Source organism: Ralstonia sp. GX3-BWBA (genome assembly GCF_003290055.1).
Classification (GTDB): Bacteria; Pseudomonadota; Gammaproteobacteria; order Burkholderiales; family Burkholderiaceae; genus Ralstonia; species Ralstonia holmesii.
Map to the genome: position 1 here is coordinate 57,672 of NZ_QMKS01000004.1, position 54,612 is coordinate 112,283.

The 54,612-nt window shown below is 64.9% G+C and carries 60 protein-coding genes (1 of these 60 cut by a window edge); 18 read left to right on the forward strand and 42 right to left on the reverse strand.

Annotated features, from left to right (window positions below; genetic code table 11):
• Positions 1–105 precede the first annotated feature (105 nt).
• The 3 genes from DOD19_RS01975 to DOD19_RS01985 form a co-directional block, all read right to left on the reverse strand.
• Positions 106–561 (reverse strand): hypothetical protein, encoded by a 456-nt coding sequence (locus DOD19_RS01975; RefSeq protein WP_024974821.1) that lies wholly within the window; start codon positions 559–561, stop codon positions 106–108.
• A gap of 102 nt (positions 562–663) precedes the next feature.
• Positions 664–2,370, reverse strand: a complete 1,707-nt coding sequence (gene recN, locus DOD19_RS01980; RefSeq protein ID WP_112183748.1) for a DNA repair protein RecN — start codon at positions 2,368–2,370, stop codon at positions 664–666.
• Between the two features lie 145 nt (positions 2,371–2,515).
• Entirely contained in the window at positions 2,516–3,460 is a 945-nt protein-coding gene (locus DOD19_RS01985) for an NAD kinase (protein ID WP_024974823.1), read from the reverse strand.
• Positions 3,461–3,571: 111 nt separating this feature from the next.
• Between DOD19_RS01985 and hrcA the strand changes: the two genes are divergently transcribed.
• Positions 3,572–4,630 carry a heat-inducible transcriptional repressor HrcA gene (gene hrcA, locus DOD19_RS01990; RefSeq protein WP_112183750.1) on the forward strand — a complete coding sequence of 353 codons (1,059 nt, stop codon included), beginning with the start codon at positions 3,572–3,574 and terminating at the stop codon, positions 4,628–4,630.
• A gap of 41 nt (positions 4,631–4,671) precedes the next feature.
• Here hrcA and DOD19_RS01995 read toward each other — a convergent pair whose 3' ends face one another.
• On the reverse strand, positions 4,672–5,019 hold the full coding sequence (locus tag DOD19_RS01995; protein WP_024974825.1) for a carboxymuconolactone decarboxylase family protein: 348 nt from the start codon (positions 5,017–5,019) through the stop codon (positions 4,672–4,674).
• Positions 5,020–5,150: 131 nt separating this feature from the next.
• The gene (gene hutC, locus DOD19_RS02000; protein ID WP_024974826.1) at positions 5,151–5,864 is read right to left on the reverse strand and encodes a histidine utilization repressor; all 714 of its coding nucleotides are present in this window, start codon (positions 5,862–5,864) and stop codon (positions 5,151–5,153) included.
• Positions 5,865–6,018: 154 nt separating this feature from the next.
• Here hutC and hutU point away from each other — a divergent pair, with 154 nt between their 5' ends.
• From hutU to DOD19_RS02030, 6 genes are read left to right on the forward strand one after another with little or no spacing between them, the layout of a single operon-like run.
• On the forward strand, positions 6,019–7,788 hold the full coding sequence (hutU, locus tag DOD19_RS02005) for a urocanate hydratase (protein ID WP_112183752.1): 1,770 nt from the start codon (positions 6,019–6,021) through the stop codon (positions 7,786–7,788).
• Positions 7,789–7,814: 26 nt separating this feature from the next.
• Entirely contained in the window at positions 7,815–9,371 is a 1,557-nt protein-coding gene (hutH, locus tag DOD19_RS02010) for a histidine ammonia-lyase (RefSeq protein WP_024974828.1), read from the forward strand.
• Positions 9,372–9,373: 2 nt separating this feature from the next.
• Entirely contained in the window at positions 9,374–10,351 is a 978-nt protein-coding gene (gene hutG, locus DOD19_RS02015; protein ID WP_112183754.1) for a formimidoylglutamase, read from the forward strand.
• The gene (gene hutI, locus DOD19_RS02020; RefSeq protein ID WP_024974830.1) at positions 10,344–11,579 is read left to right on the forward strand and encodes an imidazolonepropionase; all 1,236 of its coding nucleotides are present in this window, start codon (positions 10,344–10,346) and stop codon (positions 11,577–11,579) included. Before hutG ends, hutI begins: the two co-directional genes overlap by 8 nt.
• Positions 11,580–11,636: 57 nt before the next feature.
• Positions 11,637–12,752, forward strand: coding sequence for a ferrochelatase (gene hemH / locus DOD19_RS02025; protein WP_112183756.1), 1,116 nt, complete (start codon positions 11,637–11,639; stop codon positions 12,750–12,752).
• Positions 12,749–13,147: an RNA-binding S4 domain-containing protein gene (locus tag DOD19_RS02030; RefSeq protein WP_024974832.1), complete on the forward strand. Its 399-nt coding sequence runs from the start codon at positions 12,749–12,751 to the stop codon at positions 13,145–13,147. The genes hemH and DOD19_RS02030 overlap by 4 nt, the downstream gene beginning before the upstream one ends.
• 21 nt (positions 13,148–13,168) lie before the next feature.
• Here the strand turns inward: DOD19_RS02030 and DOD19_RS02035 are convergent, their stop codons facing one another.
• Entirely contained in the window at positions 13,169–13,363 is a 195-nt protein-coding gene (locus DOD19_RS02035) for a hypothetical protein (RefSeq protein ID WP_024974833.1), read from the reverse strand.
• A gap of 263 nt (positions 13,364–13,626) precedes the next feature.
• On the opposite strand from DOD19_RS02035, the gene grpE reads away from it, so the two are divergent.
• From grpE to rnk, 4 genes are all read left to right on the forward strand, one after another.
• Positions 13,627–14,274, forward strand: a complete 648-nt coding sequence (gene grpE, locus DOD19_RS02045) for a nucleotide exchange factor GrpE (protein WP_024974834.1) — start codon at positions 13,627–13,629, stop codon at positions 14,272–14,274.
• Positions 14,275–14,288: 14 nt separating this feature from the next.
• Positions 14,289–14,714: a thioredoxin family protein gene (locus DOD19_RS02050; protein WP_024974835.1), complete on the forward strand. Its 426-nt coding sequence runs from the start codon at positions 14,289–14,291 to the stop codon at positions 14,712–14,714.
• Positions 14,715–14,727: 13 nt separating this feature from the next.
• Entirely contained in the window at positions 14,728–14,868 is a 141-nt protein-coding gene (locus tag DOD19_RS02055) for a hypothetical protein (RefSeq protein ID WP_235193141.1), read from the forward strand.
• Positions 14,869–15,044: 176 nt separating this feature from the next.
• Entirely contained in the window at positions 15,045–15,452 is a 408-nt protein-coding gene (rnk, locus tag DOD19_RS02060; protein ID WP_024974836.1) for a nucleoside diphosphate kinase regulator, read from the forward strand.
• A 12-nt stretch (positions 15,453–15,464) separates the two neighbouring features.
• Here the strand turns inward: rnk and DOD19_RS02065 are convergent, their stop codons facing one another.
• A complete protein-coding gene (locus DOD19_RS02065) occupies positions 15,465–16,760 on the reverse strand; it encodes a phospholipase A (RefSeq protein WP_112183758.1) in 1,296 nt (431 codons plus the stop codon).
• A 264-nt stretch (positions 16,761–17,024) separates the two neighbouring features.
• Between DOD19_RS02065 and dnaK the strand changes: the two genes are divergently transcribed.
• The 3 genes from dnaK to DOD19_RS02080 all read left to right on the forward strand — a co-directional run bounded on the left by dnaK (position 17,025) and on the right by DOD19_RS02080 (position 22,311).
• Positions 17,025–18,980: a molecular chaperone DnaK gene (gene dnaK / locus DOD19_RS02070; protein WP_024974838.1), complete on the forward strand. Its 1,956-nt coding sequence runs from the start codon at positions 17,025–17,027 to the stop codon at positions 18,978–18,980.
• Between the two features lie 134 nt (positions 18,981–19,114).
• Positions 19,115–20,263 (forward strand): molecular chaperone DnaJ, encoded by a 1,149-nt coding sequence (dnaJ, locus tag DOD19_RS02075; protein ID WP_024974839.1) that lies wholly within the window; start codon positions 19,115–19,117, stop codon positions 20,261–20,263.
• Positions 20,264–20,412: 149 nt separating this feature from the next.
• Complete coding sequence (locus DOD19_RS02080) at positions 20,413–22,311, forward strand: bifunctional anthranilate synthase component I family protein/class IV aminotransferase (RefSeq protein WP_112183760.1); 1,899 nt, start codon at positions 20,413–20,415, stop codon at positions 22,309–22,311.
• On the opposite strand, the gene DOD19_RS02085 is transcribed toward DOD19_RS02080, so the two are convergent.
• From DOD19_RS02085 to DOD19_RS02125, 9 genes are read right to left on the reverse strand one after another with little or no spacing between them, the layout of a single operon-like run.
• Positions 22,255–22,953: an energy-coupling factor ABC transporter ATP-binding protein gene (locus DOD19_RS02085; RefSeq protein WP_024974841.1), complete on the reverse strand. Its 699-nt coding sequence runs from the start codon at positions 22,951–22,953 to the stop codon at positions 22,255–22,257. The two genes, DOD19_RS02080 and DOD19_RS02085, sit on opposite strands and share 57 nt — an antisense overlap.
• Before the next feature lie 51 nt (positions 22,954–23,004).
• Positions 23,005–23,718 (reverse strand): ABC transporter permease, encoded by a 714-nt coding sequence (locus tag DOD19_RS02090; RefSeq protein WP_112183762.1) that lies wholly within the window; start codon positions 23,716–23,718, stop codon positions 23,005–23,007.
• Between the two features lie 11 nt (positions 23,719–23,729).
• Positions 23,730–24,548 carry a 3-methyl-2-oxobutanoate hydroxymethyltransferase gene (panB, locus tag DOD19_RS02095; protein WP_112183763.1) on the reverse strand — a complete coding sequence of 273 codons (819 nt, stop codon included), beginning with the start codon at positions 24,546–24,548 and terminating at the stop codon, positions 23,730–23,732.
• 56 nt (positions 24,549–24,604) lie between these two features.
• Positions 24,605–25,249, reverse strand: a complete 645-nt coding sequence (locus DOD19_RS02100; protein ID WP_024974844.1) for a deoxynucleoside kinase — start codon at positions 25,247–25,249, stop codon at positions 24,605–24,607.
• 29 nt (positions 25,250–25,278) lie between these two features.
• On the reverse strand, positions 25,279–25,794 hold the full coding sequence (gene folK / locus DOD19_RS02105; RefSeq protein ID WP_024974845.1) for a 2-amino-4-hydroxy-6-hydroxymethyldihydropteridine diphosphokinase: 516 nt from the start codon (positions 25,792–25,794) through the stop codon (positions 25,279–25,281).
• Positions 25,791–27,353, reverse strand: coding sequence for a polynucleotide adenylyltransferase PcnB (pcnB, locus tag DOD19_RS02110; protein WP_112183765.1), 1,563 nt, complete (start codon positions 27,351–27,353; stop codon positions 25,791–25,793). The genes folK and pcnB overlap by 4 nt, the downstream gene beginning before the upstream one ends.
• A 12-nt stretch (positions 27,354–27,365) precedes the next feature.
• Positions 27,366–28,040: an HAD family hydrolase gene (locus tag DOD19_RS02115; protein ID WP_024974847.1), complete on the reverse strand. Its 675-nt coding sequence runs from the start codon at positions 28,038–28,040 to the stop codon at positions 27,366–27,368.
• Positions 28,041–28,091: 51 nt separating this feature from the next.
• Positions 28,092–28,793 (reverse strand): DnaA regulatory inactivator Hda, encoded by a 702-nt coding sequence (hda, locus tag DOD19_RS02120; protein WP_004631704.1) that lies wholly within the window; start codon positions 28,791–28,793, stop codon positions 28,092–28,094.
• A gap of 58 nt (positions 28,794–28,851) precedes the next feature.
• Positions 28,852–29,922 (reverse strand): AI-2E family transporter, encoded by a 1,071-nt coding sequence (locus DOD19_RS02125; protein ID WP_024974848.1) that lies wholly within the window; start codon positions 29,920–29,922, stop codon positions 28,852–28,854.
• A gap of 164 nt (positions 29,923–30,086) precedes the next feature.
• Here DOD19_RS02125 and purM point away from each other — a divergent pair, with 164 nt between their 5' ends.
• On the forward strand, positions 30,087–31,142 hold the full coding sequence (gene purM, locus DOD19_RS02130) for a phosphoribosylformylglycinamidine cyclo-ligase (RefSeq protein WP_024974849.1): 1,056 nt from the start codon (positions 30,087–30,089) through the stop codon (positions 31,140–31,142).
• Between the two features lie 72 nt (positions 31,143–31,214).
• Here purM and DOD19_RS02135 read toward each other — a convergent pair whose 3' ends face one another.
• The 23 genes from DOD19_RS02135 to mutL all read right to left on the reverse strand — a co-directional run bounded on the left by DOD19_RS02135 (position 31,215) and on the right by mutL (position 49,769).
• Positions 31,215–31,655 carry a hypothetical protein gene (locus DOD19_RS02135; RefSeq protein ID WP_112183767.1) on the reverse strand — a complete coding sequence of 147 codons (441 nt, stop codon included), beginning with the start codon at positions 31,653–31,655 and terminating at the stop codon, positions 31,215–31,217.
• A gap of 38 nt (positions 31,656–31,693) precedes the next feature.
• Positions 31,694–31,957 (reverse strand): Ada metal-binding domain-containing protein, encoded by a 264-nt coding sequence (locus tag DOD19_RS02140; RefSeq protein WP_024974851.1) that lies wholly within the window; start codon positions 31,955–31,957, stop codon positions 31,694–31,696.
• 6 nt (positions 31,958–31,963) lie between these two features.
• Positions 31,964–33,052: a bifunctional DNA-binding transcriptional regulator/O6-methylguanine-DNA methyltransferase Ada gene (gene ada / locus DOD19_RS02145; protein ID WP_112183769.1), complete on the reverse strand. Its 1,089-nt coding sequence runs from the start codon at positions 33,050–33,052 to the stop codon at positions 31,964–31,966.
• 95 nt (positions 33,053–33,147) lie between these two features.
• Positions 33,148–34,047, reverse strand: a complete 900-nt coding sequence (gene ccmI / locus DOD19_RS02150; protein WP_112183771.1) for a c-type cytochrome biogenesis protein CcmI — start codon at positions 34,045–34,047, stop codon at positions 33,148–33,150.
• On the reverse strand, positions 34,044–34,514 hold the full coding sequence (locus DOD19_RS02155) for a cytochrome c-type biogenesis protein (protein WP_112184295.1): 471 nt from the start codon (positions 34,512–34,514) through the stop codon (positions 34,044–34,046). The genes ccmI and DOD19_RS02155 overlap by 4 nt, the downstream gene beginning before the upstream one ends.
• Positions 34,507–35,049, reverse strand: a complete 543-nt coding sequence (locus DOD19_RS02160) for a DsbE family thiol:disulfide interchange protein (RefSeq protein WP_112183773.1) — start codon at positions 35,047–35,049, stop codon at positions 34,507–34,509. Before DOD19_RS02160 ends, DOD19_RS02155 begins: the two co-directional genes overlap by 8 nt.
• A complete protein-coding gene (locus DOD19_RS02165) occupies positions 35,046–37,064 on the reverse strand; it encodes a heme lyase CcmF/NrfE family subunit (RefSeq protein WP_112183775.1) in 2,019 nt (672 codons plus the stop codon). The genes DOD19_RS02160 and DOD19_RS02165 overlap by 4 nt, the downstream gene beginning before the upstream one ends.
• Positions 37,061–37,531: a cytochrome c maturation protein CcmE gene (ccmE, locus tag DOD19_RS02170; RefSeq protein WP_112183777.1), complete on the reverse strand. Its 471-nt coding sequence runs from the start codon at positions 37,529–37,531 to the stop codon at positions 37,061–37,063. Before ccmE ends, DOD19_RS02165 begins: the two co-directional genes overlap by 4 nt.
• A complete protein-coding gene (locus tag DOD19_RS27665; RefSeq protein ID WP_200869016.1) occupies positions 37,528–37,680 on the reverse strand; it encodes a hypothetical protein in 153 nt (50 codons plus the stop codon). The genes ccmE and DOD19_RS27665 overlap by 4 nt, the downstream gene beginning before the upstream one ends.
• Positions 37,677–38,462, reverse strand: coding sequence for a heme ABC transporter permease CcmC (gene ccmC, locus DOD19_RS02175; protein ID WP_024974858.1), 786 nt, complete (start codon positions 38,460–38,462; stop codon positions 37,677–37,679). Before ccmC ends, DOD19_RS27665 begins: the two co-directional genes overlap by 4 nt.
• A 4-nt stretch (positions 38,463–38,466) precedes the next feature.
• On the reverse strand, positions 38,467–39,135 hold the full coding sequence (ccmB, locus tag DOD19_RS02180) for a heme exporter protein CcmB (protein WP_024974859.1): 669 nt from the start codon (positions 39,133–39,135) through the stop codon (positions 38,467–38,469).
• On the reverse strand, positions 39,132–39,764 hold the full coding sequence (ccmA, locus tag DOD19_RS02185) for a cytochrome c biogenesis heme-transporting ATPase CcmA (protein WP_112183779.1): 633 nt from the start codon (positions 39,762–39,764) through the stop codon (positions 39,132–39,134). Before ccmA ends, ccmB begins: the two co-directional genes overlap by 4 nt.
• Before the next feature lie 55 nt (positions 39,765–39,819).
• The gene (locus DOD19_RS02190; protein ID WP_024974861.1) at positions 39,820–40,407 is read right to left on the reverse strand and encodes a cytochrome c3 family protein; all 588 of its coding nucleotides are present in this window, start codon (positions 40,405–40,407) and stop codon (positions 39,820–39,822) included.
• A gap of 12 nt (positions 40,408–40,419) precedes the next feature.
• Positions 40,420–40,923 (reverse strand): nitrate reductase cytochrome c-type subunit, encoded by a 504-nt coding sequence (locus tag DOD19_RS02195; RefSeq protein WP_024974862.1) that lies wholly within the window; start codon positions 40,921–40,923, stop codon positions 40,420–40,422.
• A 40-nt stretch (positions 40,924–40,963) separates the two neighbouring features.
• Positions 40,964–43,480: a periplasmic nitrate reductase subunit alpha gene (gene napA, locus DOD19_RS02200; protein WP_024974863.1), complete on the reverse strand. Its 2,517-nt coding sequence runs from the start codon at positions 43,478–43,480 to the stop codon at positions 40,964–40,966.
• Positions 43,452–43,796 (reverse strand): chaperone NapD, encoded by a 345-nt coding sequence (locus DOD19_RS02205; protein ID WP_024974864.1) that lies wholly within the window; start codon positions 43,794–43,796, stop codon positions 43,452–43,454. Before DOD19_RS02205 ends, napA begins: the two co-directional genes overlap by 29 nt.
• 88 nt (positions 43,797–43,884) lie before the next feature.
• Complete coding sequence (napE, locus tag DOD19_RS02210) at positions 43,885–44,052, reverse strand: periplasmic nitrate reductase, NapE protein (RefSeq protein ID WP_112183781.1); 168 nt, start codon at positions 44,050–44,052, stop codon at positions 43,885–43,887.
• A gap of 156 nt (positions 44,053–44,208) precedes the next feature.
• A complete protein-coding gene (locus tag DOD19_RS02215; RefSeq protein ID WP_112183783.1) occupies positions 44,209–44,859 on the reverse strand; it encodes a DNA-3-methyladenine glycosylase in 651 nt (216 codons plus the stop codon).
• Positions 44,860–44,874: 15 nt separating this feature from the next.
• Positions 44,875–45,531, reverse strand: coding sequence for a DNA oxidative demethylase AlkB (gene alkB / locus DOD19_RS02220; protein ID WP_112183785.1), 657 nt, complete (start codon positions 45,529–45,531; stop codon positions 44,875–44,877).
• Positions 45,532–45,541: 10 nt separating this feature from the next.
• Entirely contained in the window at positions 45,542–46,282 is a 741-nt protein-coding gene (locus tag DOD19_RS02225) for a 2OG-Fe(II) oxygenase (RefSeq protein ID WP_112183787.1), read from the reverse strand.
• Positions 46,283–46,362: 80 nt separating this feature from the next.
• A complete protein-coding gene (locus tag DOD19_RS02230) occupies positions 46,363–46,887 on the reverse strand; it encodes a GNAT family N-acetyltransferase (protein WP_024974868.1) in 525 nt (174 codons plus the stop codon).
• Complete coding sequence (gene miaA / locus DOD19_RS02235) at positions 46,884–47,861, reverse strand: tRNA (adenosine(37)-N6)-dimethylallyltransferase MiaA (protein ID WP_112183789.1); 978 nt, start codon at positions 47,859–47,861, stop codon at positions 46,884–46,886. Before miaA ends, DOD19_RS02230 begins: the two co-directional genes overlap by 4 nt.
• A 3-nt stretch (positions 47,862–47,864) precedes the next feature.
• A complete protein-coding gene (mutL, locus tag DOD19_RS02240; RefSeq protein ID WP_112184297.1) occupies positions 47,865–49,769 on the reverse strand; it encodes a DNA mismatch repair endonuclease MutL in 1,905 nt (634 codons plus the stop codon).
• Positions 49,770–49,895: 126 nt separating this feature from the next.
• On the opposite strand from mutL, the gene DOD19_RS02245 reads away from it, so the two are divergent.
• Positions 49,896–50,543: a VTT domain-containing protein gene (locus tag DOD19_RS02245; RefSeq protein ID WP_037031467.1), complete on the forward strand. Its 648-nt coding sequence runs from the start codon at positions 49,896–49,898 to the stop codon at positions 50,541–50,543.
• A gap of 3 nt (positions 50,544–50,546) precedes the next feature.
• Here DOD19_RS02245 and DOD19_RS02250 read toward each other — a convergent pair whose 3' ends face one another.
• Both DOD19_RS02250 and murJ read right to left on the reverse strand, forming a co-directional pair.
• Positions 50,547–51,392: a SirB1 family protein gene (locus DOD19_RS02250; protein WP_024974872.1), complete on the reverse strand. Its 846-nt coding sequence runs from the start codon at positions 51,390–51,392 to the stop codon at positions 50,547–50,549.
• A complete protein-coding gene (gene murJ, locus DOD19_RS02255) occupies positions 51,392–52,945 on the reverse strand; it encodes a murein biosynthesis integral membrane protein MurJ (RefSeq protein WP_037031472.1) in 1,554 nt (517 codons plus the stop codon). The genes DOD19_RS02250 and murJ overlap by 1 nt, the downstream gene beginning before the upstream one ends.
• A gap of 315 nt (positions 52,946–53,260) precedes the next feature.
• Here murJ and rpsT point away from each other — a divergent pair, with 315 nt between their 5' ends.
• On the forward strand, positions 53,261–53,527 hold the full coding sequence (gene rpsT / locus DOD19_RS02260) for a 30S ribosomal protein S20 (RefSeq protein WP_004631753.1): 267 nt from the start codon (positions 53,261–53,263) through the stop codon (positions 53,525–53,527).
• A 144-nt stretch (positions 53,528–53,671) separates the two neighbouring features.
• Here rpsT and DOD19_RS02265 read toward each other — a convergent pair whose 3' ends face one another.
• Positions 53,672–53,995, reverse strand: coding sequence for a DUF3579 domain-containing protein (locus DOD19_RS02265; protein WP_024974874.1), 324 nt, complete (start codon positions 53,993–53,995; stop codon positions 53,672–53,674).
• Positions 53,996–54,363: 368 nt separating this feature from the next.
• Between DOD19_RS02265 and argF the strand changes: the two genes are divergently transcribed.
• Positions 54,364–54,612, forward strand: partial view of an ornithine carbamoyltransferase gene (gene argF, locus DOD19_RS02270; protein ID WP_024974875.1) — the 5' end (the start) only. 678 nt of this gene lie beyond the right edge of the window; only the first 249 of its 927 coding nucleotides appear in the window; it begins with the start codon at positions 54,364–54,366; the stop codon falls past the right edge of the window.

Sequence of the window (54,612 nt, forward strand, 5' to 3'; positions counted from 1 at the left end):
GTTGCTGCTGAAGCAGAATGCGGGCCTGGCGACGGAACGTGGAGCAGGAAACCGGACGCCACGCGGCGCCCGCTCTTTCACAGTGTGGAGCGGTGTCGCGGTGGTTCAGCGTTGGATTTTCATGATGCGATCCGGGTCGGCCGAGGCGATGCCGGGCGTGCTGCGCAACGCCGTCACTGCGCCATCCAGCGTGGCCGATGCATCGCCCGAGCTGGCGCGCACCACCCAGAATCCACCCGACATCGGACGTACCACCGCAAAGGCCAGGCGCGGCGTTGCGCGTGCGCCCGCGGCATCCAGCACACCTTGCACCGTGGTGGACGAGGTGGTCGGCGTGCTCAGGCCGATGATGATGTCGCCCAGATTGTGCGCAGCCGACACGGAGGCTGGAGGCTGGGTGTTGGCCGAGGCCGGGTCCATGGCAGGCGGTTTTCCCGGGTCAATGGCCGGCACGGACTTGCACGCGGTCAGCAAGCACAGGCCGAGAGCTATCGCCAGTGCAGGCTTGGCGGACGACAGCAGGGATCGAGGGCGGGCAGCCGGTTGGATCGTGCGGGCCATGCGGGCCATGAAGTTCTCCTTGGATTCGGTAGAGGATGTTTGTCGCGTCTGCAGCCGGAACATTCGTGCCAACCCTGGCAGCAATGGTTCCGGTATAGGCGATCACTGTGCCGCGCGGCGGGATTTCCGCGCCGTAGATTCCGGTGCCAATTGCGCACGGCCCGCGGCGAGCATCTCGTCTGCGTGGCGGCGCGTGGTCTCGGTCAGCGATGCGCCGCCCAGCATGCGGGCAATCTCATCCACGCGGCCCGTGGCGTCCAGCACCACGAGGTCGGACCGCGTGCTGCCGGCCACCGTCTGCTTGGCGACCTGGATGTGGTGATTGGCGAGCGCGGCCACTTGGGGCAGGTGCGTGACGCACAACACCTGGCGGCGCATGCCGAGTTCGCGCAGGCGCCGGCCCACGACTTCTGCCACCGCACCACCAATGCCGGAATCGACTTCGTCGAAGATCAGCGTGGGGGTCGGGCTCGCTTCGCTGGCAATTACCGAGATGGCCAGGCTGATCCGCGCGAGCTCGCCGCCCGAGGCGACTTTCGCCAAAGGCCGCGGCGACACGCCCGCATGCCCCGCGACGAGGAATTCGACCTGCTCCAGCCCCGCCGCGCCGCCGTGTTCCAGCGCGTGCAGTGCGATGTCGAAGCGCCCACCGGCCATCGAGAGGCCTTGCATGGCGCCGGTCACTGCGTCAGCCAGCTCGCGCGCGGCCTTGGCGCGGTCGCGCGACAGCGATTGCGCGACCGTCATATACGCGGTGTGGGTTTGCGCTTCCTGGGCTTGCAGCGCATCAAGATCGGATGCAGCTTGCAGCGCGGCGAGTTGCGCCTGACGTTCAGCCAGTTCAGCCGGCAGCGTTTCGGGAGCGCCCCGGTACTTGCGCGCCATGGTGTGCAGCGCCTGCATGCGCGCGTCGACTTCTGCCAGGCGGTCCGGGTCCAGCTCTGCTCGATCGGCATAGCGAGCGAGCGTGTGCACGGCTTCCTGGATTTGCACCTCGGCCGGTTCCAGCGCGGCCAGCACATCAGCCAGCGCGGGGTCGATCTCGGCCAGTTCACGCAGCGTATGGAGCGTCGCGCCCAGTTGCGTGAGCACCGCGCCTTCCGACTCGGACAAACCATCCAGCGCCTCGCGCGTGCCTTCGATCAGGCTGGCAGCGTGCGACAGGCGGTGGTGCTCGGCCTGCACGTCTTCCCACTCGCCCGGCTGGGGACCAAGCTTCTGCAATTCGTTGACCTGCCATTCAATGCGCTCGCGTTCGAGCTGGACTTCGCGCGACTGCTGCTCGGCAGCTTCGCGTGCGCGCACCACGGCGTGCCATTCCCGGTAGTGTTCGCCGACCACGCGCACAGCACCTTCCAGGCCCGCGTGGGCGTCGAGCAGGCTGCGCTGCGCATCCGCCTTGAGCAGCAGTTGATGCGCGTGCTGGCCGTGGATGTCGACCAGTTGCTCGCCCACTTCGCGCAGTTGCGCCAGCGTGACAGCCGCGCCGTTGATGAAGGCTTTGCTGCGGCCTGCGGCATCGACCGTACGGCGGAGCAGGATCACGCCCTCGTCGTCGTGCAGTTCATGCGCCTCCAGCCATGCGGCCACATGCGGATGCACGTCGAACTCGGCGGTGATGTCGGCGCGCGGCGCGCCTTCTCGCACGACGGCCGCATCGGCGCGCTCACCCAGGGTGAGTGCAAGTGCATCGATCAGGATGGATTTGCCCGCGCCGGTCTCGCCCGTAAACACGGTAAAACCGTCGGCCAGATCGAGATCCAGCGCGTGAACGATGACGAAATCGCGGATGGTGAGGCTGCGCAGCATGGAAGCGGTGAGCGTGGAGTTTTAGAACCTGCTCATGATTCGTGGCGAGCGGCTCGAAGTTGAAGCGAGAAGCGCAGCCGTACATGCGTACGGCGAGCATCGCAGGTTCAAGATCGGGCCGCGCAGTAGGATCATGGGCAGGTTCTTAGAGCCGGTTGTCTTCGGTCGGATACTCGTGCCAGTGCAGCTTCTTGCGCAGCGTGGCGTAGTAGTTGTAACCGATCGGGTGCAGCAGCCGCACCGTGCGCTCCGAGCGGCGCACCACGATGCGGTCGCCGGGCAGCAAGGACGTGAGCGACTGCATGTCGAAGTTGACGCTGGCATCGCGCCCGCTGGTGACCTGGATGACCACCTCCGCGTCTTGCGGAATGACGATCGGGCGGTTCGACAGCGAGTGCGGTGCGATCGGCACCAGCACCAGACCCGAGAGCGCCGGATGCAGGATCGGCCCGCCCGCAGACAGTGCATACGCCGTCGAGCCCGTGGGCGTGGAAACGATCAAGCCGTCCGAACGCTGGTTGTACATGAAGAAGCCGTCGACCGACACGGCCAGCTCCACCATGCCCGAGGTGCCCGAGCGGTTGACCACCACGTCGTTGAAGGCGAGGGCGGAGAAGATGACTTCGTCGTCGCGCACGACCTGGGCCTGCAGCAGCGTGCGGGTTTCGGCCTCGTAGCGGCCCGATAACATGTCGGGCAGCACGGTGTGCACGTCGTCGAACGGGATGTCGGTCATGAAGCCGAGCCGCCCGTGGTTGACGCCGATCACGGGGACGCTGGCACCGGCCAGGTGGCGCCCGATGCCGAGCAGCGTGCCGTCGCCGCCGAGCACGACGGCCACATCGGCGTGGCGTGCCATCTCTTCGGGCGGCAGGGCAGGGTAATCCTGGACGCCTATGTTGAGCGCCGTGTCTCGCTCGAACACAATGTCATGCCCGCGCCCGGCAATGCACGACGCCAGTTCCATGAGGGGGCCGGCAATGTTGGCGGCCGAATACCGGCCGACCAGCGCAACGGTCTTGAAAGGCGAAACAGGCGAAGGCGAGGCGGCGGGAGCTTGCGGGGCCACGGCGGACGGGGGAATCGACATGCGCGCATTACACCATATCGATATGGCCGTCGCCACGTCGGCGCGTGTTTAGTGGAGAAACGCCGACATCACCCGTAGATTGGCGCCGATTTTGCGTAAAATTGAAGAATCATGGACAAGCGCGCAACCATCCTTCTCAAGACCCTGATCGAACGGCATATCGCCGAGGGCCAGCCCGTGGGCTCGCGCACCTTGTCGAAGTATTCGGGGCTCGATCTTTCGCCGGCCACCATCCGCAATGTGATGTCCGACCTGGAGGAGATGGGTTTCATCGCCAGCCCGCACACCTCGGCCGGGCGCGTGCCGACGCCGCGTGGCTATCGCCTCTTTGTCGATACGATGCTGACGGCCAGCCCGCTGGATGTGCTGAGCACGCACGACCGCATGGCGCAGCAGATGGTCGGCGCGATTGCAGAGCAGGTGCGCACGCAGATGGCGTCGCATGGCTCGGAATCGTCGCAGCGGGTGATTGCGGCGGCGGCGCAAACCTTGTCCAACCTCTCGCAGTTTGCCGGCATCGTGATGACGCCGCGACGCACGCATGCGTTCCGGCAGATCGAATTCCTGAGGCTGTCGGAGTCCCGCATCCTGCTGATCGTCGTCACGCCCGAAGGCGACGTCCAGAACCGCATCATCCATACCGATACGCCCTACACCCCGTCGCAATTGGTCGAAGCCGCCAATTACATCAACGCGCATTACGGCGGCCAAACGTTCGATGCGGTGCGCGAAAGCCTGCGCGGCGAGTTGTCTGCGCTGCAGGCCGACATGACCGCGCTGATGCAGGCGGCCGTGGAGGCGGGCAGCAGTGCCGTGTCGGAGGAAGAACCGGTCGTCATCTCGGGCGAGCGCAAGCTGCTGGAGGTGGAAGACCTGTCCTCGTCCATGGACAAGCTGCGCCGGCTCTTTGCTGTGTTCGAGCAGAAGACCGGATTGCTGCAGTTGCTGGACGTATCCAGCCGCGCCGAGGGCGTGCAGATCTTCATTGGCGGCGAGAGCAGTCTCGTGCCGCACGAAGACATGGCGGTCATCACCGCGCCGTACGAGGTGGACGGCAAGATCGTCGGCACGCTGGGCGTGATCGGGCCGATGCGCATGGCGTATGAGCGCGTGATCCCCATCGTGGATATCACGGCCAAGCTGCTGTCCAGCACACTCAGCCAGTATTGAGGCAGCGTAGCCTGCAGCGGGCGAAGCGGCCCGCCAATGTCTCAGGCCGAGAATTGCTCAAACGCCGCCAGCGCATGCGTGGCGTACATCATCGAAGGGCCGCCGCCCATATAGACGGCTGTTCCCAGTACCTCTTCCAGTTCGGCACGGGTTGTGCCGAGCTTGACCAGCGCCTGGACATGGAAGCCGATGCAGTCGTCGCAGCGGCTGGCGATGGCTATTCCCAGCGCCACCAGTTCTCGGGTCTTTTTGCTCAGTGCGCCATCTTTTGTGCCGGCTGCCGCCAGTTGGCTGAATGCCGTCATCAACTCCGGCTGCGATTCGCGCAAGCTGCGCATGTGCGCAGACACATCTTTGACCACGCTTTTGAATTCGGGCATGCCGCTCATGACAGTGCTCTCCTGGGCCGGGTGTGGAGTGAGGTAGCGGGCTGGGCATATCGGCATAAGCCGCCGCGCATCCTTTCGAGCATTCTCGTCCGCGCCCAGGGGCAAGGTCATGATGTAGCGCAACGACGCGCTCAGAAACTGCCCGTGAATTGATACCGCCCACCCGGGTGCCACATGGTCGCCAGCGATGCGACCTGGCCTTGCGATAGCGTCTTGCGTCGTAGCATCAGACACGGTTCGCGCACATCCATCTGCAGCATTTCGGCGATCTCGCGCGGAGGCAGGCGGGCCTCTATGCCGTAATCCACGCCCTGCAACGGGGCGGCACGCATGAGGTAGGCGTTTGGCGTGGTCTGCGTGAAATCCTGCTGCATATAGTCGGGGGCCAGCTCGGCATTCACCCAGCGGTCTTCCACCTGGATCGGCAGGTCATTCTCGAAGTGCACGATCAGCGAATGGAACAGGGCACGCCCCACCGGCACGCCGAATGATGCGGCCATCGCATCGTTGGCGCGTGCACGTTCGAGCTTGTGCAGTTCCGCACGGTGCCTGTGGCCGCGTGCGGCAATTTCCTCAGCGATATTGCGGATGGCCACCAGCGTTGCCTGGTACTTCTGCTGCGCGACGAACGTTCCCAACCCCTGCACCCGCGTGAGGATCTGCTCGGCGGTCAGCTCGCGCAGCGCGCGGTTGACCGTCATGCGCGACACGCCAAAGGTCTGCGCGAGCGTGGTCTCCCCCGGAATCATTTCGCCTTCTTGCCACTCGCCGCTGCGGATGCGCATGAGGATGTCTTCCTTGATGCGCTGGAAGGCGGGGGTGCTGGCGGACGGGTCGTGTGGCATGGACGTGGCTTGCGGTGCGGTTTGGGCGGCCGATGTGATGTGCGGATGGTGGTCATCATCAGGGTTTGCTCTTAGCTTGTAAAGTTTTCTTGCCTAAGTTGTATATACAACATAAGATGCGCTCCATGACAAAGGAGTTCGCAGGAGACCTCACATGAACGCCCCGACCAACGCTGCCCACCTGACCAACGACCCGCGCTACGACGCCTCGCGCGAAATCCGCGCCCCGCGCGGCACCGAGCTGCACTGCAAGAGCTGGCTGACCGAAGCCGCTTACCGCATGCTCCAGAACAACCTCGACCCGGACGTGGCCGAAAACCCCAAGCACCTCGTCGTCTACGGCGGCATTGGCCGCGCAGCGCGCGACTGGGCCTGCTTCGACAAGATCCTGGAAACGCTGCGCGAGCTGAACGATGACGAATCGCTGCTCGTGCAATCGGGCAAGCCGGTGGGCGTATTCAAGACCCACCCGGATGCGCCGCGTGTCCTGATCGCCAACTCCAACCTCGTGCCGAAGTGGGCGAACTGGGAACACTTCAACGAACTGGATCGCAAGGGCCTGTTCATGTACGGCCAGATGACCGCTGGCAGCTGGATCTACATCGGCAGCCAAGGCATCGTGCAAGGCACGTACGAGACGTTTGCCGAAGCGGGCCGCCAGCATTATTCGAACATCCCCTCGCCCTTGTTGGCACAAGGGCGGTCTCCCGAGGGGACGAGCGGCAGCCTCGCCGGCCGCTGGATCCTGACCGCCGGCCTGGGCGGCATGGGCGGCGCGCAGCCGCTGGCCGCCACGCTGGCCGGTGCCGTGTCGCTGAACATCGAGTGCCAGCAATCGAGCATCGATTTCCGGCTGCGTACGCGCTACCTCGACAAGCAAGCCAAGGATATCGACGACGCATTCAATCTGATTCGCCACCATTGCGAGCGCGGCGAGGCCGTGTCCATCGGCCTGCTCGGCAATGCGGCGGAAATCCTGCCGGAGCTGGTCAAGCGTGCCCGCGCCGGCGGCCTGAAGCCGGATCTGGTGACCGACCAGACCTCGGCGCATGATCTGGTCAACGGCTACCTGCCGGTTGGCTGGACGGTCGAGCAATGGCGTGCTGCGCAACGCGATCCGTCGCAGCACGCCCGCCTGACCGACGAGGCCGCGAAGTCGTGCGCCGTACACGTGCAAGCCATGCTCGACTTCCAGGCCATGGGTATTCCGACCGTCGACTACGGCAACAACATCCGCCAAGTCGCGTTCGACCAGGGCGTAAAGAACGCCTTCGACTTCCCGGGTTTCGTGCCGGCCTACATCCGTCCGCTGTTCTGCGAGGGCAAGGGCCCGTTCCGCTGGGTGGCACTGTCGGGTGATCCGGAAGACATCTACAAGACCGACGCGAAGATCAAGGAACTCTTCCCGCACAACACGCACGTGCACCGTTGGCTCGATATGGCGCGGGATCGCATCGCCTTCCAGGGCTTGCCCGCACGCATCTGCTGGCTCGGCCTGGGTGAGCGTCACCTGGCTGGTTTGGCCTTCAACGAGATGGTCAAGAACGGCGAGCTGAAGGCACCGATCGTGATCGGCCGCGATCACCTCGACACCGGCTCTGTCGCCAGCCCCAACCGCGAAACCGAAGCCATGCGCGACGGCACCGACGCCGTGTCGGACTGGCCGCTGCTCAACGCGCTGCTCAACACAGCCGGCGGTGCGACGTGGGTGTCGCTGCACCACGGCGGCGGCGTCGGCATGGGCTATTCGCAACACTCGGGCGTGGTGATCGTCGCCGACGGGACGGACGCTGCGGCAAAGCGCCTGGGCCGTGTGCTCGTCAACGATTCGGGCTCCGGCGTCATGCGCCATGCAGATGCCGGCTACGAAACCGCCATTGCCTGCGCCAAGCGCAACGGTTTGAACCTGCCGATGATCGGCTAAGTTAAAGACATCCTGCTCGCATTGCTATGAACACCATGACCACGCCCCCCATCCTCACACTGCAACCGGGCGAAATGTCCTTTGCAGATCTGCGCCGTGTATGGCTCGCCCCCACGCCTGTCGCCCTGTCCGGCGACTGTGCGGCCGCGATCGAAGCATCCGCTGCCACCGTGCAGGCGATTGTCGCCAAGGGCGCGCCTGCCTACGGCATCAACACCGGATTCGGCCTGCTGGCCAAAACGCAGATCGCTACGCACGAGTTGGAGCGCCTGCAACGCAACCTGATCCTGTCGCACGCAGTCGGCACCGGCGCAGACCTGAGCGACAGCGTGGCGCGCCTCGTGTTGCTGATGAAAGCGGCCAGCCTCGCACGTGGATATTCGGGCGTGCGCCGGGTCGTGATCGACACCCTGCTGGCGCTGCTGAACGCAGGCATCGTGCCGTGCATCCCGTCCAAGGGTTCGGTGGGCGCGTCGGGCGATCTGGCACCGCTGGCGCACATGACGCTGGCGCTGCTGGGCGAGGGCGACGTGCGGGTGAATGGTGTGCGCACGCCGGCACGGGCGGCACTGGCTGCGGCCGGGATCGAGCCGATTGCGCTGGCCGCCAAGGAAGGCTTGGCGCTCATCAACGGCACGCAGGTGTCGACCGCGCTGGCGCTCAACGGCCTGTTCCTGGCCGAGCGTCTGCTCCAGGCGGCCACCGTGTCTGGTGCCTTGTCGGTGGATGCCGCCAAGGGCAGTGATGCGCCGTTCGACCCGCGCGTGCACGCCGTGCGTGGCCAGCCTGGGCAAATTGCCACCGCCGCGGTGTACCGCAACCTGCTGGCCGGCAGCGCCATCCGCCAGTCGCACCTCGTGGGCGATAAGCGCGTGCAAGATCCGTATAGCCTGCGCTGCCAGCCGCAAGTCATGGGCGCGTGCTTCGACCTGATCCGTCAGGCCGGCGCCACGCTGCTCACCGAAGCCAACGCGGTGACCGACAACCCACTGGTCTACGCTGACGCCGGTGAAGTGATTTCGGGCGGTAATTTCCATGCCGAGCCGGTGGCGTTTGCTGCCGACATGCTCGCGCTGGCGATTGCCGAGATTGGCGCGCTGTCCGAGCGCCGCATCGCGTTGCTGATCGACTCCACGCTGTCGGGCCTGCCGCCGTTCCTGGTCGAGCAGCCGGGCCTGAACTCGGGCTTCATGATCGCGCACGTCACTGCGGCCGCGCTGGCATCGGAAAACAAGACGTTCGCCCACCCGGCCAGCGTTGACAGCCTGCCGACCTCCGCCAACCAGGAAGACCACGTCAGCATGGCGACCTTTGCCGGCCGCCGTCTGCAGGACATGGCAGAGAACACGGCCACCATCGTCGGCATCGAAGCGCTGGCGGCAGCGCAGGGCATCGACTTCCACAAGCCGCTGGCGACGTCCGACACGCTGCAGAAGGCGCATGGCTGCATCCGCGCGCGTGTGGCGTATTACGGTGAAGATCGCCTGTTCGCCCCCGACATCGAAGGCGCCCGCCGCCTCGTGCTCGACGGCGATCTGGGCGATTCGTGCCGCACGCATATCAGCGAACTTTCGCTCGGTTGATCATGCTCGCCCAAGCTGAATCGAACGTCTGGCAGGGCCGCGTCGACGCGGAGGAGGGCCCGCTGGGTTTGCGTTGGCACCAGACCGTGCGCCGCATCGATGCATCCACGCCACTGGCCAATACCGTCGCTCTGGCGGGCTTCGCCTGCGACGCGGGTGTCGCGCGCAACCACGGGCGAACCGGTGCACAAGCCGGCCCCGCAGCCATCCGCAAGATGCTCGCGAACTTGCCCGCGCGTGCCGGGCGGGTTGTCGTCGATGCGGGCGACGTGATCTGCAAGGGCGATGCGCTGGAAGATGCGCAGAGTGCGTTGTCCGGTGTGCTGCATGATCTGCTCGACCGCGGTGCGTTCCCGATCGCGCTCGGCGGCGGGCATGAGATTGCATGGGCATCGTTTGGCGGCCTGGCGCGGCATCTGGCAGCGAAATCCGATCAGCCTCCGCGCATCGGCATCCTCAATCTGGATGCACATTTCGATTTGCGTGCGGGCGAGCGCGGCAGCTCGGGCACGCCGTTCCGCCAGATCGCCGAAGACTGCGCGCGGCGCGGCTGGCCGTTCCACTACGCCTGCCTGGGCGTGAGCACCTACGCCAACACCGAAGCGCTGTTCGCGCGTGCGCGGCAGCTCGGCGTGCGCTGGATGCACGACGATGAGATGGACGTCATGCAGCTCGCCCACGTGCTGAAGGTGGTCGAGGTGTTCTTGAGCCAGGTCGACCATGTCTATCTGACGATGTGCCTGGACGTGCTGCCGGCCGCTGTTGCCCCCGGCGTGAGCGCGCCATCCGCGCGCGGCGTGGGGATGGACGTGATCGAGCCCATCGTCGATCGCGTCGTCAGCTCGGGGAAGCTAAGGCTGGCGGATGTGGCGGAGCTGAACCCGTCGCTCGACATTGACAATCACACGGCACGTGTCGCTGCCCGCCTGGTTGCGCGGGTGGCAGACGGCATTGGCCTGCAAGGAACTGCTCATGGCTGATCCGGCCAACCCGCACTGGGATGCGCTCTGGACCAACGTCCACCTCGCCACGCTCACGGCCGACGCTGACGGCTACGGCGAGATCCGCGACGGTGCCATCGCCGTCAAGGACGGCCGCATTGCGTGGCTGGGCTACCGCGCCGATCTGCCCGCCAATGCCCGCGCCATGCGCGAGCACGACGGCGGCGGCGCGTGGCTCACGCCCGGCTTGATCGATTGCCACACGCATCTGGTCTATGCTGGCAACCGCAGCAATGAATTTGAAGCGCGCCTGAACGGCGTGCCGTACGAAGAGATCGCGCGGGCGGGCGGGGGCATCCTCTCCACCGTCCGCGCCACGCGTGCGGCCAGTGAGGCGGCGCTTGCAGAAGCGAGCCTGCCACGCCTGAACGCACTGCGCGCCGAAGGCGTTACCACCGTCGAAATCAAATCCGGCTATGGCTTGAATCTGGAAACCGAGCGCCGCATGCTGCGTGTTGCCCGCCGCTTCGGCCAGTCGTTGCCGGTGCGCGTGCGCACGACGTTCCTCGGCGCGCACGCCGTGCCGCCGGAATTTGCTGGCCGTGCGGATGACTACATCGACCACCTCTGCGCCGATGTGCTGCCCGCTCTCGCTGCAGAGGGTCTGGTCGATGCCGTTGACGCCTTTTGCGAAACCATCGGCTTCACGCCTGCACAAACGGCACGCATGTTCGATGCCGCGCAGCGGCTGGGTCTGCCGGTCAAGCTGCACGCCGAGCAGCTCTCCGATCAGGGCGGCGCGGCATTGGTCGCGCGCTACGGCGGCCTTTCTGCTGATCACCTCGAATGTCTGACCGAGGCCGGCATCGCAGCCATGGCACGGGCCGGCACGGTGGCCGTGCTGCTGCCCGGCGCGTTTTACTGCCTGCGCGAAACGCGCCTGCCGCCGATGGCCGCGCTGCGTGCCGCCGGTGTACCGATGGCCGTGTCGACCGACTGCAACCCCGGCACGTCGCCGCTGTCGTCGCTGCTGCTGGCGATGAACATGGCGTGCACGCTGTTCCGTCTGACGCCACTGGAAGCACTGACCGGCGCCACGCGTCACGCCGCCGCTGCGCTGGGTCTGTCCGGCACGTGTGGTGTGCTTGCCCCGGGCTGCGCGGCAGATTTCGCGCTCTGGCGCATCGACCGGCCTGCCGATCTGGCCTATGCGATGGGGCTCAACCCATGTACCAGTGTGGTCAAGGATGGCGTGGTGGTGGCGTAAGGCACACCCGATGACTCGGCTCGTATAATCGGCCGGGTCTATCGCGAACCCGCGCCCATGCCTTTCTTGCCCGAACCCCTGTTCCAGCACGGTCAGCCCGATCGCACGGCGATCCTGCTCGTCAACCTCGGCACGCCCGACGGCACGTCGCCGCGCGAGGTGGGCCGCTATCTGCGTCAGTTCCTGTCCGACCCACGCGTGGTGGAGATTCCGCGCGCTGCGTGGTGGTTCATCCTCAACGTGCTGATCGTGCCGTTGCGTTCGCGGGCGTCGGCGCACAAGTACGAGAGCATCTGGCTGCGCGAGGCCAACAAGACGGGCTCGCCGCTGCTGGTCTATAGCGAGCGGCAGGCGCACGCGCTGCAGCAGCTGCTGAACGCCCAGGGCCACGATGTGGTGGTCGCCTGCGCGATGCGTTACGGCAATCCGTCGATCCCGTCGGTCATGCAGGCGCTGCGCAAGCAGGGCGTCGAGCGCATCCTCGTGTTCCCGATGTATCCGCAGTATTCCGGCACGACCACTGCCACGGCCTTCGACGAGGTCTTCCGAGTCCTGGGCGAAATGCGCAATCAGCCAGAGTTGCGACTGGTCAAGCATTTTCACGATGACCCCGCTTACATCAATGCGCTGCACCAGCAGGTGGGGGCGTATTGGGCACAGCATGGCGCGCCTGATTTTGCGCATGGCGACAAACTGGTGCTGTCGTTCCATGGCGTGCCGCGGCGTACGCTGGAGTTGGGGGACCCCTACCACTGCGAATGCCTGAAGACAGGCCGCTTGCTGGGCGAAGCGCTCGGCCTGCAGCCGGGGCAGTACCTGGTCACGTTCCAGTCACGCTTTGGCCGCGCCGAATGGCTACAGCCGTACACCGCGCCCACTCTGGAAGAGCTTGGCCGCGTTGGCACCAACCGCGTCGACGTGTTCTGCCCAGGCTTCCCGGCCGATTGCCTGGAGACGCTGGAAGAAATCGCCATGGAGGGGCAGTCGACCTTCCGTGTCGCCGGCGGCAAGGAATTCCATTACATCCCGTGCCTGAACGACAGCGAAGCGTGGATCGCCGGCATTGCGGACATCGCGCTGGCGCACCTCCAGGGCTGGCCGCTCACGCTCACGCATCCGCATGTGCTGGAAGCCAGCCGCACACGTGCGCAGAGCAAGGGGGCCGCCGCATGAAGGTGAGCACCGACGCGGCCGATCGCGTGCGCATCGACAAATGGCTCTGGGCGGCGCGCTTCTTTAAGACACGGTCGCAGGCGACGGATGCGGTGGAAAGGGGGCGCGTGCAGATCAACGACCAGCCGGTTCGCCCCGCCAAGGATGTCAAAATTGGCGACCGCGTGCGAGTGCACGCGCATGAACAACAGTGGGAAGTAGAGGTGCTGGCGCTGGCCGAAGTACGCGGCCCAGCTTCCGTTGCACAAACGCTCTATGCCGAGACGGACACCAGTCGCTTAAAACGCGAAGAGAACGCCGACAAACGCCGGCTGTATCGAGAACCCGCCACACAAATTGCTGGCCGGCCGACCAAGCGAGACCGGCGACGCATCGACAAACTCGGCGGAGAATGAGGCATGCCGCGCGAGTGTGTGCTAACTTGATACGCTCAAGCCGCGCGACATCTGCTGCATTTGCGCAGGCTTGATGATGTAGTGCTTGAAGAATGCCTTGCCGCTACCGTACTCCGTATAACGCGGTGTGACGGCGCCAGACAGGCAAATGAACGTTGTGGCTGCGGTTAGGGTCAACAGCAGGAGCACGGTCAGAACGGGCAGCTTGTTGTGCATGGTACGAACCCTCAAAGAAGCTCGCGCCCCCCAGTTTTTTCTTGCATCATAGGCGGCCCATAAGGGCCTCGCAATTGCTGTGCCGTTGCAGTCTGATGAAAGTTGTAACCTCATATTTCGTGATGCACGGCGCACAGTTGCCGCGCATCCGGCGCCCTTGAAAAGCGCGCCAAATGCCCCATAACGGGGACAAATCGTTTGTAAAAATCCAGCGGATCGTCTTCAGGCACATGCCGTGCATCGATTCCCTTTTATCCAGCGCTATGAAACACACTCCGGACACCCCCTCGAACTCGGACATGCCAGCGGACACCCAAGCCACCCAGCCGAACCAGTCGGCGACGGGCCAGGCGGCCCACGCTTATTCGAGCCAGGCTCAGCGCGCAAGCGCCGACGCTCAGGCTGTCGCCGGTGACGAAGCCGCCGTGGCAGAAGCCGTGGCCGACATGGACATCGCTGAACTGCGCCGTCAACTGGAAGCCGCTGAAGAAAAGGCGCGCCAGAATTATGAAAACTGGGCGCGCGCCACGGCCGAAGGCGAGAACATCCGCCGCCGCGGTCAGGACGATGTGGCGAAGGCCCACAAGTTCGCCATCGAAGGTTTTGCGGAATACCTGCTGCCGGTGATGGACAGCCTTCAGGCCGCTTTGGCCGACACGTCGGGGGATGCCACCAAGCTGCGTGAGGGCGTTGAACTTACGCTCAAGCAGCTTTACGCCGCGTTCGAAAAGGGGCGTGTGACCGAGCTGAACCCCGTGGGTGAAAAGTTCGATCCGCATCGTCATCAAGCCATCTCGATGGTGCCGGCCGATCAGGAAGCCAATACCGTGGTGACGGTGCTTCAGCGCGGCTACACGCTGGCCGACCGCGTGCTGCGCCCTGCCCTCGTGACGGTGGCCGCGCCCAAATAAGCCAGCCGCCCGTGATCCTCCAGAACGCAACCACTTCGCAAGACGCCAACGGCGCGATCCCGGTCGATAAGACCGCGTTCGCGGCGTTTGGCATGCGCGAAGTGAATACCGGGACCTTCGACGCGGCCATTGTGGCGGCGGGTGATGCGCTCGTGTGCGTATTCTTCTGGGGCGTGGATTGCTTCAACTGCGAGATGGCCAAGAAAGCCATGCTCGCGCAACCGGCCGCTGTGCGCGAGCTTGGGCTGAACTGGCTGCATGCCAACGTCTACGCGCACCCGGAGCTGGGCCAGCGCTTTGGCCTGCACGGTATTCCCGTGTTCATGTTCTTCCATCGTGGCAAGAAGCTTGGCCGGGCGACCGGTTGGCATGGCCACGCGCAGTTTGCCGCCGCCGTTGCCAATGCGCGCAACAAGCTGGCGGGCAAGCCGCTTATCTGAGGCAGCGACCATCATGACGTCGATGCCGATGGCTGCGGCCTTCCTTATCGTTTCGTCCGTCCGTGCCGTGCGCCGCAAGCGTGTGGCGCGCACCTCGCCGCGCGCCGCCCAGGCGATGACCGCGGCCCTTGCCGCCGCCCGGCGGTTGTTCTAGTGCCCTTGCGGCACGTTGCCGCCGGGCTCTCTTCACTCCCACCGAAGTTTCAGTTTCGTATCACCGCCGGCCGGCCCGTGCGCCCGCTGGTTTTCTTGCCGCTGCGTTGCATTGGCCCGGGAGGCTATCGGCAGCGGCTTTGCCTAGTGTTGAACATTGACCTGTAGGAGATCGTCATGTCCAAAGCAGCCACCATCTACCTGACTGAGCTGGACCTCACCCGTCTGGAAAATGCCGCCACCCGCGCGGGCAACAACTCGCCGCTGGCCGATCTGGTCGATGACCTGATTACCCGTGCCAACGTGGTGCCCGGCAACAAGATTCCCGCCGATGTGGTGACCATGAACTCCGTCGTCTGCGTGGTTGATGACGCCGGCGCAGAGCAAGAGTGGACGCTCGTCTACCCGGAAGACGCCAACGTGACGTCGGCCAAGCTGTCGGTGCTCTCGCCGATGGGCACAGCGCTGCTGGGTGCGCGTGCGGGCAAGTCGATCAAATACTCGGCGCCCAATGGTGCCGAGCGTTCCTTGCGCATCGATCGCGTGGCGTTCCAGCCCGAGGCCAGCGGCCAGCACACCCTGTAAGCCGGCCGCGTCCTATCGCGAGAGGCTGTACCCGACACGCAACTGCGAGCCCAGCTTGTGGTTGTAGTCGAGCAGGCTCTCGCCGTAGCCGGTGAAATACTGGATGAACAGGTAGCCGGCCGTGCCGGTGAAGATCCGGCTCATCGGATACGTCAATTGCGCGTCGACGCTGCCGTAGGCCTTGCGGGTGCCTTTGCGCAGCGTGGCGGCCAACTCCCAGCCGTTGGGCGCGCCGTAGGACACGCGGAAATCGCCAAAACCACGGTAGTGCGCGATGTCGGTGTTGCCGGTGCGCGTGAGGTACGCGTACAGCTTCGGCTCGAACTTCCAGTGGTAGTCGTTCAGATCACCGAAGTGGAACGTCGGGCGTACGAACACGGTGTTGATGGCGCGTGAGGCGTCGCCGTCGCGGCCATTCGATTCGTGCTCGATGCCGCCTGCGAACGATAGCCGCGTGAGGGCGCCGCCATGGATGCCCGTATCGGGCCGGTAATAGAACACGCTGGGCCGGTAGTTCGTATCGCGGAACGGCGCCGATTCCTTGCCCACATCCCACAGCGAGAACTGCGTATAACCGAAGTACACGTTATCCAGCAGTGCTGCCGATGCCGGGTTCTCTGGCTGAAAAATCCGAAATTTGAAGCTCAACTGGAACTTGGCGTTCAGGCCCCCGTGCGCGCCCACTGCGGCGAACATGGGTTCGTGGAAAGTCAGGCGCGCGGTGTCTTCGGGCGGGCGGGATGCCTCGCCACTGCCAGCCACTGCCACGGGAATGGGTGAGGTAGCGGCTGCATTGGCAGGGGGCGCACTCGGGTTGGTGCCCAGTGCCCCCCCGGGGCGGGTCGCTTCGGCGGCGGCGTTGCGGGCGGCGCCAGTGGGGGCGCCATCGGCGGCAATCTGCGGGGCGTCTGCGCCGCGCACGAGTGTCACCAGAACCGGCGCCGCATCCAGATCCGGCACGTCGATCCGAACCGTACCGCGCAGCACCTCGGGCAGCGTGCCGGTGTAGGTGACGGTGCGGACCTGGCCCGGACGCAGGTGAAGGGTTTCGGCGCCGGCATTGTGTCGATCAAGAGTCACTTCTACCGGGCCCTGCAGATCAGCGCTGGCCGTTACGCGCAGCTGGGCCGGGACGGCATAGCTGCGCTGAGCGGCATCGCCCGAAATGACGAGGGTCAGGGTGAAGGGCTGGTTGGCGTTGACGCGGCGGGAGGGCTGGAGCAGGGCAACGGCGGCATCGGCGGAGGGCACGGCGCATGCGGCAAGCAGGGCAGCGCCAAGAATGGCTCGGAGAGGGTGCAAAGGCATGGGCGCAAAAGCCGGGTTGGCGTCCGGCGAGTGGCAATGCGCGCAAGGGTACCACCCACGCCTTTTGTGCCCGGTTTGCGGCTCTGGGCGTTCAAAACACGCGTTTTTGCCTGGGAGCGCACGTTTTCGGGTGCTTTCCCAAGAAAAACCGGCCAAAATGCTCAACTTTTCAAAATTCGGCCTTGAAAAGCCGGACGGCACTCCCACATCCGATCCAAGTTTGTATTCAGTGCAGTCCTGACACCAGATTCGAGGAGCAAGAACATGGGCAAAATCATCGGTATCGACCTTGGTACCACCAACAGCTGCGTCTCCATCATGGAGGGCAACACCCCCAAGGTGATCGAGAACGCAGAAGGCGCTCGCACCACCCCGTCGATCATCGCTTACATGGAAGACGGCGAGATCCTGGTCGGTGCCCCGGCCAAGCGCCAGGCGGTGACCAACCCGAAGAACACGCTGTACGCTGTCAAGCGCCTGATCGGCCGCAAGTTTGAAGAGAAGGAAGTCCAGAAGGACATCGGCCTGATGCCGTACACCATCACCAAGGCCGACAACGGCGACGCCTGGGTGGAAGTGCGCGGCCAGAAGCTGGCACCGCCGCAAATTTCGGCTGAAACCCTGCGCAAGATGAAGAAAACCGCCGAGGATTACCTGGGCGAGGAAGTGACCGAAGCCGTGATCACGGTGCCGGCCTACTTCAACGATTCGCAGCGCCAAGCCACCAAGGACGCCGGCCGCATCGCCGGTCTGGACGTCAAGCGCATCATCAACGAGCCGACCGCGGCTGCGCTGGCATTCGGCCTGGACAAGAACGAGAAGGGCGACCGCAAGATCGCGGTGTATGACCTGGGCGGCGGTACGTTCGACATCTCGATCATCGAGATTGCCGACGTGGACGGCGAGAAGCAATTCGAAGTGCTGTCGACCAACGGCGATACGTTCCTGGGCGGCGAAGACTTCGACCAGCGCATCATCGATTACATCATCGGCGAGTTCAAGAAGGAGCAGGGCGTTGACCTGTCGAAGGACGTGCTTGCGCTGCAACGCCTGAAGGAAGCCGCTGAAAAGGCCAAGATCGAGCTGTCGAGCACGCAACAGACCGAAATCAACCTGCCGTACATCACGGCCGATGCCTCGGGCCCGAAGCACTTGAACCTGAAGATCACGCGCGCCAAGCTCGAAGCGCTGGTCGAAGACCTGATCGCCCGTACGATCGATCCGTGCCGCACCGCTATCAAGGATGCCGGCGTGAAGGTGTCGGACATCCACGACGTGATCCTGGTCGGCGGCATGACGCGTATGCCGAAGGTGCAGGAGAAGGTGAAGGAGTTCTTCGGCAAGGAAGCCCGCAAGGACGTGAACCCGGACGAGGCCGTTGCTGTGGGCGCCGCCATCCAGGGTCAGGTGCTGGGCGGTGACCGTACCGACGTGCTGCTGCTGGACGTGACGCCGCTGTCGCTGGGCATCGAAACGCTGGGTGGCGTGATGACCAAGATGATCGGCAAGAACACGACCATCCCGACCAAGTTCTCGCAGACTTTCTCGACCGCCGACGACAATCAGCCGGCCGTGACGATCAAGGTCTACCAGGGCGAGCGCGAGATGGCTTCCGGCAACAAGATGCTGGGCGAATTCAACCTGGAAGGCATTCCGCCGGCACCGCGCGGTACGCCGCAGATTGAAGTGTCGTTCGACATCGACGCCAACGGCATTCTGCACGTGGGCGCCAAGGACAAGGCGACCGGCAAGGAAAACAAGATCACGATCAAGGCAAGCTCCGGCCTGTCGGAAGCCGAGATCGAGCGCATGGTGAAGGACGCCGAGGCCAACGCCGAGGAAGACAAGAAGCTGCGCGAACTGGTCGACTCCCGAAATCAGGGTGAAGCGCTGGTGCACTCGACCAAGAAGGCACTGGGCGAGTACGGCGACAAGCTGGAAGCTGGCGAGAAGGACAAGATCGAAGCCGCGATCAAGGAACTTGAAGAGACCCTGAAGGGGACCGACAAGGCCGCGATCGACGCCAAGACCGAAGCGCTGGCAACCGCCTCGCAGAAGCTCGGCGAGAAGGTCTACGCCGACATGCAAGCCAAGGGCGAAGCCGGCGGTGCGGAACAAGCCGCTGCCGGTGCCCAGGCAGGCGCGCAAGCCGGACAAGGCGCACCGCACGACGATAACGTCGTCGACGCCGAGTTCAAGGAAGTGAACGACAAGAAGTAAGCCACATCGTCCGCCAGGCGGACGTGAGGGTACGCCGGGCAGTGATCATCGGGTTGTGCGGGACGCACCTGATGTCACGCTCGGCTTTTTTGCTATTCGACACGCAGTAAAAACAGGCGACGACTGAAGCCACCATGGCAAAACGTGATTACTACGAAGTGCTCGGGGTGGGTAAGAACGCGAGCGACGACGAGATCAAGAAGGCGTATCGCAAGCTCGCGATGAAGTACCACCCGGACCGCAATCCGGACAGCAAGGAAGCGGAAGACAAGTTCAAGGAGGCCAAAGAGGCCTACGAGATGCTCTCCGATGCCGAGAAGAAGGCTGCCTACGACCAGTACGGCCACGCGGGTGTCGACCCGAACATGGCCGGCGGCTTTGGCGCAGGCGGCGCAGGTTTTGGCGGCGGCTTTGCCGAGGCCTTTGGCGACATCTTTGGCGATATTTTCGGCCAGGCCCAGGGCCAGGGCGGCCGCCGCGGTAGTGGCCCGCAGATGTATCGCGGCGCTGATCTGCGCTACAGCATGGAGATCACGCTGGAGCAGGCTGCGCATGGCTACGACACGCAGATTCGCGTGCCGCACTGGGACGAGTGCGACCACTGTCACGGCAAGGGCGCGGAGCCAGGTTCCAGCGTGGAGACCTGCCCAACGTGCCACGGCGCCGGTCAGGTGCGTGTGTCGCAGGGTTTCTTCACGATGCAGCAGACTTGCCCGAAGTGCCACGGCAGCGGCAAGTACATCCCCAAGCCGTGTACCAAGTGCCACGGCCAGGGCAAGTTGAAGAGCCAGAAGACGCTGGAAGTGAAGATTCCGGCCGGCATCGACGAAGGCATGCGCATCCGCTCCTCGGGCAACGGCGAGCCGGGCATCAACGGCGGCCCCCCGGGCGACCTGTATGTGGAAATCCACATCAAGCAGCACGCAGTGTTCGAGCGCGACGGCGATGATCTGCATTGCCAGATGCCGATCTCGTTTGCAACGGCAGCCATTGGCGGCGACATCGAAGTGCCGACGCTGGGCGGTCGCGCTTCGTTCACGGTGCCGGAAGGCACGCAGGCCGGCAAGACGTTCCGCCTGCGCGGCAAGGGCATCAAGGGCGTGCGTTCGGGCTATGCAGGCGATCTCTATGTGCATATCAACATCGAGACACCGGTCAAGCTGACGGAGCACCAGAAGGATCTGCTCAAGCAGTTCGACAAGTCCGTGCACGAAGGCGGCTCGCGGCACAGCCCGCAAGAGCAGTCGTGGCTAGACAAGGTGAAGAACTTCTTCTCCTCGTAAGAAGCCGCGCAAAGCTACTGCGCAGCCCGATCTTGGCACTGTGATGCTCGCCGTACCGATGTACGGCTGCGCTTCTCGTACCAACCTCGGGCCGCTCGCTACGCTTTTCGAGGCTTCTTAAACACCAACTCTTCGCTCAGGACTTCGTCATGCAGCCGCTCCAAGCGCCAGACGCAGGCGCGCCGTTCGCGCTGCTCGACGATGCCACCTCGGGCGGCACGCCGTGCTCGCGCTGGTACACCGGTTATGCTGGCGAGTTCTTCCGGCCGGCCGGCATGCTGGATGGGCTGGACGACGATCTTCGTGCTGCCTGGCGCCAGGGTTTGCATGCCCTGATCGTTGCGCCGTATGAGTTTGGTGGGCCGCTGGTCGGCCTGCCGGCTTCCACCGAAACCTCTTCCTCATTGCCTGGCCACGACGGCCGCCTGCGCGTGCTGCTGTTTCGCGCGATGCAGATGCTGTCGCCGGCGGAAGTCGATACGTTGTTCGACGCGTGGCCCGATGCAACGGGCGCAGCGGGCCTGTTCGACTGTGCGGCCAGCGTCGATCGCGCCACCTACACCGACGCCATCGCGCGCATCCACGACTGGATTGCGGCGGGCGATACCTACGAAGTCAACTACACGTACCGCCTGCGCATGACTGCGTTTGGCGCACCGGCGGCGCTGTATCGGCGCCTGCGCGCGCGCCAGCCCGTGCCCTACGGCGCATTCATCGCGCTGCCGGAGGGCGGTGCGATTCTGTCGTGCTCGCCGGAGCTGTTCTTTTCGCATCACGCGGGCCAGCTTGTCGCGCGGCCGATGAAAGGTACTGCGCCCGCCACAGGCAATGTCGAAATCGACGAAGCCCGTGCCACTGCGCTGGCCGCCGACGAGAAGAACCGCGCCGAGAACCTGATGATCGTCGACCTGTTGCGCAATGATCTGGGCCGCCTCGCGCGTGCCGGTTCCGTGCATGTGCCGGCGCTGTTCGAGGTGACGCCGTTCGGCAGCGTGCTCCAGATGACGTCGACCGTGAAGGCAGAGATCCCGCCCACCACCGGCCTTGCTGATTGCCTGCGAGCGCTGTTTCCGTGCGGTTCCATCACTGGGGCGCCCAAGCGGCGGACGATGGAGATCATCGATACGCTGGAGCCAGAGCCGCGTGGCCTGTACACCGGCGCCATCGGCTGGATCGATGCGCCTGCCGATGATCGCGCGATGGGCGACGCATGCTTTTCGGTGGCGATCCGCACGCTGGTGCTCGGCGCGCCCGGCACCGACGGCCTGCGTCGTGGCGAACTCGGCATCGGCTCCGGCATCGTGCATGACAGCATCGCCGATGAAGAGTACGCCGAGTGCCAACTGAAGGCGCGTTTCGTGACGGCGCTCGACCCCGGGTTGTCATTGTTCGAGACAATGCGTGCGACGCGCGATGGTGTGGCGCTCCTGGATTGGCATCTGGCGCGGCTGGAGCGTTCTGCGGCCGCATTCGGCTTCCCCTTCGATCGAATTGCGCTGGCGGATGACGTGGCGCGCATGTGCGCATCGCTGGAAGGCGAGGGCGCTTATCGCATGCGCCTGTTGCTGACGCCGGACGGTGCGGCGAACGTATCGGCGGTGCCCCTGTCGCCGCTGCATGCGAGCTGGGATGCGCCTGTACGTCTGCTCGTTGCCGCGCAACCGCGCGAGGTCACGCACAGTCTGCCGACGCACAAGACCACGTTGCGCGCAGGCTATGACGCTGCTTGGCAAGCGGCCGAACGCGCAGGTGCATTCGATACCGTGTTCTTCAACGCCGATGGCAAGTTGGCCGAAGGCGGGCGCAGCACGCTGCTGGTCAAGCTCGATGGTGCGTGGTGGACGCCGCCGCAGTCCGCGGGCGTCTTGCCGGGCGTGATGCGTGCCGTGCTGTTGAAAGACGCTTCACCGTGGCTTGATGGGCCGCTGCAGGAGCGTTCGCTCACGCGCGCCGATGTTGCCCGCGCCGAGGCCATTGCGGTATGCAACGCCCTACGCGGCGTGGTGCCCGCGCATTTCGAGCCGCCCCTGACCGTCGACGTGCTCTAACTTCCAGCGGGCCACGCCGGGCAGGTTGATCAGTTCGCGGTCGTGGCAGACCATCAGCAGCGAGCGGCCTTCCGCTGCCAGTTCTCCCACCAGTGCAATGACTTGCTCGCGCGCGGCGCCGTCCAGGTTCGAAGTCGGTTCGTCGAGCAGCAGCACATCGGTGTGCAGCGCGCGAGCCCGCGCCAGTGCGAGGCGTTGCGTCTCGCCACCGGACAAGCGTTCGGGCGGCACATCGACCACGTGCTGCAGGCCCGCCCAGCGGAGCGCATCTTCGACACGCTCGGCCAGCTCCGCGTGCGCCACGCGGTGTGCGCCTGTGGTCAGCCCATAGGCAAGATTCGCGCGTACCGACGTGCGGAACAGATAGGGGTGCTGGTGCACGTAGGTCAGCCGCGCGCGCAGCTCGGCCGGGTAGGGCGACAGCGCCTGCCGCCCTTGCCCCATATCGACGGTCGCGCCATTGGCGGGTGCAAGCCCGGCCAGCATGCGCAGCAGCGTTGTCTTGCCGACGCCGTTTGCGCCCGTGATGACAATCGCGTGCCCAGCCGACAGCGCCAAGCGCGGAATCTCGAACAGCACGCGCGCGCCGTGCTGGCAGCGCAAGCCTTCAAACACCATCGCGGGTTGCGACGTTGTGTTCATGCGGCCGCCTCCCGATCCGTCTTGATCGTCCGGTCTGGGTGGTGTCTGCGCTTACTGCGCATGCCGGCCCCCGCCATAGTTGCCGGCGCCCTGCAGCCACGCCAACCCAAGGTTGACGAGCAGTGCCAGCACGATCAGCACGATGCCCAGCGCGATGCCCTGCGCGAATTCGCCCTTGCTTGTTTCCAGCGCAATCGCCGTGGTCATGGTGCGCGTGACGCCTTCGATGTTGCCGCCGACCATCAGCGCCGAGCCCACTTCGGCGATCACGCGCCCAAAGCCGGCCACCACGGCCGCCATTAAGCCGAAGCGCAATTCACGAAAGACGGTCAGCAGTAACCGGACGCGTCCGGCGCCAAGCACACGCGCTGTCTCGGCGAGACGCGGATCAGCGCGTTCAAGCGTCGTCAGTGCAAACGCGACGATCACCGGCAGGCCAAGCACCGCTTGCCCGAGGATCATCCCACCCTGTGTGAACAGCAGTCCGAAGCTGCCCAGCGGCCCCTGCCGCGAAAGCAGCAGATACAGCAGCAGCCCGATCAGCACGGTCGGAAACGACAGCGATGCCTGCGCCAGCACCACCAGCGCACGGCGCCCCATAAACCGGTGCATGGCGATGAGGTAGGCGATGAGTAAACCCGGGGGCGCCGCCAGCAGCAGCCCCGCAATCGCCACCTTCAGCGATACCCAGACGATCAGCCACAACGCCGCGTCGCCGCTGGCAAGCAGGGCGAAGGCGTCGACGGTGGCCGACCAGATTTCCATGCGGGTGCCGCTCAGGCGAAAGTGTGTTCCGGGCCGGGGAACGAGCCGTCCTTGACGGCTGCCACATAGGCGGCGACGGCGCCATCGATGGTGGTCTGCCCGTCCATGAAGTTGCGTACGAACTTGGGGCGATGCCCCGGGAACACGCCCAGCATGTCGTGCATCACGAGTACCTGGCCCGAGCACTCCAACCCGGCGCCGATGCCGATGGTGGGAATGGCCAGCAGGCGCGTGACTTCGCCGGCCAGCTCGGCCGGGATGGCTTCCATGACGACGAGCTGCGCGCCGGCATCCTGCACGGCCAGTGCGTCGGCCTTCAGTTGCGCGGCCGCTTCATCGCCGCGACCCTGCACTTTGAAGCCGCCAAACGCATGCACGGATTGCGGCGTCAGGCCGATGTGCGCGCACACCGGAATGCTGCGTTCCACGAGGAACTTGATCGTAGGCGCCAGCCACACGCCGCCCTCGAGCTTGACCATCTGCGCGCCCGCCTGCATCACGCGCACCGCGCTGTGGAAGGCCTGTTCGGGCGTGCCATACGTGCCAAACGGCAGGTCCGACACGAGCAGCGCCTTGTCGATGCCGCGCGACACGCATTCGGTGTGATAGACGATGTGATCGAGCGTGACCGGCAGCGTGGTCTTCTGACCCTGCATCACGTTGCCGAGCGAATCGCCGACGAGCAGCACGTCGGTGCCGTTGCGATCCATCAGGGCGGCGAAGCTGGAGTCGTAGGCCGTCAACATGGCGATGCGCTCGCCGGCGGCCCGCATGGCCTGCAACGAAGTCACCGTGACGGCCTTGCGGTTCGATTCCTGGAGATAGCTCATGGGCTGAGACTCATTGGGGCATCGCGAGCGCCCACGCAGACCATGCGGTGCGTCGACTAGCGCGTTGCCAGCTTGATGAATTCCTTGGGCCCGCGCATCGCGTCGATGCGGGCGAGCAAGGTACGGAAATCGTCGTCGTTGCCTGCGGGGTCGAAGGCAGCGGTGTCGACGATCATCGTCGGTGCGGCATCGTAATACAGAAACAGCTCGCCGTATGCGGCGCAGATGCGTCCGAGGTACTCGGCATCGATGCCCGTTTCGTAAGGAACGGCGCGACGGGCGACGCGTGGCAGCAGGTCTTCTGCGCGCGCTTGCAGGCAGATCACGAGGTCGATGCGCTGTTGCGGCAGGGCCAGCGCATTGGCCATCGCGTCGTACAGCGCGAGTTCATCGGCCGGTAGCGTGAGGTGGGCGAACAGGCGGTCGCGTGGCAGGAAGCTGTCGGCGACGATGCGCTCACCGGCGAGCGTCGCCTTATGCCATGCCTTCAGGCGCTCGGCACGTTGCAGCAGGAAGCGCAGCTGCACCGGCAGCGCATAGCGCGCGGGGTCTTCGTAGAAGCGGGCGATGAAGGCGTTTTCGGCGGGCGTTTCGAACAGCGTCGACGCACGCAGATGGTCGGCCAGACGCTGGGCCAGCGCGGTCTTGCCTACGCCAATGGGCCCTTCGACAACGATGCGGCGCAGGTGATCCAGTGCCATCGGCGGGTGCTTGTCCGTGGTTCGGGTGATCAGGCGGCGGGCTGCTTGGCGCGCATGCACTGGCACATCGTGGTCTTTTCGATGCGCTGGTCGGACACGCCGGGCAGCAGTGCAGCCACGGCGCCAATGCCCGGAATCACGAGATCGGGCGCCAGTTCATGCAGCGGCAGCAGGGTAAAGGCGCGTTGGCCCACGCGCGGGTGGGGCACCGTCAGCTCGGGTGAGGTGAGCACGTGGTCGCCGTAGAGCAGCAAGTCCAGATCGAGTGTGCGCGGCGCATTGTGAAACGGGCGCTCGCGGCCAAACTGGTCTTCGATGTGGTGACAGATGCGGAGCAGTTGGTCAGCAGTGAAATGCGTATCGATGCGCACCACGGCGTTGATGTAGTCATCGCCGCTGGATTCCACGGGCGCGCTGCGATACAGGCTCGATTTGCCGGTGACGGTGATGCCGACCTGCTGTGCGAGGCAGACCACGGCGTCTTTCACTGCCTGGCGTGCGTCGCCCAGGTTGGCGCCGATGCCGATGTACGCCACTGTCTTCACGTTTCCTCCGAACTTCCCGGATTGACGTCACCGACTGTATCCGATTTTGCCGGACCACGTCGGCGGCGACGCCGCTTGCCCGGGCTGGCCGAACCGGTATTTGCGGAGGGGCTCGGGGCGTGCTTGGCTTGTGCCATGAGGGCTTCGCGGGCTTCGCCGTCACCGTTCTGGAAGTCGGTCCACCAGTCGGCGAGTTCTTGCGGCAATTCGCCCGAGGCACAGCGCAGCGCGAGGAAGTCGTAGCCGGCACGGAAGCGCGGCGACTCCAGCAGCCGATACGGCATGCGGCCCGAGCGCTTTTCAAAGCGCGGTTGCATGCTCCAGATTTCCTTCATATCGGAGGTGAAGCGGCGCTGGATGGCGAGCTGCTCGGTCTGGCGGTCGAGCACTTCATCCATGGCGGTGTGCAGCGCGGGGATCAGCGGCTCGCCGGCAGCGCGGCGGCGGTTCCAGTGCTCGACCACGTGATGCCATAGCAGCGAGGCAAACAGGAAGCCCGGCGAAACCGGCTTGCCGGCCTTGACGCGATCGTCGGTGTTGTCGAGGGCGAGCTGCACGAAGCGCTGGCCCATCGGCTGCTCCAGCGCGACGTCCAGCAGCGGCAGCAGGCCGCTGTGCAGGCCCGCCTTGCGCAGCTCCTGCAGCGAGGCCCAGGCGTGGCCCGACATCAGCAGCTTCAACATCTCGTCGAACAGGCGGGCGGCCGGCACGTTGTGGATCAGCGGGCCCAGCTCCGCGATCGGCGCGCGCGTGTCGGCGTCGATGTCGAAGCCCGTCTTGGCCGCGAAGCGCACCACGCGCAGCATGCGTACCGGATCTTCGCGGTAGCGGGTGTGCGGATCGCCGATCATGCGCAGCGTGCGTGCGCGCATGTCTTCCATGCCGTGATGGTAGTCATGCACGGTTTCGTCGGCGGGGTCGTAGTACATCGCGTTGACGGTGAAGTCGCGGCGGGTGGCGTCTTCGGCCTGGGTGCCCCAGACGTTGTCGCGCAGCACACGGCCGCTGGCGTCGATCGCATGCGTGTGGTGGTCCAGCTCGGTGCGCTTGACGCGCTTGCCGGCGGGCACCTGCTCGGCGTCGACCGCGTCGACAAGCGCGCGGAAGGTCGAGACTTCGATGATTTCCTGATCGCGTCCGCCATAGAACGTGACGTGCACGATCTGGAAACGGCGTCCGATGATGCGCGAACGGCGGAACAGCGCCTGTACCTGCTCGGGCGTGGCGTTGGTCGCCACATCGAAATCCTTCGGCTTGATGCCCAGCAGCAAGTCGCGCACGGCGCCGCCGACGATGAAGGCGCTATAGCCGCCTTCCTGCAGCGTGGACGTGACCTTGACCGCGTTGCGCGAGAGCAGCTTCGGATCGATGCCGTGCTCGTCCACGCTCCACACGCGCGCCTGACGCGGTACGCCGCCAGCGGACTTGGTGCGCGCCTTGGCCGTTTTGGGTGCCTTGGGCGTGCGGGCCTTCCTTGCGGCGGGTGCTCCCGGTTCTGCCGGGGCGTGGGGCTCTGCGGAGGTCTTGCCCAGCAGGCGATTGATGAGTTTCTTGATCACGCCGCGCCTTGCTTAGAAGAGATCCATGATGCGCCAGTTGCGCGCGGCTGCCAGATTGCGCAGCGTATCGTCCGGGTTGGTGGCGACGGGGTCGGTCACTTCCTCCAACAGCGGCACGTCGTTGGCCGAATCGCTGTAGAAGGTGCTGTGCTCGAAATCGCTCCAGCCGCGGCCCATGTTGGCCAGCCACTCGTGCACGCGCGCGACCTTGCCCTCGCGAAAGCTCGGTGTGCCCGCCACGTCGCCGGTGAAGGCGCTGTCCGGGCTGCCGTCGGCGGTGGCCGGTTCGGTGGCGATGAGGTGATCGATGCCGAAGGCCTCGGCAATCGGGCGGGTGACGAAGCTGTTGGTGGCGGTCACCACACAGCACAGGTCGCCGGCGTCGAGGTGCTTGTAGACCAGCGCTTGCGCCTGCGGCGTGATCTTCGGACGGATCACGTCGTGCATGAACTCGGCGTGCCACTGGGCGAGCGTGTCGCGCGGGTGGGCGGCCAGCGGCGCCAGGGCAAAGCGCAGAAACGCGTGGATATCCAGCGTGCCGGCTTTGTAGTCGGCATAGAACTGATCGTTCTTGCGCTGGTATTCGGCTTCATCCACCACGCCGCGGCGGATGAGGAAACGTCCCCACTCGTGGTCGCTGTCGGTGGGGATGAGGGTGTGATCGAGGTCGAAGAGGGCCAGATTCATGGGGCGCGATTTTACCCGAACGTTACATCACTGGCCCGCGAGCCCCCGGATTCACTTCATCAGCGCGAGCATGTCGCGCACGAGCGGCAGGGTGACGGCGCGCTTGCGGGCCAGCGAATAGGTGTCGAGGGCGTCCAGCAGGGCCATCAGGCTCGGCATGTCGCGGTAGGAGTGCGTCACGAGCCACTGCGGCACGTCGGCCGAGAGCTGCATGCCGCGTTCGCGGGCGGCTTGGCGCAGGGCTTCCACTTTGTCGGCGTCGGACAGTGGGCGCAGCCAGTAGACCAGGCCCCAGCCGAGGCGGGTGCGCAGGTCTTCACGCAGCGGCATCGCCATCGGCGCGGCGGCCCCGGAGATGGCGATGGCGGCATGCGGATGCGCGCGCACTTCATTGACGAGGTTGAACACGGCAATCTGCGCCCATTCGTCCAGCCGTTCGGCGTCGTCGATGGTCCAGACGGTGATTGTCGGGTCGAATTCGAAGGCTTCGGGCGGGGCGTCGGGTTCCAGCGTGCGGACTTCGTAACCGCCAGCCTCGGTCTGGGCGCAGATGGCCTGCAGCAGATGGCTGCGGCCGCTGCCTTCTTCGCCCCAGAGGTAGACCAGGCGATCTGTGGCGGTACCGTCCACCACCTGTGGAATCAAGGCGCGCAGGCGCAGCACCGCCTCTTCGTTGCCGGTGGCGACGAAGTTGTCGAAGGTCGGGGCGGGTGTCGCACCGAGTTCGAGCGGGAGCTGTTCGGGTGTGGCCATGAAACGTGGAGTGGAGTCGCCGTACTTTTCAGTTGCCTTCAGTTGCCTTCAGTGGCTTTCAGTCCTGGTAGAGCCGGCTGCCCAGGTAAAGCTGCCGAATTTGCCGCAAACCGACCAGCAGCACAGCACTCATCGGTAGGGCGAGGAGGATACCGAAAAAACCGAACAATTGGCCAAAAGCCAGCAAGGCGAGGATGACCGCCAGCGGGTGCAGGCCGATGCGTTCGCCCACCAGACGCGGCGTCAGGTAGAAGCTTTCCAGGAACTGGCCGATGCCGTACACCACGGCGACTGCCAGCAAGCCGTAGAGGTTGCCGAACTGCAACAGTGCGGCAAGGATGGCCAGTGTGAGCCCTACGCCAAAGCCGATGTACGGAATGAACACCGCCAGCCCCGTGAAGATGCCTACGGGCAGCGCCACGTCAAAGCCGGCCAGTGCCAGCCCCGCCGAGTAGTACACCGCCAGCATCAGCATCACGATGATCTGGCCGCGCAGGTACTGCGAAAGCAGGCCATCGGTTTCGGCGGCCAGTTCGCGCGTTTTTGGCAGCCAGCGGCGCGGCACGGCGGTTTCGATCCGGCGCATGAGCATGTTCCAGTCCATCAGCAGGTAGAACATCACGATTGGGACCAGGAAGAAGATGCCCAGCACCTGGATGGCTGCCGAGCCCGACACGCGCAGATAGGTCAGCACCCGGGTCACCACGTCGTCCGGGCTGGCGGCGAGCTGTTCGGTGAGCAGCGCGCGCAGGCCCGGAAAATCAAAGCTGACATGCAGACCCAATTCGTCCAGCTTGGGCGACAGAAATGCGTTGAGCTTGGCGAGCATGCCGGGCAGTTGCTCCCGGATGGCCGGAATTTCACGCTGCAGCACCGCCAGGATCAGCAGCATCAGCGCCACGCCCACCACCGAGAGCACCAGAATCATCAAAAACACGCCCAGCACCCGCGGCACGCGGCGGCGTTGCAGCCATTCCACGCCCGGGTGCAGGATGTACGACAGGATGAACGCGAAGACGAAGGGCGTCAGCGTGGGCGCCAGCGCCTTGAGCAGGGCCAGGAAGACAAGCGCCACGGCGATCCAGGCGAGCGTGCGCTTGGTTTCCTGCGACAGCACGGGGGCGTTCATGGGGGGCGACGGTTCCGATGGCGGGGTGGACGAGTCGGAAAAGCGGCCATCGGGGTGGCCGCATCCGGTAAAATCGCGATTTTACTGGACGGGCGGGTCCGATTTTTGTGACTTCCCGCCGCCGTCTCGCTTTCTTTCCCGGTTTTTTCAATTCAGACGACTGTATGAGCGCTTCCGAAACCCCATCCGCATCGACCGGCCTGTCTTACCGCGACGCGGGCGTCGACATCGAGGCGGGTGACGCCCTTGTCGACCGCATCAAGCCGTTTGCCAAGCGCACCATGCGCGAAGGCGTGCTGGGCGGCATCGGCGGCTTCGGCGCGCTGTTCGAGCTGTCCAAGAAGTATCAGGAGCCGGTGCTGGTGTCCGGTACCGACGGCGTGGGCACCAAGCTCAAGCTGGCCTTTGCGCTGAACCGCCATGACACGGTTGGCCAGGATCTGGTCGCCATGAGCGTGAACGACATCCTGGTGCAGGGCGCCGAGCCGCTGTTCTTCCTGGATTACTTCGCCTGCGGCAAGCTCGACGTCGACACCGCCGCCACCGTGGTCAAGGGCATCGCCCAGGGCTGTGAGCTGGCTGGCTGCGCGCTGATCGGCGGCGAAACCGCTGAAATGCCGAGCATGTATCCGGACGGCGAATACGACCTGGCCGGCTTTGCCGTCGGCGCCGTCGAAAAGCGCAAGATCATCGACGGCACGACCATTGCCGAGGGCGACGTGGTGCTGGGCCTGGCATCGTCGGGGGCGCATTCGAACGGCTACTCGCTGGTGCGCAAGATCATCGAGGTGTCGCGCCCGGACCTGAATGCGGATTTCCACGGCCAGCGCCTGCAGGACGCCATCATGGCGCCGACGCGCATCTACGTGAAGCCGCTGCTGTCGCTGATCGACAAGCTGACCGTCAAGGGCATGGCGCACATCACCGGCGGTGGTTTGACCGAAAACGTGCCGCGCGTGCTGCAAGACAACCTGACCGCCGTGCTGCACAAGGACGCATGGACGCTGCCGCCGCTGTTCCAGTGGCTGCAGAAGGCCGGCAACGTGGCCGATGACGAAATGCACCGCGTGTTCAACTGCGGCATCGGCATGGTGGTGATCGTGTCGGCAGCCGACGCGCCGGCCGCCATCGCGCACCTGAAGGACGCGGGCGAGACGGTCTACCAGATCGGCGAAATCCGCGCACGCCAAGCGGGCGAAGCGCAGACGATCGTGGTCTGACGCGAGGTTCGCACCAACAAAAAACCGCCGATGCATTCGGCGGTTTTTTTATGCGCGTCGTCTTGCGGGCGCTTATTTCAGCGGGACGTATTCGCCGGTGGCCGGGTCGTCCTTCTGCAGTGCGCCGGTGTTCTTGTCGATGAGCAACGTGACCACGCGCGGTGCGGTGTTCGGGTCGCCGCCGCACGCCGGCGTGTGGTTTTCCAGCACTTCGACGCTGTTGTGGGTGTCATCGGCCCGGTCTACCAGGAACGACAGGCAATCCTGCGGCAGGGTGGTCAGCTTGTACTTGTCGATGGCGGCGCGGGCCAGATCGACGGCCTTGGTCTGTTCCGCTTCACTGACGGCGGGCGCGCTGGCGGCCGGCGCATTGGCCGCGCTGGATGCACCGGGGGCCGAGGCTGTAGGTGCGGAAGCCGGAGCGGGCGCGGCAGGCTTGTGCGCGTCGTCGGAGCGGCCACAGCCCGCCAGCGCGAGAGCGGTGAGCGCGGCAAGCAGAAGGGGTTTGGTCATGATGTGCGGAGCGTGTCGGCGATGTTCAGCCCACGACTTTACCCGGAACTGACCGATCGTTTCCATGCCGCATACGCCTGCGGCATGCACACCGCGCAAGGCCGGTAGCTTGCGGCACGCGCGTCGGCTTCGTTGAGGAAGAACACGCGATGGCGCACGTAACCGCCGCGTGCAATGGCCCGGCGTGCAGCCGCGCAATCGAGCCGGCCATAGATGCGTGCCCGCCGATGCCCGCCCAGCGTGCCGGGCGCGGCGCTCTCATAGGGTTGGCCGCTGGCGCCGATGAGGGTCCACGTTTTCACGCGGTTTCATGCGGCGGATTGCGCTTCGCGCTCCAGCAGCGCCAGCTTGCGCTCCACGCCCCAGCGATAGCCCGAGGTATTGCCGTCTCGGCGGATCACGCGGTGGCACGGGATGGCCACCGCAATGTGATTGGCCGCACAGGCCTGCGCCACTGCGCGTACCGCCTTGGGTGCGCCGATGCGCGCGGCAATCTCGGCGTAGCTTGTGGTGCTGCCCGGCGGGACTTCGCGCAGCGCTTGCCACACGCGTTCTTGGAACGCAGTGCCGCGCACGTCCAGCGGCAGCTCTAGCCCGATGGATGGCGCTTCGATCAGCCCCACCACGCGAGCCACGAGGTCTTCAAAGCCCGCATCGCCACCGATGAGTTCGGCCTTCCGGAACGTGTCCTGCAGATCGCGCACGAGGGCGTCGGGGTCGTCGCCCATCAGGATCGCGCAGATGCCGCGATCGCTCTGCGCCACCAGGATCGAACCGAGCGAGCATTCGCCCACCGCGAAGCGGATCGTCGTTTGGGCGCCGCCTGCGCGGTAGCGGCTGGCTGTCATGCCGAGCACGTTGTCGGACGCCTCGTAGAAGCGGCTGCTCGCGTTGAACCCGGCGTCGTAAATGGCCTCGGTGACCGTCGTGCTGCCGCGCCCGAGTTGCGCTCGCAGCTTGCGGGCGCGATGCGCATCGGCGTAGCCCTTGGGCGTGAGGCCCGTGACGCTCTTGAACAGGCGATGGAAGTGATACGGGCTCAGGCCGGCGTCTTGCGCGAGCGCGTCGAGCGTGGGCGGTGTGTCGGCTGCCTCGATGCGGCGGCAGGCCTGCGCGACAAGCGCGGTTTGCTGCGCGCGCACGGTGGTCTGATCCGGGGCAGCGCGGCGGCTCGGACGGTAACCGGCGGCTTCTGCGTCGGCAGGCGTGTCGAAGAATTCGACGTTTTCCGGGCGCGGCAGGCGCGACGGGCTGCTCGGCTGGCAATACACGCCAGTGGTCTTCACCGCATAGACGAATTGCCCGTCGGCAGAGGCATCGCGCGCCAGCACGCGAGCCCAGCGCGGGTCGTGTGCAACGAGGGGGTTGTCCGATACGGGGCGGGCGGAGGTTTGCATGGCGTCATCCAGTGGACTGCGATGACTGTACTGTAGGTACGTCCGTCTGGCCGGGCACTCCGGGTCTTGCGGTCAAATTCGAAGCACCGCTCGCGTCACTTGCCGCCGGGTGCTTTTTGCTGATCGGCGCGCGCGGCGGCCAAGTTGGCGGCGATCTGTTTGGCGCCGGCAGATTCGGGCGGCAGCAGCCGGTACAGGTGTTCCCACTGCGCGATTGCATCGCTCACGTCACCACGTTCGACGGCGGCGGAAGCGGCCAGTGCCAGCGCTTTGGGCTCGTCCGGGTCGGCCTTCAGGGCGAGGCGCACCTGCTCCGTGGGCGCACCAGCGAGGGCGCCGCCCTGGGCGGTAGCGAGTGCGTCGGCGTAATCGGCACGCAGGCTGGCGACGTCGGGGGCAAGGGCCACCGCCTTCGCATAGGCGGCGACGGCGTCGGCGGGGCGCTCCATCGTGCTGTAGGACCGCGCGAGCAATGCCCAGCCGGGTGCGTCGTCGGGCGTGTCGCGCAGCCGTTGCGCGAGGCTGTTGACCATCGATTCGATCTGCGCGTCTCCACCGGTGTGATCGCTGCGAGCGGCGGTCATCATGTCGCCCGGCATCCACAGCGAGGCGGGCTTGCCAAGGTGCTGGTAGAGCAGCACGGCGGACGTGGGCAACGCAGCCAGCAGCACTGCAGCGAGCAGAACGGCGCGGCGGTCGGGGCGCGCCTGCGAGGTGCTGGCGGTGTCGGCCGTATCGTCCAGCAACCGCCTGCCAAGCTCTGCGCGTGCGTGCGCGTGGCCCGCCGCATCGATAGCGCCGGTGCGCAGGTCAGCATCCAACTCGCGCAGCTGGTCTTGGTACCAGCGGATCATCTGGCTGCGCGCGGTGGGGCTCTGGATGAACGTATCGCCCACATCGTTGCGCGCGCGTCGCAACAACGGCGTCAGCAGAACCGCCATGGTGACGGCTGTGAGGGCGGCCGCCAGCAGCCAGAACAAGGTCATCACGGTCATGGGCGGGGGTCTTCCGGTAGCGACCCTGCAAGCAGGGCGGCGAGGCGCGCTTGCGCGTCAGCGTCCATCTCGGCAGGGGGCGCCTTCTGCTGTTTGCGGGACGATACGATGCCGAATACCACCGCCATCAGCAACAGTGCTGGGCCGAACCACAGCAGATAGGTCAGCGGCTTGACGGGCGGCCGGTACAGGACGAAATCGCCATAGCGCTGCACGAGGTAGTCCTTTACGGCGGCCTCGGTGGCGCCGGCACGGAGTTGTTCTCGAATCTGGCGGCGCAAGTCGACGGCCAGGTCGGCGTTGGAATCGGCGAGGGTCTGGTTCTGGCACACGAGGCAGCGCAGTTGCTCCGACAGCGCGTGGACGCGGGTGTCGAGATCGACGTCCGCCGCTGCGGCATAGGCGGGCATCTGCAACGCGAACGCCGCGACGCCTGCCATAACGAGCGCGGCCAGGCGCTTATGCATGATCACCTTCCTGCTCCAGTTGCTGCAGAAGCGGCACGATCTTGCGTTCCATCGACTCGGCCGTCACGGGGCCGACCTGCCGATAGCGGATCACGCCGGCGCGATCGATGACGAAGGTCTCCGGCACGCCGTAGACGCCGTAGTCGATGCCGACCTTGCCGTCTGCGTCGATGAGTGACGCGACATACGGATCGCCCATGTGTTTGAGCCACGCGCGTGCAGCGTCGGCGTCGTCCTTGTAGTTCAGCCCGTAGATCGGCACGGAGGATTGCTTGGCGAACGCGTTCAGCACGGCGTGCTCTGCGCGGCAGGCTGTGCACCACGACGCCCAGACGTTGAGCATCCACACCTTGCCGCGCAGGTCTTGCGGCGTGATCGGGCCGGCAGTCGATTCCAGTGCCGTCAGCCTGAACGCCGGGGCGGGTTTGCCGACCAGCGGCGAGGGCAGTTCACGCGGGTCACGCGACAGCCCCGCCGCCAGCGCAATCACCAGAACGAAGAACGCTGCCAGCGGCAGCACGTAGCGCAGCTTCACCGTGGCTCCTCGGTCGCCGGTATCGCCAGTGATGGGCCGGCCAGTGCAGCGTCGGGTGTGGTGCGCGGCGCTGTGGAGCGGCGGCGCAGCCGGTAGCGGCGATCGCACACCGCCAGCAGGCCGCCCAGCACCATCAGCACACAGCCGCCCCAGATCCAACTGACGAAGGGCTTGATGTAGATGCGCATAGCCCAGTTGTCTTGTCCGAGTGATTCGCCCAGCGCGACATAGAGGTCTCGTGTGATGCCGGTGTCGATGGCGACTTCGGTCGTGGGGGTTTCCTGGCTGCGGTACAGGCGCCGCTCGGGCAGCAGCGTGGCCACCGGTTTGCCGTTGTGGCTGACTTCGACGTGGCCACGCAAGACGTCGTAATTCGGGCCCTGCGCCGGCGCAACGTTGGTGAGGTGGAACATGTAGCCACCCACCTCAACTGTGCCGCCCACGCGCACCGGCAGCTCGCGTAGCGTCTCCTGGCTGAGCACCAGCGTGACGCCTGCGATGAACACCCCCACCCCTGCGTGCGCTACCAGCATGCCGAAGTAGCTCGGCGGCAACTGTCGCAGCGTCATCAGTCGATTGCCGGGCTGGCGAAGTTTTTCGGCCAGACTGGCCAGCGCACTCGCAAGACACCATGCGGCCAGCGTCAGCCCGAGGCCCGCCAGCGCGGACGTTCCATAAAACACCGCCAGCCCAAGCCCGACGACAACACTCGCCACCGCCGCCCAGCGCAACCGCACGGCCATCGACGGCAGCGCGCCGTGACGCCAGCGCGCCAGTGGCGCCGCGCCCATCAGCAGCACCGCAGGAGACATCAGCGGCACAAAGACTTGCTCGAAATACGCCGGACCGACCGAAATCTTGCCCAGCTGCAGCACATCCAGCACCAGCGGATAAAGCGTGCCAAGCAGCACCGTGGCGGCAGCCACCGCGAGGAGCACGTTGTTGGCCAGCAGAAACGATTCACGCGCGAACAGCGAGAACGTCGCACCTTCCGAGGCGCCGCTGGACAACCGCTTTGCGCGCCACGCAAACAGAGTCAGCGCACCGCCCGTCACGATGCCCAGCAGGGCCAGGATGAACAGACCGCGCTTTGGGTCCACTGCAAAAGCATGCACTGACGTCAGCACGCCCGAACGGACGAGGAACGTGCCGAGCAGGCTCAACGAGAACGTGAAGATGGCGAGCAGCGCCGTCCACGCGCGGAACACGCCGCGCTTCTCCGTCACCGCCAGTGAATGGATCAGCGCCGTGCCTGCCAGCCACGGCATGAACGAGGCATTTTCGACCGGGTCCCAGAACCACCAGCCGCCCCAGCCGAGTTCGTAGTACGCCCAGGCGCTGCCGAGCATGATGCCGGTCGTCAGGCATGCCCAGGCGGCGGTTGTCCAGGGCCGAGACCAGCGCGCCCAAGTGGCATCGAGCCGACCCGACAGGAGCGCGGCCATCGCAAACGAAAACGCCACGGCAAAGCCCACGTAACCCATGTAGAGCATGGGCGGATGCGACACCATGCCGGGGTCCTGCAGCAGCGGGTTGAGGTCGCGCCCTTCCATGGCCGGCGGCAACAGGCGCAGGAACGGGTTGGACACCAACAGCAGGAAAAGCAGCAGCCCCGTGCTGATCGCGCCCATCACGCCCAGTACGCGCGCCACGACGGGCAACGGCAGTTGTCGGCTGAACAACGACACGGCCAGCGACCACAGCGCCAGCATCGTCGTCCACAGCAACATCGATCCCTCGTGGCCGCCCCACACTGCGGCCACGCGATAGGGCAGCGGCAGCGCGCTGTTCGAGTTGGCGGCGACATAGAGCACGCTGAAGTCGTTGCTGACGAAAGCCCACGTCAGCGCGCTGTACGCCAGCAGCACCAGCGCGCACTGCATGCGCGCAGCGGGACGCGCCACGGCCATCCAGCGCTCGTTGTCGCGCGCCGCGCCAACCAGCGGCAGCACGGATTGCATGACAGCAGTCAGCAACGCCAGGATCAACGCGAAGTGGCCCAGCTCGGCAATCATCGCGACGCGCTCCGGGCAGATTCCTCCGCCATTTGTTCGTTGACTTGCGCGGCGCGGCGTAAGGCATCAGCGGCTTCGGGCGGCATGTAATTTTCGTCGTGCTTGGCAAGCACCTCATTGGCGACGAAGACACCATCCTCGCCCAGCCGCCCGCGCGCGACCACGCCTTTGCCCTCGCGGAACAGGTCCGGCAGCAAGCCGTGGTAGACGACCGGCACACCGCGCGCTGTGTCGGTGACGACAAAGCGGATGGTCATGCCGTCACGTTCGCGTTGGATGGAGCCGCGTTCGACCAGGCCACCCAGTCGAAAGACCTGTGCAACAGGCGCTTCCTTGGCGGCGATCTGGCTTGGGCTGAAGAAGAACACCAGATTGGAGCGGAACGCATTCAGCGTGAGGGCGGTAGCCGCACCCGCGCACACCAGCGCGGCGAGCAGGATGCCGAGGCGGCGTTGTCTGCGTGTCATTGGTCGCTGCCGTCAGGATGCGAGTGATGGGTGCGATTGGCTGCGTGCCAGCGGCGAGCGAGCAGCAGCAACTCGGCCGCGATGCAGATGGCGGCCACGGCAAACGCGCCCGCAATATAGTCGACGTGGTTGACGGAGAACTGGCTCATGCCGGCGTGCTCAGATTGTGGTTATCGTCGGCGCGCTCGCGCATGATGCAACGCACGCGAATCAGCGCCACGCAGATGCTGTACATCCAGCACGCGAGCGTCATCAGCAACATGCCGAGCAGCATCGTCATCGCCATGGACGGAGCCGCCGTCAGGCTGATGGACGCGCCCTGATGCAGCGTGTTCCACCACTGCACCGAGAAATAGATCACGGGGATGTTGACCACGCCCACCACGGCAAGCACGGCACAGGCGCGTTCGGCGCGGCGCGGGTCTTCAATGGCGCTCTCCAGCGCGATGAAGCCGAGGTACAGAAACAGCAGTAGCAACTCCGACGTCAGCCGCGCATCCCACACCCACCACGTGCCCCACGTTGGCTTGCCCCACAGCGCGCCTGTCCACAGCGCAATGGCGGTGAACAGCGCGCCGGTGGGCGCCAGCGCCGAGGCCATCATCGACGAAAGCCGCGTGCGCAGCACCAGCGCCAGCGCGCAATAGCCGGCCATCACCAGATAGATGAACATCGACATCCATGCAGCCGGCACGTGCAGGAAGATGATCCGGTAGACCTCGCCCTGTTGCGCATCGGTTGGCGCCACAACAAAACCGACGTAGAGGCCGGCGACGAGGAACAGGAGTGCGGCCACACCAAACCACGGCGCCAACTTGCGTGCGAGCGGATCAAACCGCACGGGCGACGCATACGCGAGCCAGTTCCAGCGTCGGAAAACAGGTTGGCGCGCAGCGATGGAGGTGCTGTGGAGTCCGGAGCGGTTCGTCATCGGGTCATTCCACGGCAATGCGCAGCCCGGCGGCGGCAGCCAGCGGGCAGACAAACAGCGATAGCGCCAGGCAAGCGCCCAGCAGCGAGAAATGCGGCATGACATCAAGCCCCGCATCGGCCGCCGAACCCGCGCCCGCACCAAACACAAGCACGGGCACACACAACGGCAGGACGAGGATGCACAGCAGCGCTGCGCCATTGCGCACGCCCAGCGTGAGCGCTGCACCAACGGCGCCGATCAGCGCAATGGCAGGCGTGCCGATCAGCAGCGTGGCTGTCAGCAGCAGCGTTGCATGCAGCGGCAGGCTGTACTGCTGGGCCAGGATGGGCGTCAGCAGCAGCAACGGCAAGCCGCTCGCGAGCCAGTGCGCGGCAATCTTCGTCAGCACTATCAAGGCAAGCGGGTGTGGCGACAGCAGCAATTGATCGAGGCTGCCATCAGCGTGCTCCTGCGCAAACAACCGAGAGAGCGAGAGCATCGACGCCAGCAGCGCCGCGACCCACAGGATGCCTGGCGCAAGCATGCGCAACTGTTGCGGGTCGGGGCCGATGGCCAGGGGGAAGAGGCTCGCCGCAATGACGTAGAACACCACGCCACCGACGAGGTTGCCGCGCCGCCGCCATGACAGCGCCAGATCGTGCCGCAGGATGGCCATCAGCATCGGCTTCATGCGGTGCCCCCAAGCCGAAGCACGCGATTTGCCCCGTGCGGACGCGACAGCAACTGATGCGTGGCCATGATTGCCATACCGCCTGCACGCAGGTGCGCATCGAGCTGTGCTGTGAAGAGGTCGGCTGCGCGGTCGTCGAGCGAGGCGATCGGTTCGTCGAGCAGCCACAGTTCGCGCCGCGCGAGCAGTAAGCGCGCCAGCGCCACTCGCCGACGCTGGCCTTGCGAAAGCTTGCGCACGGGCGTGGCGGCCAGCTTGCCGAGTTCGAGCGCTTCCAGCGCTTGGCCGACGCAAAACGGCTCGGATGCCGAATCGTGCGATCCGGCCAGTTGCATGGCCAGACGCAGGCTCTCCGTCACAGTGAGATCTGGGTCGATGCCGTTGGTGTGGCCAACGTAGCAAAGCGCATTGAGGAAGGCGGGGTCGCCGCTGCGTACGGGCGCACCATGCCACGTGAGCGCGCCGCTTGCCGGTGCCAGAAGGCCGCAGAGCACGCGCAGCAGGGTGGTCTTGCCGCTGCCGTTCGCGCCCGTTACCTGCACCAGCTCGCCCGCCGACACCGAGAGGTCCAGCTCGCGGAAGATCCGACGGCCGGCGCGCGAAAACGTCAGTTGGCTGGCAACAAGCACGGCATTGGGGGGCTGAGTGAAACGGGGTCTAGCGCCGGCAGCACGTTCACGTGCTTTACTCGGTCTTCATCTTCGACATGTCGGGCAGATGGTGCGCAATACCCTTGTGGCAGTCGATACAGGTTTTCTCTTTGCTGCCCAGATATTGGGCGTGCATGGCCGACGCGCGCGGGCTTTGCCGCGTGAAGTCCATCGAGTCGTAGTTGTGACAGTTACGGCATTCCAATGAATCGTTGGCCTTGAGTCGATCCCATTCGTGCTGGGCCAGCTCAAGCCGGTGCGCCTCGAATTTCTCGCGCGTGTCGATCGTGCCGAAAATCTTGCCCCACACTTCCTTGGATGCCTGCATCTTCCGTGCAATCTTGTTCGTCCAGGCGTGCGGAACGTGACAGTTGGAGCAGATGGCGCGCACACCGCTGCGGTTGGTGTAGTGGATCGTGCTCTGTAGCTCTTGATACACGTTGTCGTGCATTTCGTGGCAACCCGTGCAGAACGCCTCGGTGTTGGTCACTTCCATCGCGGTGTTGAACGCACCCCAGAACACCACGCCGGCAACAAAGCCGCCCAACGTCAGAAAGCCCAGGCTGAAATACGCGCTGGGCCGGTTGATGGTGCGCCAGTAGCGCTTGATCAGGTCGAACATGGCTGCACCGCCTCAGTTCTTGCCAACGCTCTTGCCATCAGGCTTGCGTTTGAGCAGTTCATCGACATCGACAAACGTATTGGTGATAAGCGGCTTGGCGTCGGCCTGCGGCACGTGGCATTGCGTGCAGAAGAAGCGGCGCGGCGAAACGTCGGCCAGTTGATGGCCATCGCGGTCAACGTAGTGCGTGGGGCTGATCGCAATAGCGCGCATCTCTTCGGCCTTCGTACGTGCATGGCAGGACAGACAACCGTTGTGGTCCTTGTTGATCTGATACATGTACGTCCCGTCGATCTTGTGCGGAATCGTCGGCGGCTGCCCGGTGTAGTTGCGCTCGCGGCGCACGTCCCTGTTCTCGGTGGGATACAGGATCGGCGGTGTCGATTCGGCGGTGATCGGCGTCGAGCCGCGCATGGCGTCGACCACGCCTTGAGCCTGCGCGGGCAAGTTGGCAAGGGTCGCCAGCAACAGCGCGCAGATGGCGGCTGGCAGTCCCAAGAGTCGGCTGAGCTTCATGACATTTTCCTGTTGCGCGTGTGTCGTCTGCCCGTGCTCGTCAGACCTTCACGATCTTGACGGCACATTTCTTGAAATCCGTCTGCAGCGAGATCGGGCAGGTTGCATCCAGTGTGACCTTGTTGATGAGCTGGCTCGCATCGAACCAGGGCACGAACACCAGGCCCTTCGGCGGCTGATTGCGGCCGCGCGTTTCAATGCGGGTGCGCATCTTGCCGCGCCGCGAGATCACCTCGACCTCGACACCACGTCGCAGCCCCAGCGCCTTCGCATCTTCCGGATGCATGAAGCAGACCGCGTTCGGGAAGGCGCGATACAGCTCGGGCACCCGGCGCGTCATCGAACCCGAGTGCCAGTGCTCCAGCACGCGGCCGGTCGACAACCAGAACGGGTATTCCTTGTCCGGCACTTCCGGCGGTGCCTCGTAGGGCAGGGCGAAGATCACCGCCTTCCCGTCCGGGTTGCCGTAGAACTGGTAGCCGGTACCGGCCTTGACGTACGGATCGCTGCCTTCTTTGTAGCGCCAGCGCGTCTCTTTGCCGTTGACTACCGGCCAGCGCAATCCGCGCGCCTTGTGATAGTCGTCGAACGGTGCCAGGTCGTGGCCGTGGCCGCGTCCGAAGCTTGCGTACTCCTCGAACAGGCCCTTCTGGAGGTAGAAACCGAATGCCTTGGCTTCGGCATTGTTGTATTCCGGGTCGACATCCTTGAGGGGGAACTTGTCGACGTTGCCGTTGCGGTAGAGCACGTCGTAGAGCGTCTTGCCGCGCAGCTCGGGCTTCTTGGCGATGAGTTCTTCGGGCCAGACCTCTTCCACCTTGAAGCGCTTGGAAAACTCCACCAACTGCCACAGGTCGGAACGCGCCTCCCCCGGTGCATCAACGAGCTGATGCCAGAACTGCGTGCGGCGCTCGGCGTTGCCGTAGGCGCCTTCCTTCTCAACCCACATCGCGCTCGGGAGGATCAGGTCGGCGGCCAGCGCGGTGACGGTGGGGTACACGTCCGAGACAACGATGAAGTTCTCCGGATTGCGGTAGCCCGGGTAGCCTTCCTGGTTGATGTTGGCGCCGGCCTGGATGTTGTTGTTGACCTGCACCCAGTAGGCGTTGAGCTTGCCGTCCTTCAGCATGCGGTTTTGCAGCACGGCGTGATAGCCCGGCTTTGCCGGGATCGTGCCCGCCGGCAGCTTCCAGATGTGCTCCGCTTCTTCGCGGTGCTTCGGGTTGGTCACCACCATGTCGGCCGGCAAGCGGTGCGAGAACGTGCCCACCTCGCGCGCGGTGCCGCAGGCCGAAGGCTGGCCCGTCAACGAGAACGGGCTGTTGCCCGGCGTGGCGATCTTCCCTGTCAGCAGGTGCAGGTTGTAGATCATGTTGTTCGCCCAGGTGCCGCGGGTGTGCTGGTTGAAACCCATGGTCCAGAACGACACGACCTTGATCTTCGGATCGGCATACAGCTCAGCGAGCTTCTGGAGCTGCTGCTTGAATTCCTTTTCCTTGCTCTTGTCCGGGTTCGCCAGCTTGGTGGTGTAGTCGAGGTCGTACGTCGAGACGAACTTCGCAAACTCGTCGAACGATATCGGCTTGGAGTCGCCCACCTTGTCGGCGTTCTTCGCGGCCTTCTGGAGCGGATTGTCGGGCCGCAGGCCGTAGCCGATGTCGGTCACGCCTTGCTTGAAGACGGTGTGCTTGTTGACGAAGTCTGTGTTGACCTTCTTGTTGGTGATGATGTAGTTCGCGATGTAGTTGAGCATCGCGAGATCGGCCTGCGGCGTGAAGACGATGGGAATGTCGGCCAGATCGAACGAGCGATGCGTGAACGTCGAGAGCACCGCGACCTTCGTCTTGGGTGCGGAGAGACGCCGGTCTGTCACACGCGACCACAGGATCGGGTGCATCTCCGCCATATTCGAGCCCCACAGCACGAACGCGTCGGCGACCTCGAAGTCGTCGTAGCAGCCCATCGGCTCGTCCATGCCGAAGGTGCGCATGAAGCCGGCCACCGCCGAAGCCATGCAATGGCGCGCGTTGGGGTCGAGGTTGTTCGAGCGGAAGCCCGCCTTCATCAGCTTGACTGCGGCGTAGCCCTCAAAAACGGTCCATTGACCCGAGCCGAACATGCCGACAGCGGTGGGGCCCTTTTCCTTGATGACGCGCTTGAACTGCGCCGCCATCTCGTCGAACGCGCGGTCCCAGCTCACGGGCGTGAAATCGCCGTTCTTGTCGTATTTGCCATTCTTCATGCGCAGCAGCGGCTGGGTCAGCCGGTCCTTGCCGTACATGATCTTCGAGAGGAAATACCCCTTGACGCAGTTCAGCCCCCGATTGACCTCGGCCTTCGGGTCGCCCTGCGTGGCCACCACGCGGTTGTCCTTGACGGCGACTTCAACGCCGCAGCCCGTGCCACAGAATCGGCAAGGCGCCTTCGACCACTTGAGCTGCGTCAGCTCTTTGTCGGTGACAAGGTTGGCGGCGCCAGCAGGAAGCGTGACGCCAGCTACCGAAGCGGTGGCGGCGGCGGCGGTCTGCTTAATGAACGCGCGGCGAGAGACTTTCATCGTCCATTTCCTCATTCATGGCGTCGGCCATTTCGTTGTGCTGATAGATCAGGGCGGTGTTCAGCACACCGTCGATCTGTTGAATGAACGTCAGGTGGGCTGCGATGGCGCGCGAGCTGGGCGCCTCAAGCGTGACCACGAGCTTGCCGTTATCGCTGGCTGCATGGATTTCGCTGCCGGCGATGGCTTCGATGGCCTTGCTTACGGATGCAATATGGGTTGGCCGCGTCTGGACCAGGACGCCGGCGATATGCCATTCGTCGTCATCGAGTGGCGCCGGCCGAACAGGGATATCTATTTTTCTTGTGTTTCGCATGACGCTGTTTTGGCGATGCACGCCTTTTTCTAATCAGTGCTGCGCGAACATACAACCCGGCTCGCCCTCGGAACCCCCCGGGCGTATATCAATGCGTTGGCGGACCGCTCAGCAATTGGGACGCCCAGACGATAAAGCCATATCCGGCCACGATAATGACGGACAGAACCGGCACCATGACGGCCGTCAGAAACAGGAAGCTCCGCAGCTCTTCGGATTTACGTTGCGCGTCGACGTTTTGGGACTGTTCCACGATGACTCGACCAATGAGGGCGGCGCAAATGGCGCGCGAACGTTTTCCAGTAAAGCGAACGTCGCACGGGAATTCAAGGTTTTCGCATGATCCCGGCGTGACATATGTCGCGCAAGCAATATGTTGTTGGGGCCTGATCTAGCGCAAGACTTGCGGAATTCACGCGCCTGAAACATTGACGGGTACCCGCCATAAATACCAGGCCGCGACGGTTCGATATGGGCTCCATGCAAGGCCGAGCGTTTCCATTTGCTTGCGCGTGGGCGTAGTGTCGAGCCGCTTCAGACGGCGATAACCGTCGCGTACGCCGAAATCATCTGCAGGCAGGATGTCGGAGCGCTCCAGCGTGTAGATGAGCAGCATTTCGACCGTCCACCGGCCTACCCCGCGCAGTGTCACCAGCCGATCGACGAGCGCTTCGTCTGACATGGTCAGCGCATGTTCGCGCGTGGGTACGACGCCGTCGAGGGCGGCTTGTGCAATGCCGCGAATGGTCGCCAGTTTGGTCGCAGAGAAACCGCAGGCGCGCAGCGCCGCCTCTTCTGTGGCGAGCACCTGCTGCGGTGCGGGAAAAGCGGCGGCCGGATAGAGCGCGAGGAAACGGCCGAGGATGGCGTCACCGGCCTTGGCGTGCAACTGCTGATAGGCGATCGCGCGGATCAGCGCTTCATAAGGTTCGCGCGCAGGCTTGGCGGTGTGGCGGCAGGGGCCGATGGCGGCAATATGGCGGGCCCAGTCTTCGTCCAGCGTGGCCAGGAAGGTTGCGGCTTGCCGGTAGGCGCTCTCGGACAGGTCTGCTGCAATGGACATGCGCTGGTTCGCCGGTCAGCCGGCCTTGCGGAACGTGAGGTTGATGCGCTGGCTGCCCAGCAGTGCATGCGGGTGGTCTTTGAGCGGCGCAACGCCGTGATAGCGCAGGCGATCCGGGCCACCCCAGACGACGACATCGCCGTGAAAAAGGGGAATGCGCTGCGTCTTGTCGGCGCGGCGATGTCCGCCAAACAGGAAGACGGCTGGCATGCCGAGCGATACCGAGACGATGGGTGCGCCGTAATCCTGCTCGTCTTTGTCCTGATGCAGCGACATGCGGGCGCCGGGCACATAGCGGTTGATCAGGCAGGCGTCTGGCGTGAAGCCGGGGAAGCCCGCTTCAGCAGCGGCGTTGTACGCCAGGCGCGCGAACACATCGGGCAGTGGCGGCCACGCGGCTCCCGTGAGCGGGTCGAGCGTGGCATAGCGGTAGCCGCGGCGGTCTGAGGTCCAGCCCAGGGTGCCACTGTTGGTGAGCGCGACCGACATCTCGAAGCCGCCCGGCGTGACCATGTGGCGGAACGCGGCCTGCTGTGCGATGGCGTCCACCGCCGCCAGCAGGGCCGGCGCATCCGCCAGCGCAAAGCCACGGAAAATAAAGGCCGCCTCGCCGAGCGCGATGCGCGCGTCATCGGCGGGTGCGTGGTCGGCAAACAGATCGCCGGTCGTCATGGTGAACTGGCTATAGCGCGTCGTGGAAGATGATGCCCACAGTATGCCGTCGGCCCGAAAGCAGGCGGCTCACACCGTGGCGCAGGTTCACGCGATACGTACCGCGCGTGCCTTGTACAGGGCGATGGTGCACCGCAAAGACCACTGCATCGCCCTTGCGCAGTGGCACCACCTCAGGCCGCGATTGCATTCGTGGGCGCTGCTCCGTCATGACGAATTCGCCGCCGGTGAAATCCAGGCCGGGTTCGGACAGCAGGATGGCCACCTGCAGCGGGAAGACGTGCTCGCCATAGAGATCTTGATGCAGGCAGTTGTAGTCGCCAGGGCCGTATCGCAGGATCAGCGGCGTGGGGCGCAACTGGCCGGCTTCGTGACAGCGGCGCAGGAAATCGGCGTGCTGGGCCGGGTAGCGCACGTCGATGACCATGGCTTGGTTCCAGCGGTTGGCGATGGTCGCCAGCGGCGGGTAGAGCGACGTGCGCAACTGCGCGACCAGGTCCGGCAGCGGATAGGCGAAGTACTGGTATTCGCCGCGCCCGAAGCCATGGCGCTCCATCACCACGCGCGAGCGGTACAGGCGATCCTGCGGATACAGCGCTGCCAGGGCGTCGCACGCATCATGGGTGAGCAGGCTGGGCAATACGGCGCTGCCGAGCTCATTGAGGGCGTCCTCAGCGGCATGCCAGTCAATGCCATCAAGATTGGGAAGGTGCCCCGCGCTGACATGCGCGGCGGCGAAGGAAGGCGGCATATGTGCTCCTTTCGGAGATTCAAAGCGCCAAGCCTACGCTCACGGGAGTGCGCGTGGCACTCCGGAGCTTGCGGTCAAATTCAGGCTTGCGCGGCGAGGCCGGCGGGCATGTTGGTGGCGGCCAACTTCGTCAACGCGTTGCCGGTGGCGCGGCAGATGCGCCACTCTGGCAGCACATCGGCGCCCATGGCCTCGTAGAAAGCGATGGACGGCGCGTTCCAGTCGAGCACGCTCCACTCGAAGCGGCCGCAGTCGCGCTCTTGTGCCAGGCGCGCGAGGTGGATCAGGAGTGCCTTGCCGATGCCCAGGCCGCGGTACTCCGGCTCCACGAACAAGTCTTCCAGATACAGGCCCGGCTTGCACAGGAAAGTCGAGAAATTGTGGAAGAACAGCGCAAAGCCCACGGCCCGGCCGTCGACTTCTGCCAGCACCGCTTCGCAATACGGGCGCGGCCCGAACAGCATCGTCGCCAGCGCTTCAGGCGTGGTTTGCACGAGGTGCGTGAGCTTTTCGTACTCGGCCAGCGCAGAGATCAGGCGAACGAGCGAGGCGCAGTCGTCGGGTGTGGCAGGGCGCAGAGTGAAGCTGGTCGCTGTGGTTGTCATTGTGGCTGCGATTCCAGTGAGGTTTGGACCAGGCGCGCGACCTGGTCGACGTAATCGGGCGCGAGGCAATCGACCACGTGCCGCTCGGGCGTGCTGCGCAGCCAAGTGATCTGGCGCTTGCAGAGCTGGCGCGTGGCGGCGATGCCTTGTTCGCGCAGGGCAGCCATGTCGATTTCGCCCTCGAGGTAAGCCCACGCCTGGCGATACCCGACGCAGCGGATGGATGGCAGCGTGGGGGAAAGATCGCCACGGCGGCGCAAGCGTTCCACCTCGTCGAGCAGGCCGCCGGCGAGCATCGCATCAAAGCGCTGTGCGATGCGCGCGTGCAGCACGAGGCGGTCGGAGGGCTCCAGCGCGATCGTTAGATACGGCGCAGCTGCATCGTGCTGCTGGAACGCATTCGCGCCAACCTCGCGGGCGAGCAGGGCGGACATCGGCTGACCGGTCAGCCGATACAGTTCGAGCGCACGCTGGATGCGCTGCGCATCGGTCGCGTGCAATCGCGCAGCCGTCACCGGATCGACCAGTGCGAGCTTGGCGTGCAGCGCCGGCCAGCCGTCGCGCGCCGCTTCGGCATCGATTTCCGCGCGGATGGTCGGATCGGCGCCTGGCAAATCGGAGAGGCCTTGCGTAAGCGCCTTGTAGTACAGCATCGTGCCGCCGACGATCAGCGGCAGCCGGCCGCGTGCGCGGATGGCGTCGATCAGCGCGCTCGCATCATTGGCAAACTGCGCGGCGGAATACGCATCGAGCGGATCAATGATGTCGATCAGGTGATGCGGCGCGATGGCCTGTTCTTCGGCGCTGGGCTTGGCCGTGCCGATGTCCATGCCGCGATACACCAGCGCGGAATCCATGCTGATGATCTCCACCGGCCAGCGTTCGGCCAGCTTCAATGCGGCGGCGGTTTTGCCGGACGCGGTGGGCCCGAGCAGGCAAATCGCGCGCGGTGCGCTTGCAGCAGATGCAGTCATCGGTTACTGACCGCGCAGGAACAGGCGATCCAGGTCCGCCACGGTCAACTGGATCCACGTCGGGCGGCCGTGGTTGCACTGGTCGGCGCGTTCGGTGGCTTCCATCTGGCGCAGCAGTGCGTTCATCTCGTCCAGGTTCAGGCGGCGGTTGGCGCGCACTGCAGAGTGGCACGCCAGCGTGGCGAGCAGCTCGTTCTGGCGTTCGGCCAGCACGCGCGAGCCGCCGTAGGCCTGCAGATCGCGCAGCACGTCGCGCGCGAGCGCCTGCGCATCCGCCTTCTGCAGCAGCGTTGGCACCGATCGCACGGCCAGCGTGGTGGGCGACACGGCGGAGATATCGAAGCCGAGCAGCGTGAGCGTGTCGCGAAATTCCTCCGCGGTGCCGATCTCCACCGGGCTTGCGGCAAACGTGACCGGAATCAGCAGCGGCTGCACTTCGACGCGTTTGGTTTCCAGCGCGGTCTTGAGCTGTTCGTAGAGGATGCGCTCGTGCGCGGCATGCATGTCGACGAGCACCATGCCGCGCGTGTTCTGCGCCAGCACGTAGATGCCGTGCAGCTGGGCCACGGCAAAGCCCAGCGGATAAACATCGTCGTCATCGACCTGTGGCGCAGCGGGCGGTTCTGCAACGGCAGGCGCTTGCCCGATCGCGGTGCCGCCGTCGAACAATGTTGCGGCGCTCGGCACATCGGTCATCCACGCGGGGCGGCTGGACGGCATGGGCGCGCTATCGCCGCGCATCATTGACAGGTATTCCGCACGCGGCTGCGCAATGCCGAGCGACGTCTGCCGCGCGGCCATCTGGTTGATCCAACGCGTGGTGTTGTCGGCAGGCGAGGGCGCGGTCGCGACCCCAGCAATCTCGGGCGCATCGGCGATGTCGGTGCGCAGGCTGTCGCCCTGTTCACCGGCGTGGCGGGACAGCGCGCGTTGTACCGCGTGATAGACAAACTGGTGCACCGCGCGGCTGTCGCGAAAGCGCACCTCGATCTTGGATGGATGCACGTTCACGTCCACCGCTTCGGGCGGCAACTCCAGGCACAGCACGTAGGCGGGGAAACGGTCGCCGTGCAGCACGTCTTCATAGGCGCTGCGCACCGCGTGCGTGAGCAGGCGGTCGCGCACGAAGCGGCCGTTGACGTAGAAAAACTGATGATCCGCCCGCCCGCGCGAGGCGGTTGGCAGGCCGGCAAAGCCGAACAGGCGCAGCTCGCCGGCTGATTCTTCGAAAGGCAGGCGCGCGCGCGCGAAGTCGGCGCCAAGCACGGCCGCCGAGCGTGAATCCGCCTGCGTGGCGTTCCAATGCTCCAGCGGCTTGCCGTTGTGATGCACGGAGATGGCCACGTCAGGCCGCGCTAGCGCGGTGCGGCGGATGACCTCCATGCAGTGGCCCAGCTCGGTCTGCTCCGTCTTCAGGAATTTGCGGCGCGCCGGCGTGTTGAAGTACAGATGCTGCACATCGACCGTGGTGCCGACGCCGCCCGAAGCTGGCTGCGCCCGCCCGGTTTGCGCAATGATTTGCGTGGCGTGAGCGTCGTTCGCTGTGCGCGACGTGAGCGTCAGTTCCGCCACCGAGGCAATCGAGGCCAGCGCCTCGCCTCGAAACCCCAGCGTCGCTACAGATTCCAGCTCTTCAAGCGAGCCGATCTTGCTGGTCGCATGCCGCATCAGCGCGACGGGCAGTTCGCCCGCCGGAATGCCGCCGCCATTGTCGGTGATGGCAATGCGCCGCACGCCGCCTTCCTCCAGCTTGATCTGAAGCTGCGTGGCGCCGGCATCCAGCGCGTTTTCCAGCAGCTCCTTGACGACGGATGCCGGCCGTTCCACCACCTCGCCGGCTGCGATCTGGCTGATCAACTGGTCGGGAAGCGGGCGGATGGGGCGGCGGGAAGTCGAGGCGGAAGTCATCGCGGCATTATAAATGTCACGCCCTGTGCGGCGCACCGACGCAAGCCCGGCAAGCGCAAGGGGAAAATTAATTGACATCCGGTATCATTCTCCGCTGCTCAATCGGGGGTTGGTTTGGATATCGTGATGCAACTGGTCGACATTGTTCTGCATGTCGACAAATCGTTGGGACTGCTCATTCAGCAGTACGGCGCGTGGGTCTACGTGCTGCTGTTCGCCATCGTCTTTGCCGAGACCGGGTTGGTTGTGCTGCCCTTCCTGCCGGGCGACACGCTGCTCTTCATTGCTGGCGCGATGTGCGCCACGGGCCAGATGGACGCCTGGCTGCTCATCGTGCTGCTGGTGACTGCCGCGGTAACAGGCAATACCGTCAACTATTTTGTCGGTTCGTGGATCGGGCCCAAGGTATTCGACGGTCACATCCGATTCCTTGATCACCAAGCGCTGCTTAGGACACACGCCTTCTACGAGCGCCATGGCGGCAAAATGCTGGTGATGGCACGCTTCATTCCGGTGGTGCGCACGTTCGCGCCGTTCGTGGCCGGAGTGTCGAAGATGACGTTTGCCAAGTTCCAGCTCTTCAATATGATCGGCGCCGTGCTGTGGGTCGGCTTGTTGGTGCTGACCGGCGACCTGTTCGGCAACGTGCCCATCATCCGCGAGCATCTGAACACCATTGTGCTGATCGGTCTGGGCGCGGCGATTGTGCCGCTGATGCTGGGCGGGCTGTGGAAGTTGCTCAAGCGCCGCCGCGGCGCCGTCGCGCAGAAGTAAGCCTCAGTTCAGGTTCTTGCTCATGGCGCGCAGCGTTGGCATGCGCTCCTTGAGCTTGGCCGTATCGGCTGCATCTGGCCGCGCGTCCACGTAGGCTTCCAGGTCTTCCAGCGCGGGTCGGAAGCACTCCAGGTTGGCGTAGGCCAACCCCCGGTCGCGCACTTCCTCGATCGAATCGGGCAGCAGGATCACCAACCGCTGCTGCACCGCCAGCAGGCGCTGCCAGCGCGATTCCTGCAGATAGATCGCCTTCAGATTGCGCAGCATGCGCGCGATGATCTCGCGGTGCGTGGCCACCTGCAGGAACACCCCGAGCGGCACCGAGTTCGGGTCTTCGATGCCTTCCTTCTCCAGGTACGGGTCGAGCATGTCCTGCAATTCTTCCTTCGACAGTGTCTGCCCTGTCAGCGGATCGAGCACGACCTCGCCTGCAGGAATGCTCATGCGTACCAGGAAGTGGTTGGGAAAAGACACGCCCTTGAGGGGCAGGCCAATCTGCTGGCCGATCTCCATCAGCAGCACCGCCAACGAGATCGGAATGCCGCGCCGGCTCTGCAGCACGGTATTCAGATAGGAGTTCTCGGGATCGTAGTAATCGTTTGCATTGGGCCCGAATCCCAGCTCGCGATAGAAGAACTGATTGAGCAGGCGCAGGCGCTGGATGGCCGGCGTGCCGTCGGCGATGCGGTTTTTGATCCGCGCGACCAGCACGTCGATGGCGGCCAGCTCTGCCTGCAGGTCCAGATCCGGATACGCGTCCTGCGCAATCGACAGGGCGGTTTCTGTGAGGGGAATGCTGTCGTCGTCCGCGACCAGGGCCGAAAAATAATCGAGGACTTTAGTGGTCATCAGATGGCCTTTTTTCGGAACGTGGAAAACTTCAATCCAGTGAGCCACAGTGTACCGAAATAGACCACCGCGCACAGGACCAGACTTGCCCCCAGCAGCGCGATGCGCACGAGCGGTTTGGCGCCCAGTCCGACCCAATCAAAATTGTGGGCAAGCCACAGCAGCACGCCCGCCAGCAGCAGTACGGCTGACATCACCTGCGCGAGGAACAGCCCCCAGCCCGGCAGCGGGTGGTAATAGCCGCGCCGCCGCAGGCCAAAGAACAGCAGCGCCGCATTGATCGTCGCGCCAAAGCTGATCGACAGCGCCAGCCCCGCGTGTCCGAGAATCGGCACGAAGACATAGTTGGACAGCTGGGTCGCCACCAGCACCACCAGCGCGATCTTCACCGGCGTGCGGATGTCCTGCCGCGCATAGAAGCCTGGCGCCAGGATCTTGATGACGATCAGCCCGATCAGCCCCACGCCGTACGACGTCAGCGCCTGACGCGTCATCTCGACGTCCATGCCGGTGAATTTGCCGTAGTGGAACAGCGTGGCCGTGAGTGGTGCGCCAAACACGAACAGCCCCACTGCCGACGGCACTGCCAGCAGCACCGTCAGCCGCAGGCCCCAGTCGAGCAGCGACGAGTACTCTTCACGGTTGTTGTCGGCGCTTGCCTTCGACAGGCTTGGCAGCAGGATTGTCCCGAGCGCCACGCCCAGCAGTGCGGTCGGGAATTCCATCAGCCGGTCTGCGTAGTTCAGCCACGACACGCTGCCCGTCGGCAGGCGCGATGCAATGTTGGTGTTGATGATCAGGCTGATCTGCGCGACCGACACCGACAGCGTGGCCGGCAACATCTGCTTGAGCACGCGCCGCACGCCCGGGTGGTGCCACGCTGCGCGCACGTTGAACGACACGCGCGGCAGCATGCCCACACGGCGTAATGACGGAATCTGAATGGCCAGCTGCAGGATGCCGCCCACCACCACCGCATAGGCCTGCGCGTAGATGGGCGTTTCAAGATATGGCGCCACAAACACCGCGGCCACGATGAACGACAGGTTCAGCAGCACCGGCGTGAACGCGGGCACCGCAAATTGCCGCCACGTATTCAGAATGCCCGACGCCAGCGCCACCAACGACACGAGCCCGATGTACGGAAACATCACGCGCGTCATGAAGATCGCCGAGATATAGGCTTGGTTCTCGTGCGCCTTGAAGCCCGTCGCGACAGCGGTGACGATCAACGGCGCGCCGATCACGCCCAGCGCCGAAATGATCACCAGGAACCACGTCATCACCGTGGCCACGGAGTCGACCAGTGCGCGTGTTTCGGCCTCCCCCTGCCGGTTCTTGAATTCGCCCAGGATCGGCACGAACGCTTGCGAGAACGCGCCCTCGGCCGAAAGACGTCGCAGCAGGTTCGGGATGCGGAAGGCGACGTTGAAGGCATCGGTGTAAACCGAGGCACCGAAGGCGCGGGCGATCAGCGTCTCGCGAATGAGCCCCGTGATGCGCGAGAGCATCGTCAGGCCGCTGATCGTGGCGAGTGTTTTGAGGAGATTCAAGATGAATGCGTGGTTGGGCGCCGTCTGGGAGGCAAACACGGCGATGGCGGTCTGACCGACGGCGCCATGCGGGGTTCGCGCCCGGCGTGACAGACGTGACCGGAGGGCACAATTGCGGCCGTATTATAGGGACCGGCTCGTCATGCGCCCAAAAGTGCCGCAAAAGCCGCAAACTGCGGTCATCCGGGCGATTTCACAACAGGGTTTGCGTTGGGCGCAGAAGTCTGCGTATAATTGCCGTCTTTCACCAATTTGCGCGCTTCGGCCTTCCGTGTCTCCCGGGGCGCTTGCTACCGTTTCTTCAGGGATTTTTCCATGGCAAACACCGCACAAGCACGCAAGCGCGCACGCCAAGCCGTCGTTCAGAACGCTCACAACTCGGCTCTGCGCTCGCGTCTGCGTACTGCAATCAAGGGCGTCCGCAAGGCCGTGGCCGCTGGCGACAAGACTGCAGCCGCTGCTGCATTCAAGACCGCCCAAAGCACGATCGACAGCATCGCTGACAAGAAGATCGTCCACAAGAACAAGGCTGCACGCGCCAAGTCGCGTCTGTCCGCTGCCATCAAGGCAATGGCTGCCTAAGTTCGGGTGATGCCGGCTAGGCCGGCATGGCGCGGCACGCAAGGTCGCGCTCCGACGATAAAAAAAGCCCGTCTTCGGACGGGCTTTTTGCATTCTGCGCGTGCCCCAATGGGCGGGGCGCGGCATCGGATGGACCTGGGAAAACTAGCTTTTCGCGGGCGTGCCGCCTTCGGGCAGGATGCAGGCTTCCACGAGCTGCAGATTGTTGTCGTGCGCGAAGTTCAGCACGAAATCCAGCGCCTTGGGTTCGATGTCGCGCAGGCGCTCGTCGACGAAGACGCTGCGGATGCCGCCTGACATGACCGGGCGCACATAGGGGGAGTAGGTGAAGCGGGGGTCTCCGGTATCACCGGCGGGGCGGAACTGCGCCATCACACCGCACAGCCGATCGGCCCAGTCGCTCGGGCGGAAGGTCTTTCCGTCGCGGGTGACGCCCTGGATAAAGAATTGGCGAGGGTTGGCTGCCATGGACTGCGTGGGGCTGTGGAGATTTGCAAACGACTTCGACCGTGCGGGTGCCGCAACGTTCGAGCGGGGTGCACTTGTGGTGCGGATGATGCGCCTGCCTGGTTGCCGATTCATGAACCGGACGGACCGGCTTGTCGTACCGGTTTGCGGGCGGTCAGGGCATCCGAAGCAGCCGGTATTATATCTTATATAAGACTTTCATCGGCCTTTCACCCGAGCCTTTGTGGTAGCGGGCCCGCGGGGCGTGAAACTCGCCAAACCGGTGGCGATCCCGTATGATGGACTGAATCTTCAACAGGCAAGGCGGCTAGGGCGACGTGCAACGGGATGTTCCCGGTGCGTCATCTGCAGGCCGCCTTCGTTGTTTTATGAACCCACCAAGCTCGATCAAGCACTACCTGCAGTTCAAGGACTTTTCGCTGGAAGAGTACGAATACCTGCTGGACCGTTCCGCGATCCTCAAGGCCAAGTTCAAGAACTACGAGACGTGGCACCCGCTGCACGACCGCACGCTGGCCATGATCTTCGAGAAGAATTCCACGCGTACGCGCCTGTCGTTCGAAGCCGGCATTCACCAGCTCGGCGGCCACGCGGTCTTCCTGAACACGCGCGATTCC

Bases quoted from the DNA above. Each gene is read 5' to 3' on its own strand.
- DOD19_RS01975 (WP_024974821.1), bottom strand. From the start codon at position 561: ATGGCCCGCACGATCCAACCGGCTGCCCGCCCTCGATCCCTGCTGTCG.
- recN (WP_112183748.1), bottom strand. From the start codon at position 2,370: ATGCTGCGCAGCCTCACCATCCGCGATTTCGTCATCGTTCACGCGCTG.
- DOD19_RS01985 (WP_024974823.1), bottom strand. From the start codon at position 3,460: ATGTCGATTCCCCCGTCCGCCGTGGCCCCGCAAGCTCCCGCCGCCTCG.
- hrcA (WP_112183750.1), top strand. From the start codon at position 3,572: ATGGACAAGCGCGCAACCATCCTTCTCAAGACCCTGATCGAACGGCAT.
- DOD19_RS01995 (WP_024974825.1), bottom strand. From the start codon at position 5,019: ATGAGCGGCATGCCCGAATTCAAAAGCGTGGTCAAAGATGTGTCTGCG.
- hutC (WP_024974826.1), bottom strand. From the start codon at position 5,864: ATGCCACACGACCCGTCCGCCAGCACCCCCGCCTTCCAGCGCATCAAG.
- hutU (WP_112183752.1), top strand. From the start codon at position 6,019: ATGAACGCCCCGACCAACGCTGCCCACCTGACCAACGACCCGCGCTAC.
- hutH (WP_024974828.1), top strand. From the start codon at position 7,815: ATGAACACCATGACCACGCCCCCCATCCTCACACTGCAACCGGGCGAA.
- hutG (WP_112183754.1), top strand. From the start codon at position 9,374: ATGCTCGCCCAAGCTGAATCGAACGTCTGGCAGGGCCGCGTCGACGCG.
- hutI (WP_024974830.1), top strand. From the start codon at position 10,344: ATGGCTGATCCGGCCAACCCGCACTGGGATGCGCTCTGGACCAACGTC.
- hemH (WP_112183756.1), top strand. From the start codon at position 11,637: ATGCCTTTCTTGCCCGAACCCCTGTTCCAGCACGGTCAGCCCGATCGC.
- DOD19_RS02030 (WP_024974832.1), top strand. From the start codon at position 12,749: ATGAAGGTGAGCACCGACGCGGCCGATCGCGTGCGCATCGACAAATGG.
- DOD19_RS02035 (WP_024974833.1), bottom strand. From the start codon at position 13,363: ATGCACAACAAGCTGCCCGTTCTGACCGTGCTCCTGCTGTTGACCCTA.
- grpE (WP_024974834.1), top strand. From the start codon at position 13,627: ATGAAACACACTCCGGACACCCCCTCGAACTCGGACATGCCAGCGGAC.
- DOD19_RS02055 (WP_235193141.1), top strand. From the start codon at position 14,728: ATGACGTCGATGCCGATGGCTGCGGCCTTCCTTATCGTTTCGTCCGTC.
- rnk (WP_024974836.1), top strand. From the start codon at position 15,045: ATGTCCAAAGCAGCCACCATCTACCTGACTGAGCTGGACCTCACCCGT.
- DOD19_RS02065 (WP_112183758.1), bottom strand. From the start codon at position 16,760: ATGCCTTTGCACCCTCTCCGAGCCATTCTTGGCGCTGCCCTGCTTGCC.
- dnaK (WP_024974838.1), top strand. From the start codon at position 17,025: ATGGGCAAAATCATCGGTATCGACCTTGGTACCACCAACAGCTGCGTC.
- dnaJ (WP_024974839.1), top strand. From the start codon at position 19,115: ATGGCAAAACGTGATTACTACGAAGTGCTCGGGGTGGGTAAGAACGCG.
- DOD19_RS02080 (WP_112183760.1), top strand. From the start codon at position 20,413: ATGCAGCCGCTCCAAGCGCCAGACGCAGGCGCGCCGTTCGCGCTGCTC.
- DOD19_RS02085 (WP_024974841.1), bottom strand. From the start codon at position 22,953: ATGAACACAACGTCGCAACCCGCGATGGTGTTTGAAGGCTTGCGCTGC.
- DOD19_RS02090 (WP_112183762.1), bottom strand. From the start codon at position 23,718: ATGGAAATCTGGTCGGCCACCGTCGACGCCTTCGCCCTGCTTGCCAGC.
- panB (WP_112183763.1), bottom strand. From the start codon at position 24,548: ATGAGCTATCTCCAGGAATCGAACCGCAAGGCCGTCACGGTGACTTCG.
- DOD19_RS02100 (WP_024974844.1), bottom strand. From the start codon at position 25,249: ATGGCACTGGATCACCTGCGCCGCATCGTTGTCGAAGGGCCCATTGGC.
- DOD19_RS02115 (WP_024974847.1), bottom strand. From the start codon at position 28,040: ATGAATCTGGCCCTCTTCGACCTCGATCACACCCTCATCCCCACCGAC.
- hda (WP_004631704.1), bottom strand. From the start codon at position 28,793: ATGGCCACACCCGAACAGCTCCCGCTCGAACTCGGTGCGACACCCGCC.
- DOD19_RS02125 (WP_024974848.1), bottom strand. From the start codon at position 29,922: ATGAACGCCCCCGTGCTGTCGCAGGAAACCAAGCGCACGCTCGCCTGG.
- purM (WP_024974849.1), top strand. From the start codon at position 30,087: ATGAGCGCTTCCGAAACCCCATCCGCATCGACCGGCCTGTCTTACCGC.
- DOD19_RS02135 (WP_112183767.1), bottom strand. From the start codon at position 31,655: ATGACCAAACCCCTTCTGCTTGCCGCGCTCACCGCTCTCGCGCTGGCG.
- ada (WP_112183769.1), bottom strand. From the start codon at position 33,052: ATGCAAACCTCCGCCCGCCCCGTATCGGACAACCCCCTCGTTGCACAC.
- ccmI (WP_112183771.1), bottom strand. From the start codon at position 34,047: ATGACCGTGATGACCTTGTTCTGGCTGCTGGCGGCCGCCCTCACAGCC.
- DOD19_RS02155 (WP_112184295.1), bottom strand. From the start codon at position 34,514: ATGCATAAGCGCCTGGCCGCGCTCGTTATGGCAGGCGTCGCGGCGTTC.
- DOD19_RS02165 (WP_112183775.1), bottom strand. From the start codon at position 37,064: ATGATTGCCGAGCTGGGCCACTTCGCGTTGATCCTGGCGTTGCTGACT.
- ccmE (WP_112183777.1), bottom strand. From the start codon at position 37,531: ATGACACGCAGACAACGCCGCCTCGGCATCCTGCTCGCCGCGCTGGTG.
- DOD19_RS27665 (WP_200869016.1), bottom strand. From the start codon at position 37,680: ATGAGCCAGTTCTCCGTCAACCACGTCGACTATATTGCGGGCGCGTTT.
- ccmC (WP_024974858.1), bottom strand. From the start codon at position 38,462: ATGACGAACCGCTCCGGACTCCACAGCACCTCCATCGCTGCGCGCCAA.
- ccmB (WP_024974859.1), bottom strand. From the start codon at position 39,135: ATGAAGCCGATGCTGATGGCCATCCTGCGGCACGATCTGGCGCTGTCA.
- DOD19_RS02190 (WP_024974861.1), bottom strand. From the start codon at position 40,407: ATGTTCGACCTGATCAAGCGCTACTGGCGCACCATCAACCGGCCCAGC.
- DOD19_RS02195 (WP_024974862.1), bottom strand. From the start codon at position 40,923: ATGAAGCTCAGCCGACTCTTGGGACTGCCAGCCGCCATCTGCGCGCTG.
- napA (WP_024974863.1), bottom strand. From the start codon at position 43,480: ATGAAAGTCTCTCGCCGCGCGTTCATTAAGCAGACCGCCGCCGCCGCC.
- DOD19_RS02205 (WP_024974864.1), bottom strand. From the start codon at position 43,796: ATGCGAAACACAAGAAAAATAGATATCCCTGTTCGGCCGGCGCCACTC.
- DOD19_RS02215 (WP_112183783.1), bottom strand. From the start codon at position 44,859: ATGTCCATTGCAGCAGACCTGTCCGAGAGCGCCTACCGGCAAGCCGCA.
- alkB (WP_112183785.1), bottom strand. From the start codon at position 45,531: ATGACGACCGGCGATCTGTTTGCCGACCACGCACCCGCCGATGACGCG.
- DOD19_RS02225 (WP_112183787.1), bottom strand. From the start codon at position 46,282: ATGCCGCCTTCCTTCGCCGCCGCGCATGTCAGCGCGGGGCACCTTCCC.
- DOD19_RS02230 (WP_024974868.1), bottom strand. From the start codon at position 46,887: ATGACAACCACAGCGACCAGCTTCACTCTGCGCCCTGCCACACCCGAC.
- miaA (WP_112183789.1), bottom strand. From the start codon at position 47,861: ATGACTGCATCTGCTGCAAGCGCACCGCGCGCGATTTGCCTGCTCGGG.
- mutL (WP_112184297.1), bottom strand. From the start codon at position 49,769: ATGACTTCCGCCTCGACTTCCCGCCGCCCCATCCGCCCGCTTCCCGAC.
- DOD19_RS02245 (WP_037031467.1), top strand. From the start codon at position 49,896: ATGCAACTGGTCGACATTGTTCTGCATGTCGACAAATCGTTGGGACTG.
- DOD19_RS02250 (WP_024974872.1), bottom strand. From the start codon at position 51,392: ATGACCACTAAAGTCCTCGATTATTTTTCGGCCCTGGTCGCGGACGAC.
- rpsT (WP_004631753.1), top strand. From the start codon at position 53,261: ATGGCAAACACCGCACAAGCACGCAAGCGCGCACGCCAAGCCGTCGTT.
- DOD19_RS02265 (WP_024974874.1), bottom strand. From the start codon at position 53,995: ATGGCAGCCAACCCTCGCCAATTCTTTATCCAGGGCGTCACCCGCGAC.